We start from the raw sequence: 42,639 nt of genomic DNA on the forward strand, positions 1-42,639 counted from the left end.
AGGTACGGGTAGGTCTCCCGGTCCCAGTGCACGTCGACCCAGCCGTCGTCCAGGTCCAGCAGGTGCAGGCTGACCTCGGCGTTCGGGCCGCCGGCCCGGGGGTACGCGACGGCCGTCGGCGGGCTGGCCGGCTCGGCCGGGTCGTGCAGGTGCCAGCGGTCCAGCCGGGACTCGTCCACCCGGGCGGCGAGCACCATCCGCCCGTCCGGGGCCCACCAGTAGCCCCGGTACCGGCCGAACTCCTCGGCCGCGATGTGCTCGGCCAGACCCCAGCTCACCCCGGCGTCCTCGCCAGCCAGCAGGGTGTCCGTGCCATCCGCCTCGATGACGCGCAGCTCACCCCGGCGCACTCCACCGGCGGCGTCGGTCACGTACGCCAGGCGTTCCCCGGTCGGATCCGGTCGAGGATCCAGCACCGGACCGACGGCGGCCACCTCCACCACGTCACCGTGCACCAGATCGGCCCGGAACAGCCGACCGGCCAGCGCGAACACCGCCACCCGGCCGGCGGCGTCCAGCGCGTACGAGCCGATGCCGGCGGCAGTGAGGCGCAGCCGTTCACGCAGCGCCCGCTCGCCCGGGGAGAGCGCCCGCACGTCACCCTCGGTGCCCAGCAGGGTCGCCGGATCGGCCACCAGGCGTTCCTCGCCGGTCGCCACGTCCAGCAGCCAGAGCGCGTCCGCCGGATCTTCCGGGCCCGCTGAGCGCAGGAAGATCACCCGGGAGCCGTCTTCGGCCACGGAGACAGCGCGCGGCGCGCCGTGGCTGAACCGGCGGGTACGGGCGGCCAGCTCCGGAAAGTCCACAGGCCAAATCGTAGAGCCGCGTCGGGCGTGATGTGGCCGACCTGGGCGGACGCGTCGACGACCCCCGAGGGAGGACCGCCGGTTAGAGTGACCGTCGTGACGACGTTGCCCGACCGCCGCCTGCTGCTGGTCCACGCGCACCCCGACGACGAGTCGATCGGCACCGGCTCGACCATGGCCCACTACGCCGCCGCCGGCGCACACGTCACGCTGGTGACCTGCACCCTCGGCGAGGAGGGCGAGATCCACGTACCGGCGCTCGCGCAGCTCGCCGCCGCCGAGGCCGACCAGCTCGGCGGGTACCGGATCGCCGAGCTGGCCGCCGCCTGCGCCGCGCTCGGCGTCAGCGACCACCGTTTCCTCGGCGGCGCCGGCCGCTACCGCGACTCGGGAATGATGGGCCTCGCGACGAACGACCACCCCCGCGCCTTCTGGCAGGCCGACCTCGACGAGGCCGCCGGGCACCTGGTGGAGATCATGCGGGAGGTACGCCCCCAGGTGCTGATCACGTACGACCCGAACGGCTTCTACGGCCACCCCGACCACATCCAGGCGCACCGGGTGGCGATGCGCGCCGTCGAATTGGCCGCGGCCGAGGGCTGCGCCCCGGCGAAGGTCTACTGGACGGCCATGCCGCTCAGTGTGCTGGAGGCCGGCATGGCGCACTTCGCCGAATCCTCGGACAATCCGTTCGCCGGCATCCAGGATCTGGCCGAGCTGCCCTTCGGCACCCCGGACGACCAGATCGCCGCCCGGATCGACGGCACCGACCAGCACGCGGCCAAGGAGGCGGCGATGCGGGCGCACGCCACCCAGATCCCGGCCACCTCCTGGCTCTACTCGATCGCCGGCAACTTCGGGGGCGAGTTCATGGGCGTGGAGTTCTTCACCCTCGCGGTCGGCGCGAAGGGGCCGGGCGTCGGCCCGTACGGCTGGGAGGACGACCTCTTCGCCGGGCTGCCCGGAGAGGCCCCCGCGGACCGGTCCCCGGTCGCGGCGGCCGGTCTCCGGTGACGCTCCCCGCCGCGCCGATGTCGGTCGTGAACGACCAGGACACCCCGCCCGAGGCGGGGCCACCGCCGCGACTGCTGGACCTGGGTCTGCGGCTGACCGGCGCGGTCGTCGTGATGGTGGCGGGGGTCGTGACCGGTGTGCTGGAGCTGCTGCTCGCCACCCTCCGGGTCGGCGGCCAGCTCATCGGGGTCTCGGCGCTGCTCGCCGTCGGCGCCAACATCGTGCTGAGCTGGTTCGCGCACGAGGTGGTCGGCCGTCGCTGGGCGGTGGCGCTGCCGGCGGTGCCGTGGTTCGCCCTGATGGCGGTGGCCGCCATCCGCACCACCGAGGGCGACCTGCTGCTGGCCGGCGACAACTGGGTCGGCCTGGCGATGATTGTGGCCGGCGCGATGACGTTCGCCGTGATGGGTTTCCGGCAGATCCTCGCCCCGCCGCCCACTCTCGGCCGCTGGTGACGCCACACAGGTACGAGTGGTAGATATTCCTGCCAGGGATGCGGCCCCGCAAACGGGGCGTACGGCAGGAGGTCGTGCGATGGACAGACGGTGGCGGGCCATCGGGGTGCTCGCGGGAGGACTGTTCGCGGTCAACGTGGTCGCCCGGCTGATCACCCGGTTCGCTTTCGACGGTGACGACGCGGCGGCCGACCGGGTGTCGCTGGCGATGTTCGTGGTGATCGGGTTGACGCTGGCCGTGGTCGCCTTCCGCTGGGGACGCGTGCGGCCGCTGGCCGTGTGGGCGGGCGACGTGGCGGTCGTGGTGCTGGTGGCCATGGCCCTGACCGTGCTGGTCGGGCCACTGCTGGTGGGCCACAACCCGTTCGCCGGCGGCGCGGGCACGTTCTTCGCCCAGATCTGGCTCTACCTGCTCGCCACCGGCCTCGGGACCATGATCGGTTACCTGGTGGCGACCGCCCTCGGTCTCGACCACCGCTCGCAGCAGCTCAAGCGGTACGCCGAGGTCAAGGCGGCCAAGCCCCGCCGCGTGGTCCGCCGCTGAACGGACCGCGCCGCGGGCCTGGCGCGGGTCAGCGCGGGGCCACCCGGGTCAGGTAGGTGTGGTGGGTGGTGAAGCCGAGCGTCCGGTAGAGCGCCACCGCCGCGGCGTTGTGCTGCTCCACCTGGAGGAACGCGTGTGTCGCTCCGGCCGTGGCGCCCCACGCGACCAGCGTGTCGATCACGCGCCGGGCCAGCCCCTGCCGACGTGACGCCGGCAGCACCTCGATGAGGCTGAGCCCCAACCAACGCCCCGCACCGGTCACCGCGCCCCGCCCGATCGCCACCAGCGTGCCGTCGACGTACGCGTGGACGAAGCGGACCTGGTCCACGGCGGTGAGCACGTGGCGTGCGGCCTCCGGCAGGCCGCCCTTGCGACCGGCGGCGACGGCCAGCCACTCGTCGCTCGGCGCGGTCGTCACCTCGATGACCGCGCCCTGTGGCCCGCCGGCCTCGGCGGCCGGGCCGCCGTGGGCGGGCGTCGCCAGGGGCAGCGGCGCGGTCTGTACGAGTGTCGGTGGGCGGCTGTCCCAGCCGCGCTCGTCCAGCTCGGCGCCGACCGGCGCGGCGAGCGGCAACGGCGTGTTGATCATCGCGGGCTGACCCTGGTCGACGTACCAGCGCTCGACCGCGTCCACCGCGGCCGCCAGCGGTCGGTCCGGATCGCCGATCGGCAGTGCCGAGTTGGCCCGGCCGGTCCACCCCTCGGCCGAGCGCAGCAGCCAGTCGCCGAGCCGGCCGCGCGTCGGCGCCGGCCAGGCCTCGTCGGCGGCCCGTTCGAGCGCCACCACCGCCGCGGCGGTCGGCCGGCGGGTCGGCGGCACCCGCTTGGCCCGGTGCACCTGCGCCACCGGTACCCGCAGCGGGCCCTGCGCCGTGGCGAGGGTGAGATGAGTCTCGCTCAACTCCACCAGCTCGCCGAGGGCATCGGAAAACAGCGGGCGGCCTTCGCGAATCCCCACAATCCGGCGGACCACGATCCGGTGTCCCACATCCTGCTGTCGGAGCACGATCGACCCCCTCCCCGGCGAGATACTAGGCTCTTACCGTCGCGGGAGATCGCGGCGCGTCTTGCGGAGGAGAAGACCGGTGACCTACATCATCGCCGAGCCGTGCGTGGATGTGCTCGACAAGGCATGCATCGAGGAATGCCCGGTCGACTGCATTTACGAGGGCAACCGGATGCTCTACATCCACCCCGACGAGTGCGTCGACTGTGGTGCCTGTGAGCCTGTCTGCCCGGTGGAGGCGATCTTCTACGAGGACGACGTCCCGGAGCAGTGGAAGGACTACACCGGCGCGAACTACGAGTTCTTCGAGGACCTGGGCTCGCCCGGGGGCGCCTCGAAGATCGGCAAGGTGGAGAAGGACGCCACCTTCGTCGCCGCGCAGCCGCCGCGCGGCGAGGGCCACTGAACCGGCCCGCGCCGGTCTCGGCACGGCTGCCCGAGTTCACCTGGGACACCCTGGACGCCGCGGCCACGCTGGCCGCGGCGCATCCGGAGGGCCTGATCAACCTCTCCATGGGCACGCCGGTCGACCCGGTTCCGGCGGTGATCCGTCAGGCGTTGGCGGACGCGTCCGACGCCCCGGGTTACCCGCTGACCGCCGGCACCCCGGCCCTGCGCGACGCGATCGCGGCGTGGGTCGCCCGGGCCTGTGGAGCTGGCGTCGACGGTCTCGGCGTCCTGCCGACCATCGGCTCCAAGGAGCTGGTCGCCTGGCTGCCCACCCTGCTCGGCATCGGCCCCGGCGACGTGGTGGTCGTGCCGTCGATCGCGTACCCCACCTACGAGGACGGGGCCCGGCTGGCCGGCGCCACCGTGGTCCGCGCCGACTCGCTCACCGCGGTCGGGCCGACCTCGCGCGTCCGGCTGGTGTGGGTCAACTCGCCCGGTAACCCGACCGGGCGGGTGCTGCCCGCGGCGCACCTGCGCAAGGTCGTCGACTGGGCCCGGGAACGCGGCGCGGTGGTCGCCAGCGACGAGTGCTACCTGCCGCTGGGCTGGTCGGCCGAGCCGGTCTCGGTGCTGTCCCCGCAGGTCTGCGGCGGCGACTACACCGGAGTGCTCGCCGTGCACTCGCTCTCCAAGCGGTCCAACCTCGCCGGCTACCGGGCCGGGTTCGTGGCCGGCGATCCGGCTCTCGTCGCCGAGCTGTTGAAGGTCCGCAAGCACGCCGGCATGATCGTGCCCGCGCCGGTGCAGGCCGCGATGGTGGCCGCCCTTCAGGACGAGCGGCACGCCGCCGAGCAGCGGGAGCGCTACCGCGCCCGGCGCGAGGTGCTGACCGCCGCGTTCACCGGCGCCGGCTTCACGGTCGAGCACTCGGAGGCGGGCCTCTACCTCTGGCTCACCCGCGACGAGGACTGCTGGCAGACGGTCGACTGGCTGGCCCGGCGCGGCATCCTGGTCGCGGCCGGTGTCTTCTACGGCCCCTCCGCGCAGCGGTACGTCCGGGTGGCGCTGACCGAGTCCGACGAGCACGTCGCAGCGGTCGCCGGCCGGCTGCGGGCCTGACCCCGGGCGGCCGGCGATGACCGACGGCGGCACCGGACGGTACGCCAACGTCCGGGCGGCAGTGCTCGGCACCGGCCTGATCGGTGGTTCGCTGCTGCTGCGCCTCGCCGACGCCGGCCTCGACGTGACCGGCTGGGATCCCGACCCGGTGACGCGGGAACAGGCCCGCTCGCGCGGCGTGTCGGCCCCGGCCACGATCGAGCAGGCCGTCGCCGGCCGGGACGTGGTCTTCCTCTGCGGTCCGCTGCCCACCCTGCCCCGGACTCTGGCCCAGGTGGCCGACCTGACCGCGCCGGGTTGTGTGCTGACCGACGTCGGCAGCACCAAGGTCGAGGTGGCTGCGGCCGCCGACCGGCTGGGGCTCACCGACCGTTTCGTACCCGGGCACCCGATGGCGGGCGCGGAGTCCGCCGGCCTGACGGCGGCCTCCCCGACGCTGCTCACCGGTGCCGCCTGGGTGCTCTGCCCGGCGACGGGTGTCGCGACGGTCGCCTTCCGCTGGCTGACCGGGCTGCTGGTGGAGCTGTTCGGTGCCCGCGTGGTGCCGATGTCCGCGCCGGCGCACGACTCGGTGGCCGCGCTCGCGTCGCACGTGCCGCACCTGTTGGCCGGCGCGTTGGCCGGGGCGGTGCAGCGGTCGCCGCTGCGCGACGCCGTGCTGGCGCTGGCCGCGGGCAGCTTCTCCGACGGCACCCGGGTCGCCGGCACACCTGCCGAGCGGACGGCGAACATGCTGCTCGGCAACCGCGAACGGGTCCTGCACGAGCTGGACGAGGTTCGGGTGCTGCTGGACGAGTTGGCCGGCGCGCTGCGTGCTGGCGACGCGTCGGCGCTCGCCGCCGGGTACGCGCAGGCCGGCGCGGCGCGGTCGGCGTTGCGGGGCCGCCGGTTCGCGCCGGCGGACCGCGAGTTCCCGGCCGACGGCGACCATGCCGTCGAGGTGGCCTGGCTGCGCGGGCTGGGCGACGCCGGTGGCCACCTGACGGGATGCCGGATCGGCCCGGACGCCGTCTCCTACCCGGCGTGGCTGCCGGTGGCTGACTAGGCTGGCAGGCATGGCGACGGACGGCCCGGTTGTGCAGGTGCGCGGCGAGGCGACCCGGGAGGTGCCGCCCGAGTTGGCGCGGTTCGCGGTCACCGTGACGGCCCGCGGTCGGGATCGGGAGGCGACGCTGACGCAGCTCGCCGGGCGGGCCGCCGCCGTCCGGGTGCTGCTGGACGGCGCCGAGCCGGCGGTGGCCCGACGGGAGGCCGGCGACCTGTGGGTCCGGCCGCAGACCAAGCGCTCGGGTGAGCGCGTCGTGGGCTGGCTCGGCAGCGTCACCACGACGGTCACCGTCACTGATTTCACCGCTCTGGGTGAGCTGATGCTCCGGCTGGCCGACCAGGACCAGGTCGAGGTGGCCGGCCCCTGGTGGGAGCTGCGCCCGGACAGCCCCGCGCACCGCGAGGCGCGGCACGCCGCGATCGGCGACGCACTGCTGCGCGCCCGGGAGTACGCCGAGGCCCTCGGCGCCCGCGTCACCGCGCTGATCGAGCTGGCCGACGCGGGTCCGGGGGACCGGCCGATGTTCGCCCGCGCGGCCTTCGACGTCGGGGGCGGCGCCGGCGGTGGGGCGCCCGAGCTGGAGCTGGACCCGCGGCCGCAGACCGTGCAGGCGGCGGTGCAGGCCCGGTTCACGATCAGCGATCCGGTGCTGGGCTGATGCCATCGGCCCGGGTGCTGGCCGTCGAGGAGCTGGTGGCGCGGGCGCGGTCACTGGCCGACGCCGGCCCGCGGCAACTGCTCGGCATCACCGGGGCGCCCGGCGCCGGCAAGTCCACCCTGGCCGAGCGGATCGTCGCCGAGGTCGGGCCGAGTGCCCGGCTGGTGCCGATGGACGGCTTCCACCTGGCCCAGTCGCAGCTGGTCCGGTTGGGCCGCGCCGACCGCAAGGGCGCGATCGACACCTTCGACGCCAACGGGTACGTCTCACTGCTGCGCCGGTTGCGCCGGCTGGAGCCGACCTCGGTCTACGCGCCGGAGTTCCGCCGTGAGATCGAGGAGCCGGTGGCCGGGGCGATCGAGGTGCCGCCGTCGGTCCGCTTGGTGGTCACCGAGGGCAACTACCTGCTGGTGCCGGACTTTCCGTGGCAGGAGGTCCGGACGCTGCTGCACGAGGTGTGGTTCCTCGACCTGGACGTCGAGCTGCGCCAGCGCCGGTTGACCGCTCGGCACGAGGCGTACGGGCGGTCACCGGAGCAGGCACGGGCCTGGGCGTTGGGCAGCGACGAGGCCAACGCGGCGCGCGTCACCCCCACGGCCGACCGGGCCGACCTGGTGATCCGCCTGCCCGACCCGCCGGTGGCCTGAGCGAGACCGCCGTCAGCCCAGATCCGGGTTGCCTCGCGAGGGGACGTACTTCGGGATGCGGTTGAACCGGTTGGCGATGTCGCCGTCGACCCCGTCGCCCTGCTGTTCTCCTAGTCGAGTTCGCGGACGGGTCGGGCCGGGTTGCCGACCGCGACCACGTTGGCGGGTAGGTCGCGGGTCACCACCGCTCCGGCGCCGACGACTGTGTTCGCGCCGATCGTCACTCCCGCGAGCACGATCGCGCCGCCGCCGAGCCACACATTGTCGCCGATGGTGATCGGTTTGGCGGCCTCCCACTTGTCGCGGCGCGGGCAGGGTTCCACCGGGTGGGTCGGCGTGAGGAGCTGCACGTTCGGTCCGACCTGGACGTCCGCGCCGATGGTGATCGCCGCGACGTCGAGGAAGACCGCGTTGTAGTTGACGAAGCTGCGGGGCCCGATCCGGATCTGCCAGCCGTAGTCGCAGTAGAACGGTGGACGGATCCAGGTGCCGTCGCCCAGCTCGCCGAGCAGGTCGCGCAGCACCGCGAGCCGCGCCGCCGGATCCGCCGCGAGGCTGGTGTTGAAGCGTTCCAGCAACCGGGCGGCCCGGTCCAGATCGGCGATGAGCTCGGGATCGTCGGCGAGGTAGGGCTCACCCGCGAGCATCTTGTCCTTCATGGAGGTCACCCGGTCGATGATGCCCCGCTGACCTGCCATCAGTTGGCAGGTCCGTTATATTTTAGCCCTCTTTTATGCATACTCGGTATGTAATACTGGCGATGGTCAATGCGTCTCTTCTGGTTACCACGCTCCATCAAGGAGGATCCGTTGCATCGACGCAGCAGAACGATCGCCGCCATCGCCGCCGCAGCCCTCGTGCTGGGCACTCCGGTGATCGCCGCGGCCCAACCACCCGCCAGCACCACCACGGCCACCAGCGCCACCACCAGCGCCACCATCGGCGCCGCCCCGCGCGCCGCGTCCACGACCACCGTCACCCTGCTCACCGGAGACCGGGTCAGCGTCACCGACTCCGGGTCCGCCTCCGTGCGCCCCGGTCCGGGGCGTACGCACCAGCGGTTCGTCACCACCCGCGACCGTGGCCACCTCACGGTGCTGCCGCAGGACGCCCTGCCCCTGGTTCGTGCCGGCCGGGTCGACCGGCGGTTGTTCGACGTGACCGGGCTGATCGCCGCCGGCTACGACGACGCGCGCCGGAACGACCTGCCGGTGCTGGTCGCCGCCGACGCGGGCGCCCGGAAGCGCGCCGCGGCGCCCGCCGGCCTGACCGTCACGGCGGAGTTGCCGGCCATCGGCGGGTTCGCCGCGACCGCCGACAAGCAGCAGGCCACCACGGTCTGGGCGGCGCTCACCGGCGCCGGTGCCCGGGTCGGCACGGCGGGGGGTGCCGACCGGATCTGGCTCGATGGTCGTCGGCAGGTCACCCTCGACCACAGCGTGCCGCAGATCGGTGCCCCGGCCGCCTACGCGGCCGGCTTCACCGGCCGGGGTGTCCGCGTGGCGGTGCTGGACACCGGGATCGATGCCAGCCACCCCGACCTGAGCGGTCGGATCGCCGAGGCACGGAACTTCACCGAGGCCGCCGACACCGACGACACGGTCGGCCACGGCACGCACGTCGCCTCGATCATCGCGGGCAGTGGCGCCGCCTCCGGTGGCAAGTACCACGGTGTCGCCCCGGACGCCACGCTGCTCAACGGCAAGGTCTGCGAGGAGCAGGGCTGCATGGACTCGGCGATCCTGGCCGGGATGCAGTGGGCGGCCGTCGACCAGCACGCCGACGTGATCAACATGAGCCTGGGCGGCACCGACACACCCGACGTCGACCCGTTGGAGGCGGCGGTCGAGTCACTGACCGCGCAGACCGGCGCGCTCTTCGTCCTCTCCGCCGGCAACGACGGCACGGACGGCTCGGTCGGCTCGCCGGGCAGCGCCGAAGCGGCGCTCACCGTCGGCGCGGTGGACCGCGACGACGCGCTGGCCGACTTCTCCAGCCGTGGCCCCCGGGTGGGCGACGGCGGACTGAAGCCGGACCTGACCGCCCCGGGGGTCGACATCGTCGCCGCCCGTGCCAAGGGCGCGCAGATCGGCGAGCCGGTGGGGGAGGGATACCTCGCGCTCTCCGGCACCTCGATGGCCGCGCCGCACGTCACCGGCGCGGTGGCGCTGCTCGCCCAGCAGCACACGGGTTGGGCGGCGGCCCAGCTCAAGGCGGCCCTGATGGCCTCGGCGAAGCCGCACCCGGAGCAGACCGCCTTTCAGCAGGGAGCCGGCCGGGTCGACGTGGCCCGCGCGATCACCCAGCGGGTGACCAGCACCCCGGTCAGCGTCTCCTTCGGTCAGCCGGCCTGGCCGCACGACGACGACACCCCGGTCGCCCGGCAGGTCGACTGGCACAACGACGGCCCGGCCCCACTCACCCTTGACCTGACCCTGGAGGTGACCGGCCCGGACGGCCAACCGGCTCCGGCCGGCATGTTCTCCCTCGGGGCGGGTCAGGTCACCGTGCCCGCCGGCGGCACCGCGGGCACCACGGTCACCGTGGACACCCGGATCGGCACGGACGGCTACTGGACCGGCCGCATCGTGGCCCGCTCCGGCACCGCGGTGGCGGTCACCCCGGTCGCGGTGAACCGGGAGGTGGACAGCTATCAGCTCACCGTCCGGCACCTCGACGACAGCGGCGCGCCCGCCGAGGGGTTCATCACCACGCTGATCCGGCTGGACACCCTCGACAGCCGCGACCTGTACGACCCGGACGGCAGCGTCGAGGTCCGCGTACCCAAGGGCCGCTACGCGGTGGCCAGCATCGTCTTCAGCGGGGACGTCGGCACGGCCCAACTGGTCCAGCCGGAGCTGGTGTTCGACGGTGACACCACAGTCACCGTCGACGCCCGCAGGGCACGGCCGGTGCGGACGACCATCCCGGAGCGGACCGCCGTCCCGGATCTGGTGGACATCGGCGCGAACTTCCTCACCGAGGACGGCGGCTCGTACGGCTTCGGTCTGCTCGGGTTTGACTTCACCGGGCTGGCCACCGGGCACCTCGGTCGGGTGGTCTCCGGCGCACGGTTCTTCGGCACGGTGAGCAGCCAGTGGCGCAAGCCGGAGGTGGCCAGCAGCCCCTACCTGTACGCGCTCAGCGAGAAGTTCCCCGGCCGCATGCCGACCGGCTTCGACAAGACCTACCGCGCTCGGGACCTGGCCACGGTCACCCACGAGTTCCGGGGCGGCTATCCCGGCATGGTCTCCGAGCGGGTGGTCTTCCCGCACCTCGAACCGGACCTGGGCGGCTGGGCGACGGTCCTGCCCACTGCGGTGCCCGGGCACCGCGTCGAGCACTACAACACCAACGGGCTGCGCTGGTCCTCCGAGCTGACGTTCGGCGTGCCCACGGAGGAGGGGTGGCTCGACACCAAGGCGGTGCTGGAGGCCGAACCGAAGGCGTACCGGGCGGGCCGGCACGTCAGGGAGACCTGGAACAGCGCGCCGTACGGGCCGTCCTTCCCCGCGCCGCGCTGGCCGGGCCAGGGCGTCACCCGCCTCGGTGACGAGATCCTGGTGAACCTCCCGCTGCACGGCGACGCCGACGGCCACGCCGGCCGGTCGATCACGGACGCCGGCCGAACCGCCCTGTACCGCAACGGCGTCCTGGTCGACGAGCTGACCGAGCCGGGGTACGGCCAGTTCACGGTGCCGCCCGGCGTCGCGGACTACCGGCTGGAGGTGTCGACGAAGCGCAGCTTCACCGACCTGAGCACCGAGGTCGGGGCGGCGTGGACGTTCCGGTCCGGGCACGTGCCCGGCGACGACTACCGGCCACTGCCGGTGTCGGCGATCCGGTTCACGCCTCAGCTGGACCGGAACAACGCCGCCGCGGCCGGCCGGAGCCTGGTCATCCCGGTGCAGGTGCAGCCACAGCCCGGTGCCCCCGGATCGCGCGTGACCGGGCTGCGGGTGGACGTCTCCTACGACGGCGGTCGGACCTGGCGACCCGCCCGGGTCCGGCACGGCGGCCACGGCTGGACGGCCACCGTCCGGCATCCGGCGGCACCCGGCCACGTGTCCCTGCGGGCCACCGCTCGGGACGCCGCCGGCAACACGGTGACCGAACGGATCATCCAGGCGTACCGGTTGCGCTGAGGCGTACCCCCGTCGGGTCCGCGGTCGAGCGCCGCGGACCCGGCGGGGCCGTCAGTCGTTGGCGTGCAGGGCGGCGTTCAGTTCGATGCCCCGGCCGGTGCGCGGGCGGGCCTCCAGCGCGCCCGTCACCGAGTTGCGCCAGAACAGCAGGCCGTCGACGCCGGACAGCTCCCGGGCCTTGACCACGCGGCCGTCCGGGAGGGTGATCTTCGACGCGGCGGTGATGTAGCAGCCGGCCTCGACCACGCAGTCGTCGCCGAGCGAGATCCCGACGCCGGCGTTCGCGCCGACCAGGCTGCGCTCGCCGATGCTGACCTTCTCGGTGCCGCCACCGGAGAGGGTGCCCATGATCGAGGCGCCACCGCCGATGTCGGAGCCGTCGCCGACCAGCACGCCCTGCACGATCCGCCCCTCGACCATCGAGGTGCCCGCGGTGCCGGCGTTGAAGTTGACGAAGCCCTCGTGCATCACTGTGGTGCCGGCGGCCAGGTGGGCACCGAGCCGGACCCGGTCCGCGTCGGCGATCCGCACACCGGAGGGCACCACGTAGTCGGTCATCCGGGGGAACTTGTCCACCCCGTACACCGACAGGTGGCGACCCGCCGCCCGCTCGATCACCCGCAGCTCGTCCACCCGCTCCGGCGGGCACGGTCCGGCGGACGTCCAGGCCACGTTGGCGAGCTTGCCAAAGATGCCGTCGAGGTTGATCTGGTTGGGCCGCACCAGGCGGTGGGAGAGCAGGTGCAACCGGAGGTACGCGTCGGAGGCGTCCTTGATCGGGTCGTCCAGCGAGCCGATCACGGTGACCACCTGGACGGTACGCAGACCGGGCAGCGACCGGTCGCCCAGCGCGCCCGGCGGCAGGTCCAGCACGTCCGACTCGCCCTCGCCGGCGACCAGCGGCAGCTCACCCAGGCCCAGCTTGCCGGTCGGATACCAGGTGTCGAGCACCTGCCCGTCGGCGGTGACGGTGGCCAGGCCGATGCCCCAGGCGGAATCTGCGGACGTCACTGTTGCACCTCTCGGTCGCGGCCAGGCCGGCCTCGGCTCGCTCCTCGCGCTGACAGACCTGAAGGTACCGTGCGATCCATGCAGAACCCGCTGACCCCCGAGGTCCTCGCCGATCCGGTGCAGCTGACCCGCGTACTGGTCGACATAGAGTCCGTGTCCCTCAACGAGAAGGCGATCGCCGACTTCGTCGAGGAGGTGCTGCGGGGCGTACCGCACCTGTCCACGCACCGACACGGCAACACCGTGATGGCCCGCACCGACCTCGGCCGGTCGCAGCGCGTCGTGCTCGCCGGTCACCTGGACACCGTGCCGCTGAACAACAACTTCCCGTCGACCATGCGCGGCGACCTGATGTACGGCTGCGGAACCTCCGACATGAAGTCCGGCGTCGCGTACGCCCTGCACCTGGCCGTGACGCTGCCCGACCCGCGCTACGACGTGACGTACCTCTTCTACGAGGCCGAGGAGATCGAGTCGCGCTACAACGGGCTCAACCTCGTCGCCCAGGCGTTCCCGGAGTGGCTGGAGGCGGACTTCGCGGTGCTGCTGGAGCCGACGTACGGCATCGTCGAGGCGGGCTGCCAGGGCACCATGCGGTCGGTGGTCACCACGACCGGCGTCCGCGCCCACTCGGCGCGCTCCTGGCACGGCGTGAACGCGATCCACGCTGCCGGTGAGGTGCTGCGCCGTCTCCAGACGTACGAGGCACGCCGGGTCACCATCGACGGCTGCGACTACCGCGAGGGCATGAACGCGGTACGGATCAACGGTGGCGTGGCCGGCAACGTGGTCCCGGACCACTGCGAGATCGAGGTCAACTACCGGTTCGCCCCGGACCGCACCCCCGCCGAGGCGGAGGCGCACCTGCGTGAGGTGTTCGCCGGCTTCGAGGTGCGGGTGACCGACACCGCTGCGGGTGCCGCCCCGGGGCTGGAGGCGGCCCCGGCGAAGGAGTTCCTGGCCGCGGTCGGCGCCGCGCCGATCGGCAAGCTGGGCTGGACGGACGTGGCCCGGTTCGCGGCCATGGGGATCCCCGCGCTGAACTTCGGCCCGGGCGACCCGAACCTCGCCCACCACCCCGACGAGCACGTCGAGATCAGCAAGATCCGTGACGGCGCGGCGACGCTGCACCGCTGGCTCGCCCCGGCCTGACCTGGTCGGGCCCGTTCCGGGCTGGCCGGTCGGCCCTGTTTCCGGCGATCAAGAGGTTCGCGTCAGCCTGGCCCGTTGTCGGCGGCGCGAACCTCTTGATCGGCTCCGGATCCGGTGGCGGCGGGCGACAGGGCGGGGTCGAGGTCACGGGCGCGGCGGCGCTCGGCCACCACGTCGTGGATCCGTCGCTGCATCAGTCGACGGATCCGGATCATCTCGCTGTTGCTGATCACGCTGTCTCCTCCCCCGAAGGCGCGCGCCCGGGCATACCCGGTATGTGAATAGTAAGACGTACGGGGAAGCCAAATAGTTGCCCATGATCGCGAACTATTTCTCGGCGTCCGCGCCCCGCACACCCGGCGTGTGCGGCTCCACTACGGTTGCTTCATGAGCCAGAACAACGGGCGGGAGGCCGGCCGCGGCCCGGGGCAGGAGCGGCACCGGGGCGCCGTCACGCTGCGCCGGGGGGCGATCCCGAGCAGCACCGCCGACCAGCGGCTGCTGGACTCGCGCGGGCGCGAAGACTGGAAGACCAGGGACGCCTGGCGGGCACTGCGCATCCTCTCCGAGTTCGTCGAGGGCTTCGACACCCTCGCCGACCTGCCGCCGGCGGTCAGCGTCTTCGGTTCGGCCCGCAGCGGCCCGGACACGGCCGAGTGCCGGCTGGCCGAGGAGATGGGCGGCGCGCTCGCGCGGGCCGGTTACGCGGTGATCACCGGGGGTGGCCCGGGAGTGATGGAGGCCGCCAACCGGGGCGCCACCGAGGCCGGCGGGCTCTCCGTCGGGCTCGGCATCGAGCTGCCGTTCGAGCAGGGCATCAACGACTGGGTCGACCTGGCCATCGACTTCCGCTACTTCTTCGCCCGCAAGACCATGTTCGTCAAGTACGCGCAGGCGTTCGTGGTGCTCCCCGGCGGGTTCGGCACCATGGACGAGCTGTTCGAGGCGCTCACCCTGGTGCAGACCGGCAAGGTCACCCGGTTCCCGGTCGTGCTGATGGGGGTCGCCTACTGGCAGGGGCTGCTCGACTGGCTGCGCGACACGATGGCCGCCAGCGGCAAGATCGGCCCGGTCGACCTGGATCTGATCTGCCTCACCGACGACGTCAACGCGGCCGTCCGCCACATCGTCGAGGCCGAGGCGGCGCTCTCCGTCGAGCAGGAGGCGGTCCGCGACGAGGCGGTGGCGCGTACCGGCGCCGACCAGCAGGCCGCCGCCGAGCAGGCCCCCGACCGGCCTCGGGAGGGCTGATGGCGGCGGTCTGCGTCTTCTGCGCCTCGTCCCGCACCCTGGACCAACGCTGGCTCGACCTCGCCACGGAGACCGGCGCGGAGCTGGCCCGGCGCGGGCACACGCTGGTCAGCGGCGGTGGTTGCGTCGGCATGATGGGCGCGGTGGCCGACGGCGCGCGGGCCGCCGGCGGGTACACCGTGGGCGTCATCCCGCAGGCGCTCGTCGATCTGGAGGTCGCCGACCTGGCCTCGGACGAGCTGCTGGTGACCGACTCGATGGCCGACCGCAAGACCCTGATGATCGACAGGTCGGACGCGTTCCTCGCCCTGCCGGGCGGGCTGGGCACACTGGACGAGCTGTTCGAGGTCTGGACCACCGCCACCCTCGCCCTGCACACCAAGCCGATGGTGCTGATCGACGCCGACGGCTTCTACCGGCCCCTGCTCGACTGGCTCACCACCCTCACCGACCAGCACTTTCTCAAACCCGCCGGGCGCAACCTGCTGACCGTGGTCGCCACGGTCCCCGAAGCCCTGAAAGCACTGGAGTCCCACCTACCCTGACTCCGGGTCCCACCCGGTCGGTCATGAGGGTGGCGGCAGGGCCGTCGGCGTGTCGTGCCGCCACCTCCATGACCGGCGCGGGTGGGGTGGGGTTGGTGTCGTAGGGGGGTGATGGGATTTGGGGATGCAGGCGTACCGGTTGGTGCGGCGGCCCGGGGGGCCGGCGCGGGGGGACGGGGACGCGTCGGACGGCGGCGTCGCCGTGCCGAGTGGCGACGGTGCGGTCGCCGGTGAGGTCGAGGCCGCCGGCACACCCGGGCCGGCGAGCCTCCGCTGGCGTGTCGATCCCGTCCAGCAGGAGGTCGTCGCGCACACCGACGGGCCGATGCTGGTGCTCGGCGGTCCCGGCACCGGCAAGACCAGCACCCTCGTCGAGGCGGTCGCCGCCCGGGTCGCCGAGGGGGTCGATCCCGAGCGGATCCTGGTGCTGACCTTCGGTCGCCGCGGCGCCACCACGCTGCGCCAGCGCATCGAGGCCCGGGTCGCACAGGACGGCTACCGCGTGCTGCGCGAGCCGCTGGTGCGCACCTTCCCGGCGTACGCCTTCGGGCTGCTGCGCCGGGCCGCCGCCGAACGTGGCGAGCCGTCGCCCCGGCTACTCACCGGCCCCGAGCAGGATCTGATCATCCGCGAGCTGCTGGACGTGGTGGGCGAGGAGCCCGAGGACGACCCGGTCGGCTGGCCCACCGACCTGCGCCCGGCACTGCGGACCCGGGCCTTCGCCGGTCAGTTGCGCGACCTGCTCATGCGCGCCGCCGAGCGCGGGGTGGGTCCGGTCGACCTGGCCCGGCTGGGCGAGAAGCTCGGCCGCGCCGACTGGCCGGCCGCCGCCCGCTTCCTGCGGGAGTACGTCGCGGTGCTCGCGCTGCGCGACGTCAGCAACCGGGGCTCGATCGCGTACGACCCGGCCGAGCTGGTCCGGGCCGCCACCGGTCTGCTGCGCGACGACGAGGAGCTGCTGGCCGCCGAGCGCCGCCGCCTCGCCCACGTGTACGTCGACGAACTGGCCGACACCGACCCCGCCCAGCACGAACTGCTCTCGGTCATCGCCGGAGGGGGCAAGTCGCTCGTCGCGTTCGCCGACCCCGACTCCTCCACGTACGCCTTCCGTGGCGCGGACCCGGCCGGCGTGACCACGTTCGGGCACCGTTTCCGGACGGCCTCCGGCGCACCGGCCGCGCAGGTGCTGCTGAGCACGTCGTACCGGGCCGGCCCGGTCCTGCTCGCCACGATGGCCCGGCTGGGCCGCCGGCTGCGCGGTCCGATGGCGCACCGCCGGCTGCGCCCACTGCCGGACGCCCCGGCCGGTGTGGTCGAGGTGCACACGTTCCGGTCGGCGACCAGCGAGGCCGCCTGGCTGGCCCACGCGCTGCGCGCCGCGCACCTGCTCGACGGCGTCCCGTGGTCACGGATGGCGGTGCTGGTGCGATCGACGGCGTTGCAGTTGCCCACCCTGCAGCGCGCTCTGCACGCCGCTGGCGTCCCGACCGTGGTGCACGGCGAGGACCTGCCCCTGCACCTGCAACCCGCGGTGGCGCCGCTGCTGCTCCTGCTGCGCTGCGCACTGGAACCGGACCGGCTGGACGAGGAGGCGGCCGTCGCGCTGCTGCACTCGCCGCTGGGCGGGGCGGACCCGCTGGCCGAACGACGGCTGCGTCAGGGCCTGCGCGCCCTGGCGCTGGCCGGGGGCGACCGCCGTCCGTCCGGGGAGCTGATCGTCGAGGCGCTGCGCGATCCGACGGACCTGGCCGGCATCGACCGGCGGTGGGCGGAGCCGGCGCAGGCGGTGGCCGGGCTGCTCGCCACCGCCCGGGACGCCGCGGCCCAACCCGGCGCGACCGCCGAGACCGTGCTCTGGGAGGTCTGGGACGCCAGCGGGCTGGCCGAGCGCTGGGCCGGCGCGATCGCCCAGGGGCGGCCGGCGGCCGGCGAGGGCGACCTGGCCCGACGCCGGCGAGCCGAAGCTGCCGACCGGGACCTCGACGCCGTGCTGGTGCTCTTCGACGCGGCGGCCCGCTTCACCGACCGGCTGCCCGGCGCCCGCACCGAGGTCTTCCTCGACCACGTGCTCGCCCAGGACCTGCCGGCGGACACCATCGCGCCGACCGCCGACCGGGGCGCGGCGGTACGACTGCTCACCGCGCACGCCGCGAAGGGCCTGGAGTGGGACCTGGTCGCTATCGCCGGCGTGCAGGAGGGCATCTGGCCGGACCTGCGCCTGCGCGGCAGCCTGCTCGGCTCCGAACGGCTGGTCGACGTGCTGGCCGGCCGGTCCGTTGGCGGCGCCCGGGCGGCGACCGTGGTGGGCCAGACCTCGGCGCTGCTGGACGAGGAGCGCCGGCTCTTCCACGTCGCCATCAGCCGTGCCCGCCACCGTCTGCTGGTCAGCGCCGTGGCGTCGGCGGCGGTCGGCGGCGACGACCACGAGGAGCAGCCCAGCCGCTTCCTGCACGAACTGGGCCCGAGCACGCCGCCGAGCACGCCCGGCCCGCCGCCCGTGCCGCCGAGCACGCCCGGCCCGCGCACCGGCCCCCCGAGCGGCGGCCCCGCCGCCGGTTCACCGGACGACACCCCCTCCGCCGAGGCCGTGACAGGTGGCGGCGCGACCGGCGGCGTGACCGGTGACGGCGCGACCGGCGGCGGGACCGGTGGCGGCGTGGTCGGCAACGGCGGACCGGCTCGGGTGGCAGCCCCGGCGGCCGGGAACGACGGCGCTGAGGGCGCGGACGACGACGAGCCGGACCAGCCCGGCGCGCTGCCGGTCACCCGGCCGCCCCGGGCGCTCACCCTGCCGGCGCTGGTCGCCGAACTGCGTACCGCCATCACCGACCCGGCCGCACCGGCGGCCCGGCGGCGCGCCGCGGCGGCCGAGCTGGCGCGGCTCGCCGCCGCGGGTGTGCCCGGCGCGCACCCGGACGACTGGTGGGGGCTGCGGGCGCTCTCCGACGACCGGCCGCTGGTCGACGAGGGGGCGCCGGTGCGGGTCACCCCGTCGGCGATGGAGAGCGCGCTGCGGTGCAGCCTGCGCTGGCTCCTGGAACGGCACGGCGGCAGCGGTCCGACCAGCACCGCGCAGGGGGTGGGCAACCTGGTGCACGCCGCCGCGATGCTCGCCGAGGACGCCAGCGCCGACCGGGGCGCCCTGCTCGACTACGTGGCCGCCCGGTTCGACGCGATCGAGTTGGCCGCCCGATGGATGGCCGGCCCCGAGCGGGAGCGCGCCGAGGCGATGATCGACAAGCTGCTGCGCTGGCTCGCCACCAATCCGCGCCGGCTGCTCGCCATCGAACACGAGTTCGCGGTCCGCCTGGACGATCCGCAGCGACCGGTCGACCTGACCGGGCGGGTCGACCGGCTGGAGGTCGACGAGGCCGGCCGGCTGATGGTGATCGATCTCAAGACCGGCAAGTCGACCGCGGTGACCGGCTCCGAACTGGCCGAGCACCCGCAGCTCGGCGCGTACCAGGCGGCGGTGGAGGCGGGCGCGTTCACCGAGTTCGGCGACGAGTCCGGCGGCGCGGCGCTGGTGCAGCTCGGCACGTCCGCGAAGGATGCCCGGGAGCAGAATCAGCCGGCGGCGGGCGAGGGCCCGGCGGCCGGCTGGGCGACGGCGCTGGTCCGGCGGACCGCCGATACGATGGCAGCCGCCACGTTCGCCGCGGTGGCCAACTCGAAGTGCCGGGTCTGCCCGGTGCGCACCAGCTGCCCGGTCTCCGGGCAGGGGCGCCAGGTGGTCGAGCCGCCGACCGTCCGACGTCCGGAGAACCCATGACCCAGCCCACCCTGTTCGGCGCGGGCCCCGCGCCGACGCCCCGGCTGGCGGACTCCGGGCCCCGGTACACCCCGGTGGAGCTGGCCAAACTGCTGCGGCTCCCGGCGCCCACCCGGGAGCAGGCCGCGATCATCGCCGCTCCGGTGGAGCCGCTGCTGGTGGTGGCGGGGGCCGGGTCCGGCAAGACCGAGACGATGGCCGCGCGGGTGGTCTGGCTGGTGGCCAACTCGTACGTGCGCCCGGAGCAGATCCTCGGGCTGACCTTCACCCGTAAGGCCGCCGGCGAACTGGCCCACCGGGTCCGCACCCGGCTCGACCAGCTGATCCGCCGCCTCGGCCGGCAGGGTCGCGACCCGCTGGACGACCCGCTCGCCGGTGAGCCCACCGTCTCCACCTACCACTCGTACGCCGGGCGGATCGTCACCGAGCACGGTCTGCGGGCCGGCTACGAGCCGTCCACCCGACTGCTCACCGAGGCGTCCCGCTGGCAGTTGGTCGACCTGCTGGTGCGCAACTACGACGGTGACATGTCCGAGGTGGACCGGATGCCGAGCACCATCACCGACGCGGTGCTGGCGCTCGCCGGTGAGCTGGACGAGCACCTGGTCGCGCCGGACCAACTGGCCGCCTGGACCGGCCGGTTCTTCGCCGAGGTGCAGTCGCGGCCGGGCCGGGTGTACGCCGACGTGCGCAAGGCGCTCGCCCTGCAACAGACCCGGCTGCGCCTGCTGCCGCTGGTGCGGGCGTACGCCCGGCGCAAGCTGGACTTCGAGGCGATGGACTTCGCCGACCAGCTCGCCCGGGCGGCGCGGGTGGCCCGGGATCACCCCGGGGTTGGCGAGATCGAGCGGGACCGTTTCCGGGTGGTGCTGCTCGACGAGTACCAGGACACGAGCCACGCGCAGGTGGTGCTGCTCAACGCGCTGTTCGGTGGCGGGCACCCGGTGACGGCGGTGGGTGACCCGTGCCAGTCCATCTACGGCTGGCGGGGCGCCAGCGCGGGCACCCTCGACCGGTTCCCCACTGAGTTCGCCCGCGCCGACGGTCAGCCGGCCCCGGCGCTCGGGCTCACCACCAGCTGGCGTAACCGCCCGGAGATCCTCCGGGTGGCGAACGCCCTGTCCACGCCGTTGCGCGCGGCCGGCGCCCGGGTGCCGGAGCTGCGCTCCGCGCTGACCGTCCGCGACCCGATTCCGCACCGCAGCCCCGGCGGGGCCGCCGGTGGCACGGTGCACTGCGCGCTGCTGCCCACGTACGCCGACGAGGCGGCGTGGATCGCCGACAGTGTGCTCGCCGCCTGGCGCGGCGCGGCCCGGATGCCCGGCGCGGCGCCGGAGCACATCCCGGTGGCGCAGCGGCCGACGACCGCCGTGCTGGTCCGGGTCCGCAGCCAGATCCCGGCGATCGAGTCGGCGTTGCGCGAGCGCGGTCTGCCGGTGGAGGTGGTGGGCCTCGGCGGTCTGCTGGACACTCCCGAGGTCCGCGACGTGGTGTGCACCCTGCGCGTGCTGGCCGACCCGACCGACGGGGCCGCGCTGCTGCGGCTGCTCACCGGCGCCCGCTGGCGGATCGGGCCGCGTGACCTGGTGGCGCTGCACCGGCGGGCCCGGGCCATCGCCAACGCCCGACGCCAGGTGGCCGCCGACGACACCTCGGACATCACCCCCGACCTGCTGGACGAGGCGACCCTGGTGGAGGCGCTGGCCGACCTCGGCCCGGCGCAGGCGTACTCGGCGGAGGGGTTCGCGCGGCTGCGGGTGTACGGCATGGAGTTGGCGCTGTTGCGCTACCGCCTGGACCAGGCCCTGCCGGATCTGATCGCGGACATCGAGCGGACCATCGGCCTGGACGTGGAGGTCGCGGTGCGCGCCGGCCGCGACGGCGCCGGCGACGCCGGCCTGGCCCGGGGGCATCTGGACGCCCTGGGTGACGTGGCGGCCCGTTTCAGCGGAGAGACGCCCGGCGCGACGCTGTCCGGCTTCCTGTCCTACCTGGCCGCCGCCGAGGACGAGGAGCGCGGTCTCGCCCCGGGCGAGGTCGAGGTCGTGGAGGGCGCGGTGCAGGTGGTCACCGCGCACGCCGCGAAGGGTCTGGAGTGGGACGTGGTGGCGGTGGCCGGGCTGTGCCGTGGGTCGTGGCCCGGGCCGGTGCGCAACTCCGACCACTGGCTGGGCGGGCTCGGTGTGCTGCCGTTCCCGCTGCGCGGCGACGCCGACGGGTTGCCCGAGCTGGCGCTCGACGAGGCGGCCGACCAGCGGGCCGTGGCCCGGGCGGTGGCCGACTTCACCGACGCCTGGCGGGCCCACGACGAGCGGGAGGAGCGCCGCCTGACGTACGTGGCGGTCACTCGCCCGCGTCGGCTGCTGCTGTGCTCCGGGTACTGGTGGGGGGAGGGCACGAAGCGGCCGCGGGGTCCGTCGGTCTTCCTGCGCGAGGTGTACGACGCCTGCCTCGACGGCGGGCCGGGGCACGTGATCGACGTGTGGGCGCCGGAGCCGACGCCCGACGCGACGAACCCGACGGCCGAGGTGGTGCTCCGCGCGGAGTGGCCGGCCGACCCGCTGGGCGGTCGCCGGCCGGCGTTGGCCGAGGCGGCCGGGTTGGTGCGCCGCCTGATGGCCGACGGTCCGGCGGCGGTGCTCCCCGGGCCGGTGCTCCCCGGGCCGGTGCTCCCCGGGCCGGTGCTCCCCGGGCCGGTGCTCGCCGGGTCGGGAACGCCGATCGGGTCCGAAGCCGAGCCGGTCGAGCCGGTCGAGCCCGAGGTGGATCCGGAGGTGGCGCGCTGGCAGCGCGAGGCGGACCTGTTGTTGGCGGAGCGCGCCGAGCTGACCCGGCTCTCCGGTGCGGTCGAGGTGGCTCTGCCCGGGGCGCTGAGCGTCACCCAGCTGGTCGCGCTGCGGCGCGATCCGGCGGCGCTGGCCCGTACGCTGCGTCGCCCGGTGCCGACCGAGCCCAACCCGTACGCCCGCCGGGGTACCGCCTTCCACGCCTGGTTGGAGCAGCGCTTCGGCGCCGACCGCCTGCTGGACCTGGACGAGCTGCCGGGCGCGGCTGACGCCGACGCCGCACCCGACGAGGCTCTGGTCGAGCTTCAGGAGCGCTTCCTGGCCAGCGAGTGGGCCGACCGGTCGCCGGTGGAGGTGGAGGTGCCGTTCGCCACGGTGATCGCCGGAGTGGTGGTGCGGGGCCGGATGGACGCGGTCTTCGCCCGGCCGGGTGGCCGGTTCGACGTGGTCGACTGGAAGACCGGGGCGCAGCCCACCGGGCCGGCCGCCGAGGTGGCCGCCGTGCAGCTGGCCGTGTACCGGCTGGCCTGGGCGGAGCTGGCCGGCGTGCCGGTCGACCGGGTGGGCGCGGCGTTCCACTACGTCCGGCACGGGGTGACCGTCCGGCCCGCCGACCTGCTCGATGTGACTGGCCTCACAGCCTTGATCGCCCAGTTGCCCGAAGATTCCGCCCAAGCTTGACCATGACGGGGGAAGCTGTGGTAGCTTATCCGGGTTGCAGTTTTGGTTACCAGAGACTCTGTGTGCGCCTGGCGGGAATTGTGGCCCCAGGCGCTCTTTGTTGTGTCCGGAGTTCTCCGGGCGGGGCGACCAGAAGCGACAGGCGATTCGCGCATCCCCGCGCGGAGCGCTCCTCTTCGGGCACACAACAAGTGTGTGTCCGACGTTCCGTCAAGGAGACGAAACACATGGCTATTGGCACCGTGAAGTGGTTCAACGCTGACAAGGGCTTCGGCTTCATCACCCCGGACGGCGGCGGCGCTGACGTCTTCGCCCACTTCTCGGCGATCCAGTCCTCCGGCTACCGGAGCCTGGACGAGAACCAGCGGGTCGAGTTCGAGGTGACCCAGGGCCAGAAGGGCCCGCAGGCGGAGAACATCCGCCCGATCTGATCTTCGGATCGGTCAGCATTACCTGTCGCGCCCTCCGGGTGTGACGGTGACGGGACCGGCCCGCCCCGCCCCGCCTGCGTACGCAGGCGGCGGCCCGGCGGCGGGCCGGCCCGTACTCCAATCGGTTCGTGCTTGTGAGTCCTGGCTGCCTTGCGCCGCCGGTTGACAGCGCCGACTTCGGCGCCCTCCCTCGACACGTTCCGCGTCGAGGAAGGCTCCTGCGTGACCACTGTTATTCCGTCTTTCGCTCTTACCGGCTTGGCGCCGGCGCTGCTCACCGCGCTGACCGCGCAGGGCATCACCGAGCCGTTCCCGATCCAGACGGCGACGCTTCCGGACTCGCTCGCAGGTCGGGACGTGCTCGGCCGGGGTCGTACCGGCTCGGGTAAGACGCTCGCCTTCGGGCTTCCCCTGCTGTCTCGCACCGCCGGCCGCAAGGCCCGGCCGGGTCGCCCGCTGGCCCTGGTGCTGGTGCCGACCCGGGAGTTGGCGCAGCAGGTGACCACCGCGCTGGCGCCGTACGCCCGGGCCGTCGGCCTGCGCTGCGCCACAGTCGTCGGCGGGTTGTCGTTGCAGCGGCAGGCGGACGCGCTGCGTGCCGGCGCCGAGGTGGTCGTGGCGACCCCCGGCCGGCTGCACGACCTGATCAACCGCGGCGACGCCCGGCTCGACCAGGTCGAGATCACCGTGCTGGACGAGGCCGACCAGATGGCCGACATGGGCTTCCTGCCGCAGGTGACCAAGCTCCTGGAGCAGGTCGCCCCGCAGGGTCAGCGGATGCTCTTCTCCGCCACCCTGGACGGCGGCGTGGACCGGCTGGTCCGCCGCTTCCTCAGCAGCCCGGTGACCCACTCGGTCGACCCGGGCACTGCCACGGTCACCGCGATGACCCACCACGTGCTGCACGTCGACGCGGTCGACAAGCCCGACGCGTTGACCCGGATCGCCGCCCGTGACGGTCGCACCATCCTCTTCATGGGCACCAAGCACCGCGCCGACCGGCTCGCGCGCCAGTTGCTCTCCAAGGGTGTACGCGCCGCCGCGCTGCACGGTGGCAAGTCCCAGCCGCAGCGCACCCGCATCCTGGAGCAGTTCCGCAACGGCCAGGTGACCGCCCTGGTCGCCACGGACGTGGCGGCCCGGGGCATCCACGTCGACGGCCTCGACATGGTCGTCAACGTGGACCCGCCGGCCGAGGCGAAGGACTACCTGCACCGCGGTGGTCGGACGGCCCGCGCCGGCGAGTCCGGCAGCGTGGTCACCCTGGTCCTGCCCGAGCAGCGCCGGGACGTGTCCCGGCTGATGGCCACCGCCGGCATCCGGCCGGAGTCGGTCCAGGTGCGCCCGGGCGACGGTTCGTTGGCCCGGGTGACCGGTGCCCGTGAGCCGTCCGGTGTGCCGGTGACCATCGTCGCGCCGCCGGTGGCTGTCAGCCGGGGACGCGTAGCCGGTGGCTCGGCCACGGACGGCGGCGCCCGCCCGGCGCACCGCGCGTCGGGCCGGTCCCGTCGCCCGCGCCGCCCGCGTACCGTCTGATCCTCCACGCACGTCACCGACCCGTCCCGCTTCGGCTGGGCGGGTCGGTTTGTGTGCGGGGTGGTCCGGGTCGCGCCCCGGATCGGCCTCCTCGACCGTCGTGGCGGTCGATGACCCGCACCGCCCGGCCGCTGGCCCGAGTCGAATATCAGCCGCGGCTTGGTCGGCTGGCCGACTGTGTCCCGGCCCGGTGTGGTCGAAGCTGGCCATCGGGGGGAGCCGGGCGGGGGGCCCGGCGCGGGAGGGGTGACCATGGCGGGCGAAGCCGGCTCGGGGGCGCTGCGCGAACTGATCCTGGTGGCCGCGGTCGGGCTCGCCGGGTTGCTGCTCGCTATGGTCGCGGCCTTCGCGCCCTGGCATGCCACCCCGGCGGACAATGCTCCCGCCGGTCTGGTGGAGCTGCGCAGTCCCGGCGATCCGGGCCCCGGCCCGACGGTCGAGCACCGGGGCTGAGCAGCGACCGGCCGACCGGTGCCGGCGGAGGGGCAGGCCCGGTCAGGATCGGTACGAGGTGTGGTCGGGTCGGCGGGGCACCGACCCGACCACGCCGCCCCGGTGGTCAGGACGTCGTGGACGCCCGGTCGGTCGGGGTGCGGCTGAGCAGATCGGCGAGGCTGGTGCTGTCGACGACGGTGGCGATCGCCCCGTGCACCGCCAGCCAGACGTCGGTGAGCCCGGCAGCCACCCCGTGGTAGCCGGCGCGTTCGGCCGGCAGTCCGCGTACGGTGGTCAGCGAGCCGCCGACCGCGCGCAGCACATCCCCGACGGTGATCTCCTCAGGTGGCCGGGTCAGCGCGTATCCGCCCTCGGCGCCCCGATGGCTGTGCAGCAGACCGGCCCGGCGCAGGTCGAGCAGGATGCCCTGCAGGAAGCTGAGCGGGATCTCCTGCACCTCGGCCAGGCTGCCGGCCTTCACCAGCTCGCCCGCGCCACCACCGCCCGCGTCGCCGCCGCGTACGGCGGCGGTGACGGCGAGCATCGCCCGGAGCGCGTAGTCGCTGCGCGCGGAGACGTACACGTCACTGACCAGCCTGGTCCAGTACGCCCCAGCGACGGCGGATCGCCTTGTCGGCCGCGCCGAACGCCGCGTCCACGGCCAGGCCCAGCACCAGGATGACGATCATCGTGGAGAGCAGCCACGGCGCGTCGGACAGCTCCCGCGAGTAGGTGAGCTGGGCACCCAGCGAGGTCTGCGAGATGCCGACGACGATCAGCTCGCCGGCCATCAGACTCCGCCAGGAGAACGCCCAACCCTGCTTGAGGCCCGCGACGATCGCCGGCAGGGCGGCCGGCGCGATCACGTACCGGTAGAGGTTGAGCCCCCGCGCGCCCAGGTTGCGACCGGCGCGCAGCAGCAGCGGTGGCACGTAGTCCACACCGGAGATCACCCCGTTGGCGATGGACGGCGCGGCGCCGAGCACCACCACGAAGAAGATCGCCTTCTCGCTCAGCTCGAACAGCAGGATGGCCAGCGGGAACCAGGCGATCGACGGCATGGTCTGCAACGCGGTGATCATCGAGCCGATGGCGGCCCGCAGCACCGTGGAGCGGGCCACCGCCAGGCCCAGCAGCAGGCCGACCGCGACCGAGAAGACATAGCCGACGGCGGCCCGCCGCAGCGTGGTGGCCAGGCCCTCCCAGAGCTGCGGACCCTGGGCCTGGGTCACCAGCTCGCGACCGACGACCAGCGGGCCGGGCAGGGAGTACGGCGGCTTCCAGCCCGACCAGACCACCACCTGCCAGGCCACGATGACGATGGCCAGCGCGGCCAGCTTGGGCCAGGTGGCCGCCCAGAGCCGGGTGCCGCGGGACACCTCCTTATCCCGACCGGCGATCTCCAGCGCGTCCAGGCCGGAGATCTCCGCGTCGCTGCGCGCCGTGCTGGTGAGGGTGTCACTGGCCATGGCGGCCCACCTCCGTACGGAGCCGTTCGGTGACCTCGGCGGCGATCGCGGCGACCTCGGGCGAGTCGATCCGCCGTGGCCGTGGGATGTCCACCTCGGTGGAGTAGATGATCCGGCCGGGGCGGCTGGAGAGCAGGATGATCCGGTCGGCCAGCCGGGCGGCCTCGCGGACGTTGTGCGTGACGAAGAGCACCGAGAGCCGGCGCTCGGACCAGATCCGTTCCAGCTCGTCGTGCAGGATGTCGCGGGTCATGGCGTCCAGCGCGCCGAACGGCTCGTCCATCAGCAGCACCGGCGTGTCCAGGGCCAGCGTGCGGGCCAGCGCGACCCGCTGCCGCATCCCGCCGGACAGCTCGTGTGGCCGCTTGCGACCGAACTCGGCCAGGTGCACGGTGCGCAGCAGGTCGGCCACCCGCTCGCGGCGCTCGGCGCGGGGCACTCCGCGCAGCTTCAGCGGCACCTCGACGTTGGCGTCGACCGTCAGCCAGGGAAAGAGCGCCGGCTCCTGGAACATCAGCCCCGGATTGGCGCCGCCGGCGATGCCGATCTGCCCGCCGCTGGGCCGGTCCAGGCCGGCGACCAGGTTGAGCAGGGTGCTCTTGCCGCAGCCGGACGCGCCGACGAGGCAGACGAACTCGCCCGGCGCTACGTCCAGGGAGACCCCGTCCAGGGCCAGTACGGCGCTCGACCCGCGTCCGTACACCTTGGTCACGCCGGAGAGCGCGACCGCGGTGGTCGCGCTCTGCGGCGTCGTCGTGGTCGACGTCATGGCTGGACGACCTCGGGCTTGCCCTGCGCCTTGAGCGCCTTGTTGAGGTACGTGAGGTCGTACAGGCCCTTGAGGTCCACCGGCTCGGTCAGCTTGACCTCGACGGCGTGGTCGAGCCCGGCCTTGAGCGAGGTGGGGATCGGGTCGTTGGTGAACTCCAACGTCGGCCACGCCTGCTTGATCAGCTTGAGGTCCAGCGGCTTGCCGGTGATCTTGCCGATGGCGTCGGAGATGGCCTGCTGGGCCTCGTCCGGCTTGGTGTTGACGAACTCGTTCGCGGCCACCTGGCCGTCGACCAGCTTCTGCACCACGTCCGGGTGTGCCTTGAGGAACTTCGTGCTGACCAGCAGGTTGGTGATGACGAACTTCTTGTCCGGCCACAGGTCGCGCTCGTCGACGAGCACCTTGCCGCCGGCGTTGACCAGCCGGGAGACGAACGGCTCGGGCACCCAGGCGGCGTCGATCGCGCCGCTGTTGAAGGTCTCCACCGTCTGGGCGTTCTCCTGCGGCACGATCTTGACGTCGCCGCCACCCTCCTTGGTGGTGGTCAGCCCCTGCTGCTTGAGCCAGTAGCGGACCGCCACGTCCTGGGTGTTGCCGAGCTGCGGGGTGGCGACCTTCTTGCCCTTGAGGTCCTGCGGGCCGTTGATGCCCGGCTTGACCACCAGCGCCACGCCTCCGGAGGCGGCGCCGGAGACGACCCGGACGGCCTCGCCCTTGGACTTGGAGAACGCGTTCACGGTGGGGTTCGGGCCGATGTAGGTCGCGTCCAGCGCGCCGGAGAAGACGGCCTCGATGGCGGCCGGGCCGGCGTTGAAGGTCTTCGGTTCGAGCTTGACGTCGGCACCGAGCTTCTCGGCGAAGATGCCCTTCTCCACGCCGACGACGGCCGGCGCGTGGGTGATGTTGGGGAAGTAGCCGAGCCGCAGGGTCACCGGGCCGGAACTGTCTCCCGTGCCCTCGCTGTCGTCGCCGCACGCGGCGGTGCTGCCCAGGGTCGCCGCGCCGAGGGCGGCGAGGGTGGTCAGGGTGACCAACCGGCGCAGGGGGAGCCGTCTCATCGTCCATCCAATCCGCAGTATTCCTACTTAGTTGGTAGGAAGAGTGGGTCAGGCCGGGGTCAGCGTCAAGACCCATCCACATGCCGGGAAGGGGCGTCTCAGTTATGTCGGTATTTCCTACCGTCTTGCTAGGCCAATCGCGCGACACGGATTGTCGTACGTCGACGGGTTCGTCCGCTCCGGCTGGTCGCGCCGCGGGGAGGCCGAGCGGGTCGGCGCCGAGGTCCCGCCCCGGCTGGCCAACCCGGTGGCGGTGGCTCCGTGGAGGTCGCCGGTGGCGGGGATGCCGACGCGCTAGGGTCGATCCCGTGGCGGCGCGGAGATCCAGAATTCCAGCGACGAAGTATCCGGTCGAGCGGTTCACCCTCGACAACGGCCTGCGGGTGGTCCTGACCCCCGATCGCAGTGCCCCGGTGATCGGGGTGGCGGTGGTCTACGACGTCGGCATCCGCTCCGAGCCGGAGGGGCGTACGGGCTTCGCCCACCTCTTCGAGCATCTGATGTTCCAGGGCTCGGAGAACCTGGAGAAACTGGCCCACTTCCGGCACGTGCAGGGTGCCGGCGGCACGTTCAACGGCTCCACCCACCTGGACTACACCGACTACTTCGAGACGCTGCCGAGCAACGCGCTGGAGCGCGCGCTGTTCCTGGAGGCGGACCGGATGCGCGGGCCCCGGCTGACCGAGGAGAACCTGCGCAACCAGGTCGACGTGGTCAAGGAGGAGATCCGGGTCAACGTGCTCAGCCGGCCGTACGGCGGCTTTCCCTGGCTGACCCTGCCGCCGGTCATGTTCGACACGTTCCCGAACGCGCACGACGGCTACGGCTCGTTCGACGACCTGGAGTCGGCCACCGTCGCCGACGCCGCCGACTTCTTCCGCCGCTACTACGCCAGCGGCAACGCGGTGCTCGCCGTCAGCGGCGACATCGACGTGGCCGAGGCGACCGAGCTGGTCACCCGGCACTTCGGCGACGTCCCGGCCCGTCCCGCGCCGCGGCGGCCCGACTTCACCGAGCCCGACCTGACCGCCGAGCGGCGCAGCTCGTACACCGACGCCCTGGCGCCGTTGCCGGCGGTGGCCGGCGCGTGGCGGGTGCCCGACCCGGTCGGCGACTTCGCCAACTACCTGCCGTACGTGGTGCTGGCCGAGGTGCTCACCGACGGCGACGCGTCCCGGCTGGTCGAACGACTGGTCCAGCGTGACCGCACGGTGACCAGCCTCGGCGGCTACCTCGGCTTCATGGGCGACCCGTTCGACGTCCGCGACCCCACCGCGCTGCTGCTCCAGGCGCACCTGCCACCGGGCGGCGACGTGGACAAGGTGCTGCGCACCGTCGACGAGGAACTGGACCGGCTGGCCACCGACGGGCTGACCGACGGCGAGCTGGCCCGCACCCAGGCCCGGATGGCCACCCACCTGCTGCGCGACACCGACGCGGTGCTCGGCCGGGCGCTGCGGATGGCGGTCCTGGAACAGCAACGCGGCGAGCCGGGCCTGCTCAACGACCTGCCCCGACTGGTCGGCGACGTCACCGAGGAGCAGGTCCGGGCCGCCGCGGCCACCCTGCGCCCGGAGCGCCGCGCCGCGGTCGAGGTCATCCCCGGAGGTGCCCGATGACCACCACCGCCACCGCCGGGCCGCGTACGCTGCCCCCGCTCGGCCCCACCCGCAAGCTCAAGGTGCCCAAGCAGGCCGAGCGCACGCTGCGCAACGGGCTCACCGTGATCGCCGTACGCCGGCCGGCGGTGCCCCTGGTCGAGCTGCGGCTCTGGGTACCGTTCGGCCGCGCCCACCTCGCGCGCGGCGCGATGCTCTCGCAGACCATGCTCTCCGGCACCGAGTCGATGACCAGCGTGCAGTTGGCCGCCGAGCTGCAGAAGGTGGGCGGCGGGCTGTCCGCGGGCGTCGACCCGGACCGGCTGATGCTCTCCGGCGCCGGCCTGGTCACCGGCCTGGACCGGATGCTGGAGCTGCTGGCCGAGGTGCTGACCGGCGCCAGCTACCCCAGCGACGAGGTGGCCGCCGAGCGGGACCGGCTGATCGACCGGATCCAGGTCGCCCAGAGCCAGCCGGCGCACCTGGCCCGGGAGGCGCTGCTGAAGCGGATCTACGGGCGACACCCGTACGCCACGCAGACCCCGGAGCCGGGCCAGATCCGTGCCGTCCGACCGGCGGCCCTGCGCAGCCTGCACGCCGAGCGGGTGCACCCCGCCGGGGCGCAGCTGGTGGTGGTCGGCGACGTGCAGCCGGAGAAGGCCCTGGACGCGGCCGAGCGGGCGCTCGGTGGGTGGGCCGGCGCCGGGCGTACGGCCACCCTGCCGGCCACCCCGCCGCTGGAGCCGGGGCCGCTGCTGCTTGTCGACCGACCCGGCTCGGTCCAGTCCTCGCTGCGGGTCGCGCTGCCCGCCGTGCCGCGCACCGACCCCGACCACGCGCCGCTGCAACTGGCCAACCTGATCTTCGGGGGCTACTTCTCGTCCCGCTGGGTGGAGAACATCCGCGAGGACAAGGGCTACACGTACGGCCCGCACTCGGTGATCGAGCACTCGGTGGCCGGGTCGGTTCTGGTCGCCGGCGCCGAGGTGGCCACCGAGGTCACCGGCCCGGCGCTGCTGGAGACCACGTACGAGCTGGGCCGGCTGGCGTCGCTGCCGCCGAAGCCGGAGGAGCTGGAGCAGGCCCGCCAGTACGCCCTGGGCACCCTCCAGCTCGGCATGTCCACCCAGGCCGGTCTGGCCGCGCTGACCAGCGCGTACGCCGGGAACGGGCTGCGGCTGGAGTTCCTCGCGGAGTACGCGGCCCGCCTGGCGCAGGCGACCGTCGACGACGTGGCGCGTGCTGCCGCCCACTACCTCGCGCCCGCCCGGGCGGCGGTGGTCGTGCTCGGTGACGCCGAGCGGATCACCCCCGGGCTGGCCGCGCTGACGCCGGTCCACACCGAACCGGTGCAGCCATGAGGCACCGCCACGGCCCGTCGGTCCGGGTGTCCGTCAGCGGCGGAGCGTTGACGTGAGCGGGGAGACGGCGCCGCCGCTGGCGCGGTCCACGCTGGATCGCGCCGCGCATCGGCGGGGCGACGCGCAGTGGCTGACCGAGGCGTGGCTGCGCGGCCGGATCCTGCTGCTCGACTCGACCAACGACGGGCGGACGCTCGCCCGTACCGACGTGTCGCCCCCCGCGCTGGTGCTGTTCGGCGCGGCCGACGTGCCGGCCGGCGCCGAGTCGACGGCGATGTTCCTCGGTGTCGAGCCGGACGGGGTGCCGATCTTCGCGCTCGACACGCCGCTGCCGACGGTGCCGGGCACCCGGGCGGTCAACCTGCGGGAGGTGGGCCACCTGCTCGGCGATCGGGAGGCCGGCATCTTCACCACGGCGCTCGCGCTGCTCAACTGGCACACCCGGCACGGCTACTCGACGGCGACCGGCGCGCCGACGGTGATGGACGAGGCCGGCTGGTCCCGGGTGGATCGCAACGGTGCGCGGATCTGGCCGCGTACCGACCCGGCGATGATCGTGCTGGTGCACGACGGCGTCGACGGTCCCGAGGGGCGCTGCCTGCTCGGCAACAACGCCGGCTGGCCGGGCACGCCGGGTGGTCGGCGCTACTCCTGCCTGGCCGGATACGTCGAGCCGGGGGAGTCCGCGGAGGCCGCCGTGCTGCGCGAGGTCCGCGAGGAGGTGGGCATCTCCGTCGAGCGGATCAGGTACGTCGGCAGCCAGGCCTGGCCGTTCCCGGGCTCGCTGATGCTGGGCTTCCTGGCCACCGCCGACCCGGCGGATCCGGTGCAGGTCGACCCGTCCGAGATCGCGTACGCCAGGTGGTTCAGCCGCGAGGAGATCGGGGCCGCGTGTGCGGGAAGGGCCGTGGACGTGGGGGACGGGGCTCGGCTGATCCTGCCGCCGCCGTCGTCGATCGCGTTGTTCCTCATCCATCGCTGGCTGGACGGCTGGGTGGACGCCGACCACTGAGCACGGTCCCGGCCCGTGGCCGCCGTTGCCGCGGCGGTCACGGGCCGGGAACACGGGCCGTCGTGGTCGGTGGGAGCGATGGACGCGGCGGGGGAGCCGAGCCGACCACGACGGACGTCTGGGGTCAGGTGCCGGTGCGGCCGGGTCTGCGCCGGAAGACGGGCAGCGGCTCGCCGAGTGGCAGGACCTTGACCCGTTGCTTGCCGGCTCGCACCGCGCCGACCGTCGACAGGGCCCGGGCCAGCAGCAGCGCGGCGTCCCGGTCCTCGGCGTGCACGGTCTGCCGGCGCGGTTCCGGCGTGGTCGTCTCGTCGCGGAGGCCATGGCCGTCCGCCCAGGCGGCGGCGATGTCCCCGTCGGCGACGGTGCGGATGTCGGTGCGAACGATCAGGAACCGCATAAGGGTCTCCGGATGAACCGCGACGAATGAGCCAGTGTGGAAGTTCCACGTTCTCGTGGGTCATGTTACGCCCCGTGTTCGTCCCAGCAAGTGAAACGCGCCTATTGTTTCCGAGCCTCGTCCGATCGGCGGATGCCTGGTCAGCGGGGTTGCCGCCGAACAAGGCGACGGGGCCGTCGGCACCATGCCAACGGCCCCGCCCCGGTCAGGAGGATCAGTTCAGGTCGAACTGGCCCGTCTTCGCCCCGGCGATGAAGCCGAGCCACCCGGCCCGGTTGAACAGCAGCACCGGGCCGCCCCGGTCCTTGCTGTCGCGGAGCGCGACAGCCGACGGGCCGGTGCCCAGGGGGGCGACCTCCACGCAGTTGGAGGTCTGGCTGCGGGTGCTGGTACGCCACGGGGCGTCCGCCAACGAGCTGGCGGAGACGGACGGCGTGTTGTGGATGTCGTTCATGGCTCTGCTCCTGATGTGAACCGATCCGATGGGACGAGTGGTGCCGCACGCCCCGACGGAGGGTCCCCCGTGGATCACCGATCCGTCAGTCGCCCCGAGGCCCGGCGGCGTTGGGTCGGCGCCGTTGCCGGCCCGAACGCCACTGTGGATGGGGGCGTCGCCCCGGTCAGCCGTCCCGTCGCCTCGATCAGCCAGGAGAGGGTGTCCGAGGCGTCTAGTGCCGCCGTGCATAGCCACTCGAACACCACTTTATAGCGATTTAGCGTGATTGCCTCGGTCGACATGACGTCGGTGAACCCCCCTTCGATGGCCAATGTCTCCGGATCGAGCGGATCGGCGAACCGATAGAGGGAGAAGGCGGTCGGCGGAAGGTACCAATCGCCGATCTGGGTGTCCCGCAGAAGCAGGTGCAGAGTCACGTTGGGCAGCAGGGCAAGCTCGCACAGCTGGTGCAGCTGCTCGTGCAGCACCTCGGGCGGGCCGGCCCGGCGGCCGAGGGCCGCCTCCTCCAGCACCGCGGTGTAGCTCGGCGCGTGCGGCTCGCGGGTCAGCAGCAACTGGCGGGCCAACCGGGCCTGCACCTCGGTCTCCGGCTCGTCGGTCGGCTCCGGTTCGCCGGCGCCCTCGCTCACCTGGCGGGCCGAGACGATCCGGACCTTCGCGTACCCGGCGGTCTGCAGCAGACCTGGCACCAGAACCGGGTTGTACTCGGAGATCTCCGCGCAGCCCGCCTCCAGCTCGGCCCAACTGCGCTGCTGCTGCGTCATCACCGGAAAGTTCTTCAACCAGCCGCGCATGTCGCCGGCCTCACCGGCGATCGCGAGCAACTCCTCGCGCGACGCGGTGTCGGCCCCGTAGAGGTCGAGCAGAACGCCGACATCCTGCGGGTCCGGTCGGCTGCGGCCGTTCTCCATGCGGGACAGTTTGGACGCGGACGCCCAACCGATCCGTTCGATAACCTGGTCACCGGTGAGGCCCGCGGCTTCGCGCAGGCTGCGCAGTTCGATGCCCAACCGTCGGCGACGCATGATCGGGCTGGGTGCGGCAGGAGGCACAGTGTCCTCTTTCCCGTCGACCGCCGCAGACGCGACGGTAACTGTATGAAATTCGCCCCCCACGGTCAGTATGGACGGCGCGACCGGCGTCGGAGGTTCCGGCGGGGGCGTGTCTTGTCGAAAAATGGACCACGGATACGCCGGACGACGACGGACCCCGGGTCCCAGCCCCGTCGACCGCCCAGCCGGGCACGCCATCCCGCCGGAGGGAACCCATGCGCACCGTCCTGCGCCGACCCGACTTCCGCCTGCTGTTCGGCGGCCTGCTGGCCAGCATGACCGCCGAGTCGATCCTGCTGCTCGCGCTCGCCATCTGGGTCAAGGACCTGACCGGCTCCAACGGGCTCGCCGGCGGCATCATCTTCGCCGTCATCGCCCCGATGACGTTGGCGCCGCTGGTCGGTTGGTTCGTCGACCGGTACCCGCGCCGGCCCTTCTTCGTGACCGCGAACGTGGTCACCGCGCTGCTGCTCGTCCCGTTGTTCACCGTCCGCGACGCGGGCGACGTCTGGCTCGTCTACCTGGTGGCGGCCCTCTACGGCCTGTCGTCGATCACGCTCGGCGCGGCGCTCAGCGGGTTGATCCGGCAGTTGGTGCCGGTGGAGCTGCTCGCGGAGGCGAACGGCGTGCTGCAGACCGTACGCCAGGGGCTGCGGCTGGTCGGCCCGCTGGCCGGCGCGGCGCTCTACGCGGCGCTCGGCGGGTGGGCGCTGGCCGGGATCGGCATGGTCGGCTTCGTGACCGCGGCCGCGGTGGTGACCGCGGTGCCGAGCCCGGTGCTGACGCCGCCGACCGTGCGGCTGCGGTGGCCCGCCGAGCTGGGCGCCGGCCTGCGGCATCTGACCGGTGAGCCGGCGCTGCGCCGGGCCCTGCTCGGCTACGGGCTCGGATCGCTGGTGATGGGTTTCAGCGAATCGCTCATCTTCGCCTACGTCGACCAGGGGTTGGATCGGGACGCCGCCTTCGTGGGCGTGCTGGTCATGGTGCAGGGCGTCGGCGGGCTGTTCGGTGGGCTCTGCTCACCGGCGCTGGTCCGCCGACTCGGTGAGATCGGCACGCTGGCCGCCGGGGTGGCCTTCTTCTCGCCGGCCGCGCTCGCGCTCGCGTACCCCGATCTGCGGCTCGGGATCGTGGCGGTGCTGCTGGCCGGCGTCTCGCTGCCGTTGACGATGGTGGGCCTGCACACGCTGATCCAGCGACGTACGCCGCCCGGGCTGGTCGGACGGGTCGCGGCGGCCACCCAGGCGCTGGTCAGCGGCCCGCAGGCGCTCTCCATCGGCGCCGGTGCCCTGCTGGTCGGCGTCCTGGACTACCGGGCTTTGTTCCTGCTGGTCGGGGTGGCCACGCTGGCCGCCGGCGTCTACCTCTGGCGGGGCCGGCACCTGAGCGCGCCGGCCGGCGGCCGTGGGCCCACACCGCCGACCCGCCCGACCCTCCCCTCCCCGCGCCGCCCGGTCGACGCCGACATCGACGCGCCGGTGGCCACCGGACCCCGGCGACCGCCCCGGCGGTGACGAAGGTCGGACACGACGAACGGTGACGGATGTCGGACACGACGAACGGCCGCCCGGATCCGGGCGGCCGTTCGTCGAGAGGTGACCCGGCCGGTCAGGCGCTGAGGGTCGCCAGGTGCTGCTTGACCTGCGTGATCGAGGGGTTGGTCAGGGCGCTGCCGTCGGCGAAGCGCAGCGTCGGCACCGTCTGGTTGCCGCCGTTGACGCTCATCACGAACTCCGCGGCCTCCGGATCCCGCTCGATGTCGACCACCTCGTACCCGATGCCCTCCCGGTCGAGCTGCGACTTCAGCCGGTGGCAGTAGCCGCACCAGGGGGTGGAATACATCGTCAGCATGGTCGGATCCTCCAACTCCTCTGACCGCCGGCTTGCGGATCAAGCCGAGGCTGTCCGCTACAACGTCCGGCGGAGCTGAGATGATTCCTGGTTGTGGTGGTTCACTCAGCGTCGGAAGGCGTACTTGCCGGGCTGGACCCGGAGCAGCGCTCCGCGGTGACCGCACCCGCCGGCCCGGTCTGCATCCTCGCCGGCGCCGGCACCGGCAAGACCCGCGCGATCACCTCCCGGATCGCCCACCGGGCGCTCTCCGGGGAGATCTCCCCCCGGCACGTGCTCGCCGTCACCTTCACCGCCCGGGCCGCCGCCGAGATGCGACACCGTCTCACTCTGCTCGGGGCGCACGGTGTCCAGGCGCGGACATTCCACTCCGCCGCGCTGCGGCAGGTGCGCTACTTCGCTCCCCGCCTGCTGGCCGGCCGGGCCATGCCCGAGCTGCTGGACAGCAAGGTGCGGCTGGTCACCCTCGCCGCCGCCCGGGTCGGCCTGCGTACCGACCGGGCCGCCGCGCGGGACCTGGCCGGTGAGATCGAGTGGGCCAAGTCGTCGCTGGTGGAGCCGGGGGACTACGTGGTGTCGGCGGCCCGGGCACTGCGGGACACGCCGCACGAGCCGGCGAAGGTCGCCGAGGTGTTCACCGCGTACGAGCAGCTCAAGCGCTCCAACGGGGTGATCGACTTCGAGGACATGTTGCGCGCCGCGGTGTGGGGCATCGAGGAGCACCGGGACGTCGCCGAGCAGGTCCGCAGCCAGTACCGGCACTTCGTGGTCGACGAGTACCAGGACGTCAACCCGCTCCAGCAGCGGTTGCTGGACGCCTGGCTGGGCGGCCGGGACGACCTGACCGTGGTCGGCGACGCCAGCCAGACGATCTACTCGTTCACCGGGGCGACCTCGTCGTACCTGGTCGACTTTCCGCGCCGGCACCGGAACGCCACAGTGGTCCGGCTGGTCCGCGACTACCGCTCCACCCCGCAGGTCGTCGGGCTGGCCAACGCGGTGATCTCCCAGGCCCGCGGCGCCGAGGCGCGGCTGCGGTTGGAGTTGAGCGGGCAGCGCCCCCCGGGACCGGAACCCGACCTGCGGATCTTCACCGACGAGCCGGCCGAGGCGAACGCGGTGGCCGCGCGCTGCCGGTCACTGATCGACGCGGGCACCCCGGCGAAGGAGATCGCCGTGCTGTTCCGCGTCAACGCGCAGTCCGAAGCGTACGAGAAGGCGCTCACCGAGGCCGCCGTGCCGTACGTGGTGCAGGGCGCGGAGCGGTTCTTCGAGCGGACCGAGGTGCGCCAGGCGATGGTCGCCCTGCGGTCGGCCACCCGCTCGATCCCCGGGGAGACCCCGTTGCCGACCGCCGTGGTCGAGGCGCTCACCGCGGTCGGCTGGGCCCCGGACGCGCCCCCGGCCGGTGGCGCCGCCCGCGAGCGCTGGGAAGCCCTGTCCGCGCTGGTCCAGCTCGCCGAGGAGTACGCGGCCACCCCCGAGGTGGTGCCGATCGGCGAGGCGGCGTCGGTGGAGCGCCCGGTCACCCTGACCGACTTCACCGAGGAACTGGCCCGCCGGGCCGCCCAGCAGCACGTGCCGACGGTGGACGGGGTCACGCTGGCGTCGCTGCACTCGGCCAAGGGGCTGGAGTGGGACGCGGTCTTCCTGGTCGGCCTCGCCGAGGGCACCCTGCCCACCACGTACGCCAAGACCGTCGAGCAGGTCGAGGAGGAGCGCCGGCTGCTCTACGTCGGCATCACCCGCGCGCGGCAGTGGCTCTGGCTGTCGTACGCCGCCGCGCGCTCGTCGGGCGGCCGTGCCCGGCGGCCGTCGCGGTTCCTGCCCCAGCTGGACCGCTCCGGCGGCACCGAGCGGGCGGGCGTCTCCACCGGTCCCGCGCGCCGCCCCGAACGGCGCCGGACGCAGATCGTGTCCTGTCGGATCTGCGGCGCGACCCTGCTCGCCGGCCCCGACCGCAAACTGGGTCGGTGCCCCACCTGTCCCTCCGACATCGACGATGAGCTGCACGAACGCCTGCGCGAGTGGCGGCAGCGGGTGGCCGGCGCGCAGAAGGTCCCGGCGTACGTGGTGTTCACCGACGCCACGTTGACCGCGTTGGCCGAGCGGCGTCCCGGCCGTCCGGAAGAGTTGATCGCCATCGCCGGCATCGGCCCCCGCAAACTGGGCCTCTACGGGGAGTCGGTGCTGGCGCTCGTGCAGGGCGCGGGGGTGGACGACGTCTGCCCGGAGAAAACTTTCGAAATCTCGTCGTAAATTCGTTTGCCCTCGCCCCCGGGCGAGGAATAGCCTCAGAACACACCACGCGAGCGGCGCCATTCCGGCTGCTCACGGGGGTTGGTCCAGTCGATTCGAGGAACGTGAGGGAGGTGGCCACCGTGGAGATCTTCACCTATGAGCGTCTGACGGCGATGCCGTCTGTCCCCGCTCCGCTGTCGGCTGTCTGGGTGGCCCTTGCGGCCGCACGACCGTCGGTTCCGCAGGTGCACCAGGTTCAGGCCGAGCTGAACTTGACCGTTGCGCCGAATGCCGGAGTCGAGGGGACCAGTGGCTTCACGGGCATGGGCATCGATGGCGCCAAGAAGCGCACGGATGTCCGCGGCGTTCCACCTCGAGGTAGACCGGTCTGATCCTCAGACACCGGCTCACCTCGAGGCCGCGGAACCCGCTACCGGGATCCGCGGCCTCAGTTTTTTGCCCCGCCGAAGTACGTCGGAATGCGATCCACGAGATCGAAGTGAGAGAGAGGTGACCGGGAGATGAGTCTGGCGTTGGCCCCCCTCGATGTGAGCGTCGAGCTGGAGGCGAACCTGCCCTGCCGGAAGTTCGACCCCGACCTGTGGTTCTCCGACTCGCCTGCCGAGCTCGAGCTGGCCAAGTCGCTCTGCGGGGACTGCCCGCTGCGCGTCGAGTGCCTGGCCGGGGCGGTGGAGCGAGCGGAGCCGTGGGGCGTCTGGGGCGGCGAGATCTTCGAGCGTGGCGCGGTCGTCCCGCGCAAGCGGCCCCGTGGCCGTCCGCGCAAGGAGGACGTCGCTCGTGACGCGGAGCTCCGGGTCGAGGCCGAGGCGCGCCTGGCAGCCACTGGGCTGTCCGAGGTGCGTGGCGCGGTCCGGCTGGCAGCCTGACATGTTCCCGACCCGTACCAACTACGCCGGTGGCACACCGGCAGTGAGTGAGAAAACGATGTTGAACGTTCCGAGTGGAGCCTTCGAGATGCAACTACTCCACGAAGCGTTGACCAGGGCTCGAATGCGCCGGCCTCAGGCCGGTCGTACCACCACGAGCACTGAGGCAACCCGATCCGCCCGTACCGTCGCCATGAACGGCCGCAACCAGTCGGCGCGCGACCTGGGCGTTCTCTAGTACCACCCCACGCAGAAGGGCGGGTGCCGACCGGCACCCGCCCTTCCTCACATCCTCAGGCGACCGGCGCGAAGCCCGGCAGCCAGCGCTCCAGGATGCTGCGGTACGGCGCCTTCGCCTCCAACTGGCAGAGCACCCCGATCGAGCCGAGCGTCACCCGGTGGATGAGCAGGTACGACGGGGGCAGGTTGAGCTTCCTGCTCAGCTGGTAGGTGGGGGAGCGAGGGCTGGCCAGCCGGGCCGCCTCGGCCCGTAGCCAGGCCCGGGTGAAGCGGAACCCGTCGGCCGCGATGGGCTCCAGCATCGGGCGGAGGAAGTCGAGGACACCCTCGGCGTCGATCTCGTCGGTGGAACCGATGAACCCCTCGTCCCGCAGTCCCGCCACCACCCCGTCCGCGTCGCCGCGCAGGGCCCGCCCGGCGATGCGGCCGATCGGCTCCGGCGTGCCCTCGGGCATCCGGGCCACCGCACCGAAGTCGATCACCCCGAGCCGGCCGTCGGCCAGCAGCCGGAAGTTTCCCGGGTGCGGGTCGGCGTGCAGAAGACCGGCCCGCTGGGGCGCGGAGAGGTGCAACGTGGCCATGAGCCGGCCGGCCTCGTCCCGCTGCTCCTCGGTGCCGTCGAAGATGATGTCTGCCAGCGGGGTGCCGGTCACCCATTCGGTGACCAGCACCCGGGGCGACGCGGAGACCACCTCCGGGATGAAGATCTCCGGATCGTCGGCGTACGCGGCGGCGAAGGTGCGCTGCGACTCGGCCTCGAGCTCGTAGTCCAGCTCCTCGGTGATCCGCTCACGCAGCTCGACGAGGAGCGGCTTGACGTCGAGGCCGGGCTGGATCGCCCGGAACATCCCGCCCAGCCGGGAGAGCTGCTTGAGGTCGGTGAGGAGCGCGTCACCGGCCCCCGGGTACTGGATCTTGACCGCCACGTCGCGGCTGTTCGGCTCGCCGGACGGGCCGTAACCCGGCTCGCGCCACCGAGCCCGGTGCACCTGCCCGATGCTGGCCGCCGCCGCCGGGGTGTCGTTGAACTCGACGAACCGGTCGCGCCAGTCGGGGCCGAGCTGCTCGGCGAGCACCTTGTGCACGCTCGCGGCCGGCAGCGGCGGCGCGGCCTCCTGAAGTTTGGTCAGTGCCTGCCGGTACGGCGCGGCGATCTCCTCCGGCAGGGCCGCCTCGAAGACCGACAACGCCTGGCCGAACTTCATCGCCCCGCCCTTGAGCTGGCCCAACACGCTGAACAACTGCTCGGCGGTGCGCTGCTGGATCTCCGCGGAGATCACGTCGGAGGCGAGCCCGGTGACACGCTTACCCATGCCGAGGACGGTCCGGCCGGCGAAGCCGAGCGGCAGAGCGGCGAGCTTGGCGGTCCGGGACACGGCCCGGCGCGGGATGTCGGTCACTTCGCCATTGTTACCGACCGGAGGGCTCCGCTGCTGCTGTGCGGCCGGGCTGGTGCATACACCCGAGTCGGCGAACACCCGCACGCCGGGTGCGGCGGCCAACCTCGGCGGCGGAACCGGCCCGCTCCGGTGATCTCCATGGCGCCGCCCAGTGTCTCGGGGTGGCCGCCGTCGAGGTGCGCCAGGGCCTCCGCCACCGCGTACCCGATGGCCGCGAGCAGGGTGCCGGTCGCGCCGGCGGCCACCGGCTCGGCCGTGGCGAGCTGGGCGGCGAGCCCCGGCCAGGCCGGGTCGCGGTCGGCGCGATGCAGCTCGACGCAGCGCAGACAGGGCCCGGCGGGTGGACGGACCAACGGCCCGATGACCGGTACGCCTTCGCGCAGGGTCACCAGCAGGTGCGGCTGACGGCGCTGGGCGAGACCGGCGGCGAGCAGCGCGGGCGGACGGTCCGTGCCGAGCTGGATCAGCAGATCCACCCGGACGGCCCGGACCGGGTGGGTGCCGGTGCCCGGCGCGACACGGTCGACCGCCGCCCGGATCGCCGGGGCCAGCGGCCGGCCCAGCTCGGTGGCGGGGATGCCCGTCCCGACCAGGTCGATCGGCCGCACCGAGCCGGTGACGTGCGGAATCACCTGTCCGACGCCGGCCTGGGCCAGCGCCACCGCCAGTGGCCCGCCGAGCGCACCGGCGCCGGTGAGCAGCACCCGGGCCGCCCGCCGGCGACGCAGAACCTGGGCGGGAGTGCCGGGCAGCCGAGCCGCGCCCAGGGCCAACGCTCCGGCCTCGGCGGCGAGCCGGGCCCGGACCGGCCCGGCCAGGTCGCGGGGGAGCAGGCTGTGCGCCGGCACCAGCAGACCCGCCGCGCGCAGGGCGTCCAGCAGCGTACGCGCGTCGTCGGTGGAGACCTGGGCCGCGAGCGCCTGGGTCAGCACGTCCCGTTCGCTGCGGGTGCCGTCCAGCAGATCGAGCAGGGCAGCGGTACGCGGGTTGGCCAGCTCCACCAGCACGGCGGGCCCCGGGCCGACACCGATCTGGAGGGTGTGCCGATCCCGCCAGAGCCGGCTGAGGCCGGGAAGGAGCGTGGGGCGGGGCAGCGCGGTACGACTCATGGTGACGAATCGTGACCGCTTCCCTGCGCTCGGTCGATCGTTGTCCACAGGTGGCCGGGGCTGTATCCAGCCTTGTCCACAGGATCTGGCGGGTTATCCACAGGCCACTGGGCGTTGTTGTCGGTCACCCGACAGCCTGGCCGACGTTCGCGGGGGCCCTTCTCCAGGACCGCGACGGGGGGGGGGGGGGGGGCCCCCCCCCCCCCCCCCCCCCCCCCCCCCGCCCCCCCCGGGCGGGGGGGGGCGGCCCCGCCCCCGCCGCGGGGGGGGGGCCCCCCCCCCCCAACACAACGCGCCGGC

Annotated in this window: 39 protein-coding genes (1 of these 39 only partly in view); 24 read left to right on the plus strand and 15 right to left on the minus strand. The window is 73.4% G+C overall.

Going from position 1 to position 42,639, the window contains the following annotated elements; genetic code table 11:
• Window positions 1-806 carry the 5' portion of a prolyl oligopeptidase family serine peptidase gene (locus tag ACFYPR_RS03635; RefSeq protein ID WP_387184436.1) on the minus strand. Its footprint begins 1,339 nt before the window's first position, so 806 of the gene's 2,145 nt are visible here — the first part of the coding sequence; its start codon is at window positions 804-806; its stop codon lies off the left edge, out of view.
• An 87-nt stretch (window positions 807-893) separates the two neighbouring features.
• Between ACFYPR_RS03635 and mshB the strand changes: the two genes are divergently transcribed.
• The 3 genes from mshB (at window position 894) to ACFYPR_RS03650 (ending at window position 2,819) form a co-directional block, all read left to right on the plus strand.
• Window positions 894-1,820, plus strand: coding sequence for an N-acetyl-1-D-myo-inositol-2-amino-2-deoxy-alpha-D-glucopyranoside deacetylase (gene mshB, locus ACFYPR_RS03640; protein WP_354857026.1), 927 nt, complete (start codon window positions 894-896; stop codon window positions 1,818-1,820).
• 17 nt (window positions 1,821-1,837) lie between these two features.
• Window positions 1,838-2,275 (plus strand): hypothetical protein, encoded by a 438-nt coding sequence (locus tag ACFYPR_RS03645; protein ID WP_354857025.1) that lies wholly within the window; start codon window positions 1,838-1,840, stop codon window positions 2,273-2,275.
• A 79-nt stretch (window positions 2,276-2,354) separates the two neighbouring features.
• Window positions 2,355-2,819, plus strand: coding sequence for a hypothetical protein (locus ACFYPR_RS03650; RefSeq protein ID WP_355063730.1), 465 nt, complete (start codon window positions 2,355-2,357; stop codon window positions 2,817-2,819).
• A gap of 28 nt (window positions 2,820-2,847) precedes the next feature.
• Here ACFYPR_RS03650 and ACFYPR_RS03655 read toward each other — a convergent pair whose 3' ends face one another.
• Window positions 2,848-3,825, minus strand: a complete 978-nt coding sequence (locus ACFYPR_RS03655; RefSeq protein WP_387258482.1) for a GNAT family N-acetyltransferase — start codon at window positions 3,823-3,825, stop codon at window positions 2,848-2,850.
• A gap of 79 nt (window positions 3,826-3,904) precedes the next feature.
• Between ACFYPR_RS03655 and fdxA the strand changes: the two genes are divergently transcribed.
• From fdxA to ACFYPR_RS03680, 5 genes are read left to right on the plus strand one after another with little or no spacing between them, the layout of a single operon-like run.
• Entirely contained in the window at window positions 3,905-4,231 is a 327-nt protein-coding gene (gene fdxA, locus ACFYPR_RS03660) for a ferredoxin (RefSeq protein ID WP_007464872.1), read from the plus strand.
• Window positions 4,228-5,334 (plus strand): succinyldiaminopimelate transaminase, encoded by a 1,107-nt coding sequence (gene dapC, locus ACFYPR_RS03665; RefSeq protein ID WP_355063796.1) that lies wholly within the window; start codon window positions 4,228-4,230, stop codon window positions 5,332-5,334. Before fdxA ends, dapC begins: the two co-directional genes overlap by 4 nt.
• A gap of 16 nt (window positions 5,335-5,350) precedes the next feature.
• Window positions 5,351-6,379, plus strand: coding sequence for a prephenate dehydrogenase (locus ACFYPR_RS03670; protein WP_387258484.1), 1,029 nt, complete (start codon window positions 5,351-5,353; stop codon window positions 6,377-6,379).
• Between the two features lie 10 nt (window positions 6,380-6,389).
• On the plus strand, window positions 6,390-7,040 hold the full coding sequence (locus ACFYPR_RS03675; RefSeq protein ID WP_387258486.1) for an SIMPL domain-containing protein: 651 nt from the start codon (window positions 6,390-6,392) through the stop codon (window positions 7,038-7,040).
• Entirely contained in the window at window positions 7,040-7,687 is a 648-nt protein-coding gene (locus ACFYPR_RS03680; RefSeq protein WP_387258488.1) for a nucleoside/nucleotide kinase family protein, read from the plus strand. Before ACFYPR_RS03675 ends, ACFYPR_RS03680 begins: the two co-directional genes overlap by 1 nt.
• A gap of 110 nt (window positions 7,688-7,797) precedes the next feature.
• On the opposite strand, the gene ACFYPR_RS03685 is transcribed toward ACFYPR_RS03680, so the two are convergent.
• The gene (locus ACFYPR_RS03685; RefSeq protein ID WP_387258490.1) at window positions 7,798-8,355 is read right to left on the minus strand and encodes a sugar O-acetyltransferase; all 558 of its coding nucleotides are present in this window, start codon (window positions 8,353-8,355) and stop codon (window positions 7,798-7,800) included.
• Window positions 8,356-8,454: 99 nt separating this feature from the next.
• On the opposite strand from ACFYPR_RS03685, the gene ACFYPR_RS03690 reads away from it, so the two are divergent.
• Window positions 8,455-11,832 (plus strand): S8 family serine peptidase, encoded by a 3,378-nt coding sequence (locus ACFYPR_RS03690; RefSeq protein WP_387258492.1) that lies wholly within the window; start codon window positions 8,455-8,457, stop codon window positions 11,830-11,832.
• A gap of 51 nt (window positions 11,833-11,883) precedes the next feature.
• On the opposite strand, the gene dapD is transcribed toward ACFYPR_RS03690, so the two are convergent.
• Entirely contained in the window at window positions 11,884-12,843 is a 960-nt protein-coding gene (gene dapD, locus ACFYPR_RS03695; protein ID WP_355138138.1) for a 2,3,4,5-tetrahydropyridine-2,6-dicarboxylate N-succinyltransferase, read from the minus strand.
• Between the two features lie 78 nt (window positions 12,844-12,921).
• Here dapD and dapE point away from each other — a divergent pair, with 78 nt between their 5' ends.
• A complete protein-coding gene (dapE, locus tag ACFYPR_RS03700; RefSeq protein ID WP_354861507.1) occupies window positions 12,922-13,995 on the plus strand; it encodes a succinyl-diaminopimelate desuccinylase in 1,074 nt (357 codons plus the stop codon).
• Window positions 13,996-14,057: 62 nt separating this feature from the next.
• On the opposite strand, the gene ACFYPR_RS03705 is transcribed toward dapE, so the two are convergent.
• Window positions 14,058-14,228 (minus strand): hypothetical protein, encoded by a 171-nt coding sequence (locus tag ACFYPR_RS03705; RefSeq protein WP_354861505.1) that lies wholly within the window; start codon window positions 14,226-14,228, stop codon window positions 14,058-14,060.
• Between the two features lie 154 nt (window positions 14,229-14,382).
• On the opposite strand from ACFYPR_RS03705, the gene ACFYPR_RS03710 reads away from it, so the two are divergent.
• From ACFYPR_RS03710 to ACFYPR_RS03740, 7 genes are all read left to right on the plus strand, one after another.
• On the plus strand, window positions 14,383-15,246 hold the full coding sequence (locus ACFYPR_RS03710; protein ID WP_354861504.1) for a TIGR00730 family Rossman fold protein: 864 nt from the start codon (window positions 14,383-14,385) through the stop codon (window positions 15,244-15,246).
• Window positions 15,246-15,791 (plus strand): TIGR00730 family Rossman fold protein, encoded by a 546-nt coding sequence (locus tag ACFYPR_RS03715; RefSeq protein ID WP_387258495.1) that lies wholly within the window; start codon window positions 15,246-15,248, stop codon window positions 15,789-15,791. The genes ACFYPR_RS03710 and ACFYPR_RS03715 overlap by 1 nt, the downstream gene beginning before the upstream one ends.
• Before the next feature lie 124 nt (window positions 15,792-15,915).
• Complete coding sequence (locus tag ACFYPR_RS03720; RefSeq protein WP_387258496.1) at window positions 15,916-19,563, plus strand: ATP-dependent helicase; 3,648 nt, start codon at window positions 15,916-15,918, stop codon at window positions 19,561-19,563.
• A complete protein-coding gene (locus ACFYPR_RS03725) occupies window positions 19,560-23,030 on the plus strand; it encodes an ATP-dependent helicase (protein ID WP_387258498.1) in 3,471 nt (1,156 codons plus the stop codon). Before ACFYPR_RS03720 ends, ACFYPR_RS03725 begins: the two co-directional genes overlap by 4 nt.
• Window positions 23,031-23,257: 227 nt before the next feature.
• On the plus strand, window positions 23,258-23,461 hold the full coding sequence (locus ACFYPR_RS03730) for a cold-shock protein (protein WP_101369720.1): 204 nt from the start codon (window positions 23,258-23,260) through the stop codon (window positions 23,459-23,461).
• 222 nt (window positions 23,462-23,683) lie between these two features.
• A complete protein-coding gene (locus tag ACFYPR_RS03735; protein WP_354861519.1) occupies window positions 23,684-24,997 on the plus strand; it encodes a DEAD/DEAH box helicase in 1,314 nt (437 codons plus the stop codon).
• A gap of 252 nt (window positions 24,998-25,249) precedes the next feature.
• Complete coding sequence (locus ACFYPR_RS03740; protein WP_354861521.1) at window positions 25,250-25,450, plus strand: hypothetical protein; 201 nt, start codon at window positions 25,250-25,252, stop codon at window positions 25,448-25,450.
• A 106-nt stretch (window positions 25,451-25,556) separates the two neighbouring features.
• On the opposite strand, the gene ACFYPR_RS03745 is transcribed toward ACFYPR_RS03740, so the two are convergent.
• From ACFYPR_RS03745 to ACFYPR_RS03760, 4 genes are read right to left on the minus strand one after another with little or no spacing between them, the layout of a single operon-like run.
• Entirely contained in the window at window positions 25,557-26,015 is a 459-nt protein-coding gene (locus ACFYPR_RS03745; RefSeq protein WP_354861522.1) for an Rrf2 family transcriptional regulator, read from the minus strand.
• Between the two features lies 1 nt (window position 26,016).
• The gene (locus tag ACFYPR_RS03750; protein WP_355063711.1) at window positions 26,017-26,901 is read right to left on the minus strand and encodes an ABC transporter permease; all 885 of its coding nucleotides are present in this window, start codon (window positions 26,899-26,901) and stop codon (window positions 26,017-26,019) included.
• Window positions 26,891-27,670, minus strand: coding sequence for an ABC transporter ATP-binding protein (locus ACFYPR_RS03755; protein WP_387258500.1), 780 nt, complete (start codon window positions 27,668-27,670; stop codon window positions 26,891-26,893). The genes ACFYPR_RS03750 and ACFYPR_RS03755 overlap by 11 nt, the downstream gene beginning before the upstream one ends.
• Complete coding sequence (locus tag ACFYPR_RS03760) at window positions 27,667-28,731, minus strand: ABC transporter substrate-binding protein (protein ID WP_354861527.1); 1,065 nt, start codon at window positions 28,729-28,731, stop codon at window positions 27,667-27,669. Before ACFYPR_RS03760 ends, ACFYPR_RS03755 begins: the two co-directional genes overlap by 4 nt.
• 308 nt (window positions 28,732-29,039) lie before the next feature.
• Here ACFYPR_RS03760 and ACFYPR_RS03765 point away from each other — a divergent pair, with 308 nt between their 5' ends.
• Genes ACFYPR_RS03765 through nudC form a run of 3 tightly spaced genes read left to right on the plus strand, consistent with a single transcriptional unit; the run spans window position 29,040 to window position 32,702 of the window.
• Window positions 29,040-30,350 (plus strand): pitrilysin family protein, encoded by a 1,311-nt coding sequence (locus tag ACFYPR_RS03765; RefSeq protein WP_354861529.1) that lies wholly within the window; start codon window positions 29,040-29,042, stop codon window positions 30,348-30,350.
• The gene (locus ACFYPR_RS03770; protein WP_354861530.1) at window positions 30,347-31,690 is read left to right on the plus strand and encodes a pitrilysin family protein; all 1,344 of its coding nucleotides are present in this window, start codon (window positions 30,347-30,349) and stop codon (window positions 31,688-31,690) included. The genes ACFYPR_RS03765 and ACFYPR_RS03770 overlap by 4 nt, the downstream gene beginning before the upstream one ends.
• A 52-nt stretch (window positions 31,691-31,742) precedes the next feature.
• Window positions 31,743-32,702 (plus strand): NAD(+) diphosphatase, encoded by a 960-nt coding sequence (nudC, locus tag ACFYPR_RS03775; protein ID WP_354861532.1) that lies wholly within the window; start codon window positions 31,743-31,745, stop codon window positions 32,700-32,702.
• A gap of 124 nt (window positions 32,703-32,826) precedes the next feature.
• On the opposite strand, the gene ACFYPR_RS03780 is transcribed toward nudC, so the two are convergent.
• The 3 genes from ACFYPR_RS03780 to ACFYPR_RS03790 all read right to left on the minus strand — a co-directional run bounded on the left by ACFYPR_RS03780 (window position 32,827) and on the right by ACFYPR_RS03790 (window position 34,611).
• Window positions 32,827-33,102 carry a hypothetical protein gene (locus ACFYPR_RS03780; protein ID WP_354861533.1) on the minus strand — a complete coding sequence of 92 codons (276 nt, stop codon included), beginning with the start codon at window positions 33,100-33,102 and terminating at the stop codon, window positions 32,827-32,829.
• Window positions 33,103-33,316: 214 nt separating this feature from the next.
• Window positions 33,317-33,556, minus strand: a complete 240-nt coding sequence (locus ACFYPR_RS03785; protein WP_354861535.1) for a DUF397 domain-containing protein — start codon at window positions 33,554-33,556, stop codon at window positions 33,317-33,319.
• Window positions 33,557-33,630: 74 nt separating this feature from the next.
• A complete protein-coding gene (locus ACFYPR_RS03790; RefSeq protein WP_354861536.1) occupies window positions 33,631-34,611 on the minus strand; it encodes a helix-turn-helix transcriptional regulator in 981 nt (326 codons plus the stop codon).
• Between the two features lie 215 nt (window positions 34,612-34,826).
• Between ACFYPR_RS03790 and ACFYPR_RS03795 the strand changes: the two genes are divergently transcribed.
• Window positions 34,827-36,125, plus strand: coding sequence for an MFS transporter (locus ACFYPR_RS03795; RefSeq protein WP_387258503.1), 1,299 nt, complete (start codon window positions 34,827-34,829; stop codon window positions 36,123-36,125).
• Window positions 36,126-36,219: 94 nt separating this feature from the next.
• Here the strand turns inward: ACFYPR_RS03795 and ACFYPR_RS03800 are convergent, their stop codons facing one another.
• Window positions 36,220-36,462 (minus strand): mycoredoxin, encoded by a 243-nt coding sequence (locus tag ACFYPR_RS03800; protein ID WP_355063701.1) that lies wholly within the window; start codon window positions 36,460-36,462, stop codon window positions 36,220-36,222.
• 93 nt (window positions 36,463-36,555) lie between these two features.
• Between ACFYPR_RS03800 and ACFYPR_RS03805 the strand changes: the two genes are divergently transcribed.
• The 3 genes from ACFYPR_RS03805 to ACFYPR_RS03815 all read left to right on the plus strand — a co-directional run bounded on the left by ACFYPR_RS03805 (window position 36,556) and on the right by ACFYPR_RS03815 (window position 39,590).
• Window positions 36,556-38,721 (plus strand): ATP-dependent DNA helicase UvrD2, encoded by a 2,166-nt coding sequence (locus ACFYPR_RS03805; RefSeq protein ID WP_355138115.1) that lies wholly within the window; start codon window positions 36,556-36,558, stop codon window positions 38,719-38,721.
• 122 nt (window positions 38,722-38,843) lie between these two features.
• Window positions 38,844-39,095 carry a hypothetical protein gene (locus ACFYPR_RS03810; protein WP_387258505.1) on the plus strand — a complete coding sequence of 84 codons (252 nt, stop codon included), beginning with the start codon at window positions 38,844-38,846 and terminating at the stop codon, window positions 39,093-39,095.
• Window positions 39,096-39,224: 129 nt separating this feature from the next.
• Window positions 39,225-39,590, plus strand: a complete 366-nt coding sequence (locus ACFYPR_RS03815) for a WhiB family transcriptional regulator (RefSeq protein WP_354861543.1) — start codon at window positions 39,225-39,227, stop codon at window positions 39,588-39,590.
• 293 nt (window positions 39,591-39,883) lie between these two features.
• Here the strand turns inward: ACFYPR_RS03815 and ACFYPR_RS03820 are convergent, their stop codons facing one another.
• Window positions 39,884-41,230, minus strand: a complete 1,347-nt coding sequence (locus ACFYPR_RS03820) for an AarF/ABC1/UbiB kinase family protein (RefSeq protein WP_355063697.1) — start codon at window positions 41,228-41,230, stop codon at window positions 39,884-39,886.
• Complete coding sequence (locus ACFYPR_RS03825) at window positions 41,227-42,339, minus strand: hypothetical protein (protein ID WP_354861546.1); 1,113 nt, start codon at window positions 42,337-42,339, stop codon at window positions 41,227-41,229. Before ACFYPR_RS03825 ends, ACFYPR_RS03820 begins: the two co-directional genes overlap by 4 nt.
• Between the last annotated feature and the right edge of the window lie 300 nt (window positions 42,340-42,639).

The organism is Micromonospora sp. NPDC005254 (genome assembly GCF_042872525.1).
In the GTDB taxonomy this organism is placed as follows: Bacteria; Actinomycetota; Actinomycetes; order Mycobacteriales; family Micromonosporaceae; genus Micromonospora.

Bases quoted from the DNA above. Each gene is read 5' to 3' on its own strand.
- ACFYPR_RS03645 (WP_354857025.1), top strand. From the start codon at position 1,838: ATGTCGGTCGTGAACGACCAGGACACCCCGCCCGAGGCGGGGCCACCG.
- ACFYPR_RS03650 (WP_355063730.1), top strand. From the start codon at position 2,355: ATGGACAGACGGTGGCGGGCCATCGGGGTGCTCGCGGGAGGACTGTTC.
- ACFYPR_RS03670 (WP_387258484.1), top strand. From the start codon at position 5,351: ATGACCGACGGCGGCACCGGACGGTACGCCAACGTCCGGGCGGCAGTG.
- ACFYPR_RS03675 (WP_387258486.1), top strand. From the start codon at position 6,390: ATGGCGACGGACGGCCCGGTTGTGCAGGTGCGCGGCGAGGCGACCCGG.
- ACFYPR_RS03680 (WP_387258488.1), top strand. From the start codon at position 7,040: ATGCCATCGGCCCGGGTGCTGGCCGTCGAGGAGCTGGTGGCGCGGGCG.
- ACFYPR_RS03690 (WP_387258492.1), top strand. From the start codon at position 8,455: ATGCGTCTCTTCTGGTTACCACGCTCCATCAAGGAGGATCCGTTGCAT.
- dapE (WP_354861507.1), top strand. From the start codon at position 12,922: ATGCAGAACCCGCTGACCCCCGAGGTCCTCGCCGATCCGGTGCAGCTG.
- ACFYPR_RS03710 (WP_354861504.1), top strand. From the start codon at position 14,383: ATGAGCCAGAACAACGGGCGGGAGGCCGGCCGCGGCCCGGGGCAGGAG.
- ACFYPR_RS03715 (WP_387258495.1), top strand. From the start codon at position 15,246: ATGGCGGCGGTCTGCGTCTTCTGCGCCTCGTCCCGCACCCTGGACCAA.
- ACFYPR_RS03720 (WP_387258496.1), top strand. From the start codon at position 15,916: ATGCAGGCGTACCGGTTGGTGCGGCGGCCCGGGGGGCCGGCGCGGGGG.
- ACFYPR_RS03725 (WP_387258498.1), top strand. From the start codon at position 19,560: ATGACCCAGCCCACCCTGTTCGGCGCGGGCCCCGCGCCGACGCCCCGG.
- ACFYPR_RS03730 (WP_101369720.1), top strand. From the start codon at position 23,258: ATGGCTATTGGCACCGTGAAGTGGTTCAACGCTGACAAGGGCTTCGGC.
- ACFYPR_RS03740 (WP_354861521.1), top strand. From the start codon at position 25,250: ATGGCGGGCGAAGCCGGCTCGGGGGCGCTGCGCGAACTGATCCTGGTG.
- ACFYPR_RS03750 (WP_355063711.1), bottom strand. From the start codon at position 26,901: ATGGCCAGTGACACCCTCACCAGCACGGCGCGCAGCGACGCGGAGATC.
- ACFYPR_RS03755 (WP_387258500.1), bottom strand. From the start codon at position 27,670: ATGACGTCGACCACGACGACGCCGCAGAGCGCGACCACCGCGGTCGCG.
- ACFYPR_RS03760 (WP_354861527.1), bottom strand. From the start codon at position 28,731: ATGAGACGGCTCCCCCTGCGCCGGTTGGTCACCCTGACCACCCTCGCC.
- ACFYPR_RS03770 (WP_354861530.1), top strand. From the start codon at position 30,347: ATGACCACCACCGCCACCGCCGGGCCGCGTACGCTGCCCCCGCTCGGC.
- ACFYPR_RS03780 (WP_354861533.1), bottom strand. From the start codon at position 33,102: ATGCGGTTCCTGATCGTTCGCACCGACATCCGCACCGTCGCCGACGGG.
- ACFYPR_RS03785 (WP_354861535.1), bottom strand. From the start codon at position 33,556: ATGAACGACATCCACAACACGCCGTCCGTCTCCGCCAGCTCGTTGGCG.
- ACFYPR_RS03795 (WP_387258503.1), top strand. From the start codon at position 34,827: ATGCGCACCGTCCTGCGCCGACCCGACTTCCGCCTGCTGTTCGGCGGC.
- ACFYPR_RS03800 (WP_355063701.1), bottom strand. From the start codon at position 36,462: ATGCTGACGATGTATTCCACCCCCTGGTGCGGCTACTGCCACCGGCTG.
- ACFYPR_RS03815 (WP_354861543.1), top strand. From the start codon at position 39,225: ATGAGTCTGGCGTTGGCCCCCCTCGATGTGAGCGTCGAGCTGGAGGCG.
- ACFYPR_RS03825 (WP_354861546.1), bottom strand. From the start codon at position 42,339: ATGAGTCGTACCGCGCTGCCCCGCCCCACGCTCCTTCCCGGCCTCAGC.